Source organism: Janthinobacterium sp. BHSEK (genome assembly GCF_056174685.1).
Genome location: NZ_JBWBYV010000080.1, coordinates 1 through 57671, shown reverse-complemented (window position 1 = coordinate 57671; position 57671 = coordinate 1). Strand labels below are relative to the sequence as shown.

At 63.5% G+C, this 57671-nt stretch carries 48 protein-coding genes and 3 tRNA genes (1 of these 51 running past the window's edge); 24 read left to right on the top strand and 27 right to left on the bottom strand.

The annotated features are described in order from the left end of the window. Window positions 1–2218: the 5' portion of a hydantoinase B/oxoprolinase family protein gene (locus AC0V2Y_RS23930; protein ID WP_475414526.1), read on the bottom strand. Its footprint begins 1355 nt before the window's first position; the window shows 2218 of its 3573 coding nt (coding positions 1–2218); its start codon is at window positions 2216–2218; the stop codon falls past the left edge of the window. Between the two features lie 130 nt (window positions 2219–2348). Here AC0V2Y_RS23930 and AC0V2Y_RS23925 point away from each other — a divergent pair, with 130 nt between their 5' ends. Then, window positions 2349–3902, top strand: coding sequence for an NAD(P)H-hydrate dehydratase (locus AC0V2Y_RS23925; protein WP_475414525.1), 1554 nt, complete (start codon window positions 2349–2351; stop codon window positions 3900–3902). Window positions 3903–4012: 110 nt separating this feature from the next. On the opposite strand, the gene AC0V2Y_RS23920 is transcribed toward AC0V2Y_RS23925, so the two are convergent. After that, window positions 4013–4774 carry an ABC transporter ATP-binding protein gene (locus AC0V2Y_RS23920; protein WP_475414524.1) on the bottom strand — a complete coding sequence of 254 codons (762 nt, stop codon included), beginning with the start codon at window positions 4772–4774 and terminating at the stop codon, window positions 4013–4015. Here AC0V2Y_RS23920 and AC0V2Y_RS23915 point away from each other — a divergent pair. Beyond that, window positions 4773–5462 (top strand): arylesterase, encoded by a 690-nt coding sequence (locus AC0V2Y_RS23915; RefSeq protein ID WP_475414523.1) that lies wholly within the window; start codon window positions 4773–4775, stop codon window positions 5460–5462. The two genes, AC0V2Y_RS23920 and AC0V2Y_RS23915, sit on opposite strands and share 2 nt — an antisense overlap. 69 nt (window positions 5463–5531) lie before the next feature. Here AC0V2Y_RS23915 and AC0V2Y_RS23910 read toward each other — a convergent pair whose 3' ends face one another. From AC0V2Y_RS23910 to tig, 8 genes are all read right to left on the bottom strand, one after another. Continuing rightward, a complete protein-coding gene (locus tag AC0V2Y_RS23910; protein WP_475414522.1) occupies window positions 5532–7457 on the bottom strand; it encodes a SurA N-terminal domain-containing protein in 1926 nt (641 codons plus the stop codon). Window positions 7458–7869: 412 nt separating this feature from the next. Then, window positions 7870–7946 (bottom strand) — tRNA-Asp (locus tag AC0V2Y_RS23905). Window positions 7947–7963: 17 nt separating this feature from the next. Beyond that, window positions 7964–8040, bottom strand: a tRNA-Asp gene (locus AC0V2Y_RS23900). 125 nt (window positions 8041–8165) lie between these two features. Continuing rightward, window positions 8166–8438 carry an HU family DNA-binding protein gene (locus AC0V2Y_RS23895; protein ID WP_010398442.1) on the bottom strand — a complete coding sequence of 91 codons (273 nt, stop codon included), beginning with the start codon at window positions 8436–8438 and terminating at the stop codon, window positions 8166–8168. A 204-nt stretch (window positions 8439–8642) separates the two neighbouring features. Further along, window positions 8643–11054 (bottom strand): endopeptidase La, encoded by a 2412-nt coding sequence (gene lon, locus AC0V2Y_RS23890; RefSeq protein WP_034751007.1) that lies wholly within the window; start codon window positions 11052–11054, stop codon window positions 8643–8645. Between the two features lie 276 nt (window positions 11055–11330). Continuing rightward, window positions 11331–12599 carry an ATP-dependent Clp protease ATP-binding subunit ClpX gene (clpX, locus tag AC0V2Y_RS23885; RefSeq protein ID WP_076568804.1) on the bottom strand — a complete coding sequence of 423 codons (1269 nt, stop codon included), beginning with the start codon at window positions 12597–12599 and terminating at the stop codon, window positions 11331–11333. 199 nt (window positions 12600–12798) lie between these two features. Next, window positions 12799–13416 carry an ATP-dependent Clp endopeptidase proteolytic subunit ClpP gene (gene clpP / locus AC0V2Y_RS23880; RefSeq protein WP_374106865.1) on the bottom strand — a complete coding sequence of 206 codons (618 nt, stop codon included), beginning with the start codon at window positions 13414–13416 and terminating at the stop codon, window positions 12799–12801. Window positions 13417–13501: 85 nt separating this feature from the next. Next, window positions 13502–14842 (bottom strand): trigger factor, encoded by a 1341-nt coding sequence (tig, locus tag AC0V2Y_RS23875; RefSeq protein WP_070311992.1) that lies wholly within the window; start codon window positions 14840–14842, stop codon window positions 13502–13504. 599 nt (window positions 14843–15441) lie between these two features. Here tig and AC0V2Y_RS23870 point away from each other — a divergent pair. Beyond that, a complete protein-coding gene (locus tag AC0V2Y_RS23870) occupies window positions 15442–15624 on the top strand; it encodes a hypothetical protein (RefSeq protein WP_230538138.1) in 183 nt (60 codons plus the stop codon). A gap of 14 nt (window positions 15625–15638) precedes the next feature. Continuing rightward, on the top strand, window positions 15639–17195 hold the full coding sequence (locus AC0V2Y_RS23865) for a hypothetical protein (protein WP_475414521.1): 1557 nt from the start codon (window positions 15639–15641) through the stop codon (window positions 17193–17195). A gap of 61 nt (window positions 17196–17256) precedes the next feature. Here AC0V2Y_RS23865 and AC0V2Y_RS23860 read toward each other — a convergent pair. The 3 genes from AC0V2Y_RS23860 to AC0V2Y_RS23850 form a co-directional block, all read right to left on the bottom strand. Beyond that, a tRNA-Leu gene (locus tag AC0V2Y_RS23860) sits at window positions 17257–17339 on the bottom strand. Window positions 17340–17504: 165 nt separating this feature from the next. Continuing rightward, window positions 17505–20603 (bottom strand): efflux RND transporter permease subunit, encoded by a 3099-nt coding sequence (locus tag AC0V2Y_RS23855; protein WP_475414520.1) that lies wholly within the window; start codon window positions 20601–20603, stop codon window positions 17505–17507. Next, a complete protein-coding gene (locus tag AC0V2Y_RS23850) occupies window positions 20600–21763 on the bottom strand; it encodes an efflux RND transporter periplasmic adaptor subunit (protein WP_475414519.1) in 1164 nt (387 codons plus the stop codon). Before AC0V2Y_RS23850 ends, AC0V2Y_RS23855 begins: the two co-directional genes overlap by 4 nt. Window positions 21764–22016: 253 nt before the next feature. Here AC0V2Y_RS23850 and hpnC point away from each other — a divergent pair, with 253 nt between their 5' ends. The 6 genes from hpnC (at window position 22017) to AC0V2Y_RS23820 (ending at window position 27052) form a co-directional block, all read left to right on the top strand. Next, window positions 22017–22898, top strand: a complete 882-nt coding sequence (gene hpnC / locus AC0V2Y_RS23845; protein WP_475414518.1) for a squalene synthase HpnC — start codon at window positions 22017–22019, stop codon at window positions 22896–22898. Between the two features lie 46 nt (window positions 22899–22944). Further along, window positions 22945–23778: a presqualene diphosphate synthase HpnD gene (gene hpnD, locus AC0V2Y_RS23840; RefSeq protein ID WP_475414533.1), complete on the top strand. Its 834-nt coding sequence runs from the start codon at window positions 22945–22947 to the stop codon at window positions 23776–23778. Between the two features lie 7 nt (window positions 23779–23785). Further along, on the top strand, window positions 23786–25144 hold the full coding sequence (gene hpnE / locus AC0V2Y_RS23835; protein ID WP_475414517.1) for a hydroxysqualene dehydroxylase HpnE: 1359 nt from the start codon (window positions 23786–23788) through the stop codon (window positions 25142–25144). A 124-nt stretch (window positions 25145–25268) separates the two neighbouring features. Next, window positions 25269–25424, top strand: coding sequence for a hypothetical protein (locus AC0V2Y_RS23830; RefSeq protein ID WP_475414516.1), 156 nt, complete (start codon window positions 25269–25271; stop codon window positions 25422–25424). 28 nt (window positions 25425–25452) lie between these two features. Next, window positions 25453–26235 (top strand): DUF1700 domain-containing protein, encoded by a 783-nt coding sequence (locus AC0V2Y_RS23825; protein WP_475414515.1) that lies wholly within the window; start codon window positions 25453–25455, stop codon window positions 26233–26235. Window positions 26236–26245: 10 nt separating this feature from the next. Then, window positions 26246–27052 carry a head GIN domain-containing protein gene (locus tag AC0V2Y_RS23820; RefSeq protein WP_475414514.1) on the top strand — a complete coding sequence of 269 codons (807 nt, stop codon included), beginning with the start codon at window positions 26246–26248 and terminating at the stop codon, window positions 27050–27052. Between the two features lie 13 nt (window positions 27053–27065). On the opposite strand, the gene AC0V2Y_RS23815 is transcribed toward AC0V2Y_RS23820, so the two are convergent. Beyond that, on the bottom strand, window positions 27066–28307 hold the full coding sequence (locus AC0V2Y_RS23815) for a TIGR03862 family flavoprotein (RefSeq protein WP_475414513.1): 1242 nt from the start codon (window positions 28305–28307) through the stop codon (window positions 27066–27068). Window positions 28308–28461: 154 nt separating this feature from the next. On the opposite strand from AC0V2Y_RS23815, the gene AC0V2Y_RS23810 reads away from it, so the two are divergent. Further along, on the top strand, window positions 28462–28695 hold the full coding sequence (locus AC0V2Y_RS23810; RefSeq protein WP_475414512.1) for a hypothetical protein: 234 nt from the start codon (window positions 28462–28464) through the stop codon (window positions 28693–28695). A 42-nt stretch (window positions 28696–28737) separates the two neighbouring features. Here the strand turns inward: AC0V2Y_RS23810 and moaD are convergent, their stop codons facing one another. From moaD to thrC, 3 genes are read right to left on the bottom strand one after another with little or no spacing between them, the layout of a single operon-like run. After that, complete coding sequence (moaD, locus tag AC0V2Y_RS23805; protein ID WP_475414511.1) at window positions 28738–28992, bottom strand: molybdopterin converting factor subunit 1; 255 nt, start codon at window positions 28990–28992, stop codon at window positions 28738–28740. A 10-nt stretch (window positions 28993–29002) separates the two neighbouring features. Next, a complete protein-coding gene (locus AC0V2Y_RS23800; protein ID WP_475414510.1) occupies window positions 29003–30229 on the bottom strand; it encodes a molybdopterin molybdotransferase MoeA in 1227 nt (408 codons plus the stop codon). After that, on the bottom strand, window positions 30229–31710 hold the full coding sequence (thrC, locus tag AC0V2Y_RS23795; RefSeq protein ID WP_475414509.1) for a threonine synthase: 1482 nt from the start codon (window positions 31708–31710) through the stop codon (window positions 30229–30231). The genes AC0V2Y_RS23800 and thrC overlap by 1 nt, the downstream gene beginning before the upstream one ends. A 288-nt stretch (window positions 31711–31998) precedes the next feature. On the opposite strand from thrC, the gene AC0V2Y_RS23790 reads away from it, so the two are divergent. Then, window positions 31999–32739: an AAA family ATPase gene (locus tag AC0V2Y_RS23790; RefSeq protein ID WP_475414508.1), complete on the top strand. Its 741-nt coding sequence runs from the start codon at window positions 31999–32001 to the stop codon at window positions 32737–32739. 157 nt (window positions 32740–32896) lie between these two features. Here the strand turns inward: AC0V2Y_RS23790 and AC0V2Y_RS23785 are convergent, their stop codons facing one another. The 3 genes from AC0V2Y_RS23785 to kbl are packed head-to-tail and all read right to left on the bottom strand — an operon-like array spanning window position 32897 to window position 36561. Then, on the bottom strand, window positions 32897–34297 hold the full coding sequence (locus AC0V2Y_RS23785; protein ID WP_475414507.1) for an L-serine ammonia-lyase: 1401 nt from the start codon (window positions 34295–34297) through the stop codon (window positions 32897–32899). A 51-nt stretch (window positions 34298–34348) separates the two neighbouring features. Further along, a complete protein-coding gene (locus AC0V2Y_RS23780; protein ID WP_475414506.1) occupies window positions 34349–35314 on the bottom strand; it encodes an NAD-dependent epimerase/dehydratase family protein in 966 nt (321 codons plus the stop codon). Between the two features lie 20 nt (window positions 35315–35334). Beyond that, on the bottom strand, window positions 35335–36561 hold the full coding sequence (gene kbl, locus AC0V2Y_RS23775) for a glycine C-acetyltransferase (RefSeq protein ID WP_475414505.1): 1227 nt from the start codon (window positions 36559–36561) through the stop codon (window positions 35335–35337). A 213-nt stretch (window positions 36562–36774) separates the two neighbouring features. On the opposite strand from kbl, the gene AC0V2Y_RS23770 reads away from it, so the two are divergent. The 6 genes from AC0V2Y_RS23770 to AC0V2Y_RS23745 all read left to right on the top strand — a co-directional run bounded on the left by AC0V2Y_RS23770 (window position 36775) and on the right by AC0V2Y_RS23745 (window position 42648). Then, the gene (locus AC0V2Y_RS23770; RefSeq protein WP_071323776.1) at window positions 36775–37350 is read left to right on the top strand and encodes a helix-turn-helix domain-containing protein; all 576 of its coding nucleotides are present in this window, start codon (window positions 36775–36777) and stop codon (window positions 37348–37350) included. A 169-nt stretch (window positions 37351–37519) separates the two neighbouring features. Beyond that, window positions 37520–38446, top strand: a complete 927-nt coding sequence (locus AC0V2Y_RS23765) for an STM4015 family protein (RefSeq protein ID WP_475414504.1) — start codon at window positions 37520–37522, stop codon at window positions 38444–38446. Window positions 38447–38461: 15 nt separating this feature from the next. Then, window positions 38462–39550, top strand: coding sequence for an STM4014 family protein (locus AC0V2Y_RS23760; RefSeq protein ID WP_475414503.1), 1089 nt, complete (start codon window positions 38462–38464; stop codon window positions 39548–39550). Beyond that, window positions 39543–40391 (top strand): STM4013/SEN3800 family hydrolase, encoded by an 849-nt coding sequence (locus tag AC0V2Y_RS23755; RefSeq protein ID WP_475414502.1) that lies wholly within the window; start codon window positions 39543–39545, stop codon window positions 40389–40391. Before AC0V2Y_RS23760 ends, AC0V2Y_RS23755 begins: the two co-directional genes overlap by 8 nt. Beyond that, window positions 40388–41767, top strand: coding sequence for an STM4012 family radical SAM protein (locus AC0V2Y_RS23750; protein WP_475414501.1), 1380 nt, complete (start codon window positions 40388–40390; stop codon window positions 41765–41767). The genes AC0V2Y_RS23755 and AC0V2Y_RS23750 overlap by 4 nt, the downstream gene beginning before the upstream one ends. After that, on the top strand, window positions 41761–42648 hold the full coding sequence (locus tag AC0V2Y_RS23745) for an STM4011 family radical SAM protein (protein ID WP_475414500.1): 888 nt from the start codon (window positions 41761–41763) through the stop codon (window positions 42646–42648). Before AC0V2Y_RS23750 ends, AC0V2Y_RS23745 begins: the two co-directional genes overlap by 7 nt. A gap of 93 nt (window positions 42649–42741) precedes the next feature. Here AC0V2Y_RS23745 and AC0V2Y_RS23740 read toward each other — a convergent pair whose 3' ends face one another. Then, entirely contained in the window at window positions 42742–44925 is a 2184-nt protein-coding gene (locus tag AC0V2Y_RS23740; RefSeq protein ID WP_475414499.1) for a prolyl oligopeptidase family serine peptidase, read from the bottom strand. Between the two features lie 413 nt (window positions 44926–45338). Between AC0V2Y_RS23740 and AC0V2Y_RS23735 the strand changes: the two genes are divergently transcribed. After that, window positions 45339–47126 carry an EAL domain-containing protein gene (locus AC0V2Y_RS23735; protein ID WP_475414532.1) on the top strand — a complete coding sequence of 596 codons (1788 nt, stop codon included), beginning with the start codon at window positions 45339–45341 and terminating at the stop codon, window positions 47124–47126. A gap of 18 nt (window positions 47127–47144) precedes the next feature. Here AC0V2Y_RS23735 and AC0V2Y_RS23730 read toward each other — a convergent pair whose 3' ends face one another. The 5 genes from AC0V2Y_RS23730 to AC0V2Y_RS23710 form a co-directional block, all read right to left on the bottom strand. Then, window positions 47145–47588 (bottom strand): DUF6386 family protein, encoded by a 444-nt coding sequence (locus tag AC0V2Y_RS23730; RefSeq protein ID WP_475414498.1) that lies wholly within the window; start codon window positions 47586–47588, stop codon window positions 47145–47147. Next, a complete protein-coding gene (locus AC0V2Y_RS23725; RefSeq protein WP_475414497.1) occupies window positions 47585–48061 on the bottom strand; it encodes a DUF4262 domain-containing protein in 477 nt (158 codons plus the stop codon). Before AC0V2Y_RS23725 ends, AC0V2Y_RS23730 begins: the two co-directional genes overlap by 4 nt. Window positions 48062–48162: 101 nt before the next feature. After that, complete coding sequence (locus tag AC0V2Y_RS23720) at window positions 48163–49548, bottom strand: tetratricopeptide repeat protein (protein ID WP_475414496.1); 1386 nt, start codon at window positions 49546–49548, stop codon at window positions 48163–48165. 176 nt (window positions 49549–49724) lie between these two features. After that, window positions 49725–50354, bottom strand: coding sequence for a 3'-5' exonuclease (locus AC0V2Y_RS23715; protein ID WP_475414495.1), 630 nt, complete (start codon window positions 50352–50354; stop codon window positions 49725–49727). Window positions 50355–50392: 38 nt separating this feature from the next. Continuing rightward, window positions 50393–51643, bottom strand: coding sequence for an Hsp70 family protein (locus AC0V2Y_RS23710; protein ID WP_475414494.1), 1251 nt, complete (start codon window positions 51641–51643; stop codon window positions 50393–50395). Between the two features lie 178 nt (window positions 51644–51821). Between AC0V2Y_RS23710 and AC0V2Y_RS23705 the strand changes: the two genes are divergently transcribed. Further along, window positions 51822–53918, top strand: coding sequence for an Ig-like domain-containing protein (locus AC0V2Y_RS23705; RefSeq protein WP_475414493.1), 2097 nt, complete (start codon window positions 51822–51824; stop codon window positions 53916–53918). 238 nt (window positions 53919–54156) lie between these two features. After that, on the top strand, window positions 54157–55182 hold the full coding sequence (locus AC0V2Y_RS23700; RefSeq protein WP_475414492.1) for a LacI family DNA-binding transcriptional regulator: 1026 nt from the start codon (window positions 54157–54159) through the stop codon (window positions 55180–55182). Window positions 55183–55235: 53 nt separating this feature from the next. Here the strand turns inward: AC0V2Y_RS23700 and AC0V2Y_RS23695 are convergent, their stop codons facing one another. After that, the gene (locus tag AC0V2Y_RS23695; protein ID WP_475414491.1) at window positions 55236–55655 is read right to left on the bottom strand and encodes a YidB family protein; all 420 of its coding nucleotides are present in this window, start codon (window positions 55653–55655) and stop codon (window positions 55236–55238) included. Window positions 55656–55917: 262 nt separating this feature from the next. Here AC0V2Y_RS23695 and AC0V2Y_RS23690 point away from each other — a divergent pair, with 262 nt between their 5' ends. The 3 genes from AC0V2Y_RS23690 (at window position 55918) to AC0V2Y_RS23680 (ending at window position 57506) form a co-directional block, all read left to right on the top strand. After that, window positions 55918–56130 (top strand): hypothetical protein, encoded by a 213-nt coding sequence (locus tag AC0V2Y_RS23690; protein WP_034751103.1) that lies wholly within the window; start codon window positions 55918–55920, stop codon window positions 56128–56130. Between the two features lie 109 nt (window positions 56131–56239). Next, window positions 56240–56947: a hypothetical protein gene (locus AC0V2Y_RS23685; protein WP_475414490.1), complete on the top strand. Its 708-nt coding sequence runs from the start codon at window positions 56240–56242 to the stop codon at window positions 56945–56947. A gap of 85 nt (window positions 56948–57032) precedes the next feature. Continuing rightward, on the top strand, window positions 57033–57506 hold the full coding sequence (locus tag AC0V2Y_RS23680) for a DUF6328 family protein (RefSeq protein WP_475414489.1): 474 nt from the start codon (window positions 57033–57035) through the stop codon (window positions 57504–57506). Window positions 57507–57671: the final 165 nt, after the last annotated feature.

The following is a 57671-nucleotide window of genomic DNA, read 5'->3' as shown; positions in this document are numbered from 1 at the left end:
CGAGGTGCACGGGCATGTGCGGCGCGTTGGCGATCAGCTGGCCTTGGGCGTCGAAGATGGCGCAGCTGAAATCGAGCCGCTCCTTGATGTTGACGGAATGGGCCGTATTCTGCAGGCGCAGGCCCATCTGCTCGGCGATCGACATGAACAGATTATTGAAAATTTCCAGCATCACGGGGTCGGCATTGGTCCCGATGGCGACACGCTTCGGCACGGCGACGACTCTGCGCAAGATCAAATGGCCGTGCGCCGTCACCTCCGCGCGCCAGCCAGGTTCGATGACGGTGGTCGCATTGGCGTCGCTGACGATGGCCGGGCCGTCGATAGTATCGCCGGGACGCAGGCTGTCCGCCCCATACAGGCCGCTGTCGCGCCAGGTGCCGGCGCAGTACATGGCCACCGTCTGCACGGGCGCCAGAGCGCCTTCACGGGGCGCATACGCGGGCGCGGCCGGTTCCGGCGCATCGGACGCGCCGATGGCTTCCACGGAAATGGCTTCGACGATCAGGGCGCGCGCCGGCATCAGAAAGGAAAAGCGTTTTTTATACGCCGCTTCGAATTGCGCCTGCATGCCGGCCAGCGTATCGAACAGCACGACGAGGGCCGTATCCGTGCCTTCGTAGCGCAGGTGCACACGATGCACGAGCGCGATGCGCTGCCCTGCCACGCCCTGGCGCAGCAAGTCGCCCCGCGCCAGGTCGCCCAGGGCAGCGAAATCGCTTGCCAAGTCCTTGCCCAATGCCGCCTCGATGGCCCGTTCCCGCATGGCGCTCTGGTCGGCCAGGCCCATGCCGTAGGCCGACATCACGCCCGCCAGGCTGTGGATGAAGACCGTGCGCATGCCCAGCGCATCGGCCACCAGGCAGGCATGCTGGCCGCCCGCGCCGCCAAAGCTGGTGAGCGTATATTCGGTGACGTCATGGCCGCGCTGCACGGAAATCTGCTTGATGGCGTTGGCCATATTGCCCACGGCGATGGCGACATAGCCTTCGGCCACCTGTTCCGGCGTCGAATTCACCGTGCGCGCCAGCGCTTCGAACTGGGCGCGCACCGTGGCCGCATCCAGCGCTTCATCGGCGTCGGGGCCGAAGACGCGGGGGAAGAAGGCGGGCTGCAGTTTACCCAGCATGACGTTGCAGTCGGTGACGGCCAGCGGGCCGCCGCGCCGGTAGCTGGCGGGGCCGGGGTTGGCGCCCGCGCTGTCCGGCCCCACCTTGTAGCGGGCGCCGTCGAAATGCAGGATGGAGCCGCCGCCCGCCGCCACCGTGTGGATGCTCATCATGGGCGCGCGCATGCGCACGCCGGCGATCTGCGTCTCGAACACGCGCTCGAACTCGCCCGCGTAATGGGACACGTCGGTGGACGTGCCGCCCATGTCGAAGCCGATGACCTTGTCGAAACCGGCCAGCGCGCTGGCGCGCACCATGCCGACGATGCCGCCGGCGGGGCCGGACAAAATGCTGTCCTTGCCCTGGAAGGCGCGCGCATCCGTCAAGCCGCCGTTCGACTGCATGAATTGCAGGTGCACGCCGGGCAGCTCCATCGCCAGTTGGTCGACGTAGCGGCGCAGGATCGGCGACAGATAGGCGTCGACCACCGTGGTGTCGCCGCGCGCCACCAGTTTCATCATGGGGCTGACCTCGTGCGACACGGACACCTGCGTAAAGCCGGCCTCGCGCGCCAGCTGCGCCAGCCGCGCCTCGTGCGCGTGATGGCGGTAGCCGTGCATCAGCACGATGGCGATGGCGCGCACGCCGCGCGCATGCGCGTGTGCCAGCGCGGCGCGCGCGGACGCCTCGTCGAGCGGCGCGACCACCTCGCCATGCGCGCCCAGGCGTTCATCGATCTCGATCACGTCGCCATACAGCAGTTCCGGCAGGATGATCTGGCGCGCGAACAGCTGCGGGCGGTTCTGGTAGGCGATGCGCAAGGCGTCGCGAAAACCGCGCGTGATGGCCAGCACGGTCGGCTCGCCCTTGCGTTCGAGCAGCGCATTGGTCGCCACCGTCGTGCCCATCTTGATGGCGCCCACCTGCTCCACGGGCAGGGGCGCGCCGGGCGCAAGGCCCATCAGCTGGCGCATGCCGGCCAGCGCCGCATCGCGGTACTGGCCCGGATTCTCCGACAGCAGCTTGTGCGTGGCCAGGCTGCCGTCAGGACGGCGCGCCACGATGTCCGTAAAGGTGCCGCCCCGGTCGATCCAGAATTGCCAGTCCATCGTCCTGCCCCCGTGCTTATGTGAGATGGCTATTGTAGCCGCCAAACAGGGACGCGTTTCAGGCGTGCGCGCCTTGCCTTTCGCCCGCTTCGGCCTTATGTTGAAGACATGCTGACTAACGGAACACCCCATGACCCCGATCGACTCTGCCGGTAGCACCCTTGCGCTGTACTCCATCGCCGAACTGCGCGCCATCGAACAAGCCGCCCTGCGCGACCTGCCGCAAGGGCTGCTGATGCAGCGCGCGGGCCAGGCCGCCGCCAGCGCCGCCCTGAAGCTGCTGCACGCGCAGGAGGATGGCGACGAGGCGGGCCACCGGCGCGTGCTCGTGCTGGCCGGCCCGGGCGACAACGGCGGCGATGCGCTGGAAGCGGCCGCGCACCTGGCCGCCAGTGGCACCGAGGTGCTGATATGGCTGGCGCCCGAAGCAGCGGCCACGTCGCCCGAACGCGAGCAGGCCCTGAGCCGCGCCCGCAACAGCGCCGCGCGCTGCATGGAAGCGGCGACCAGCACGGCATCGGCCGCCGTGGGCGCCGCGCCATGGGACCTCGTCATCGATGGCCTGTTCGGCATCGGCGCGTCGCGTCCCCTGGACGGCGAATGCCGCGACATGGCACAGCTGGTCAACAAGCTCGAATGGCCCGTGCTGGCGCTCGACGTGCCCAGCGGCCTGCACGCGGACACGGGCGCCATCGACGGCGTCGCCATCCGCGCCACGCACACGCTCACCTTCATCGGCGACAAGCCGGGCCTGCACACGGCGAACGGCCGCGATTACGCGGGCGAAGTGGAAGTGGCGGCGCTGGCCATCGACCCTGCCTTGCTGCCGCCCGCCAGGGCCCAGCTGGGCGGCCTGCACCTGTTCGCGCGCCAGTTGCAGCCGCGCCGGCAGAATACGCACAAGGGCAGCTATGGCAGCGTGGCCGTCATCGGGGGCGCGCAAGGCATGGCGGGCGCGCCCATCCTGGCGGCCCGCACGGCCCTGCATGCGGGCGCGGGACGCGTGTATGTCGCCTTTCCCGACGCACCGCCCGCGTTCGACAGCGGCCAGCCGGAGCTGATGTGCCGCCGTGCCCAGGACGTGGATTTCTCGGGCCTGCACTTTGCCGCGCTGGTGGCGGGGCCGGGCCTGGGTGACGACACCGATACGGTGGAACTGCTGCAGCGCGCCATTGACAGCGACAGCCCGCTGCTGCTGGACGCCGACGCGCTGAACCTGATGGCGGCCGAGCCGGAGCTGCAATCGGCGCTGGCCGTGCGCACGGGCGCGGGGGCGACGATATTGACGCCGCATCCGCTGGAAGCGGCCCGGCTGCTCGACCTGACGGTGGCCGAAGTGCAGGCCGACCGCCTGGGCGCGGCGCGCCAGCTGGCCACGCAGCTGGGCGTCATCGTCGTATTGAAAGGTTCCGGCACGGTGATCGCCGCGCCCGATGGCCAGGTGGTCGTCAACAACACGGGCGGTCCCGCGCTGGCGACGGCCGGCACGGGCGATGTATTGTCCGGCCTGTGCGGCAGCCTGCTGGCGCAGGGCTGGCCGGAATGGGAAGCGGCGCTCGGCGCCGTCTGGCTGCACGGCGCGGCGGCCGATGCGCTGGTGGCGGCAGGCAGCGGCCCGATCGGCTTGACGGCGGGGGAATTGATACCGGCAATACGCAGCTTGATCAATGCCTTGTCGGCATAGGTAGGCGGTGCGGTGGTGTTGGATTACGCTGCGCTAATCCAACCTACGGCCCGGAGGTCGGGTAGGTCGGATTAGCGCGCAGCGCGTAATCCGACAATCACCACCAGCAATCACACCAGCCTGCCCGCCGCAATCGTGATGGTGCGCCCGCAACGGGCCGCGATCGAGCTGTCGTGCGTGACCAGCACCAGGGTCGAACCCCGTTCGCGGTTCAGCTCGAACATCAGCTGGATCACGGCCTCGCCCGTGGCGGCGTCCAGGCTGCCCGTCGGCTCGTCGGCGAACAGCAGCGGCGGCTCCGTCACAAACGCGCGCGCCAGCGCCACGCGCTGCTGCTCGCCGCCGGACAGGTATTTCGGATAGTGTTTCAGGCGGCTGCCCAGGTTGACGCGGCCCAGCATGGCTTGCGCCTTTTCCTTCGCATCGGGGTCGCCCCGCAATTCCAGCTGCAGCATAACGTTTTCCAGCGCCGTCAGGTGTGCCAGCAGCTGGAACGACTGGAACACGAAACCGAGCTTTTCCTTGCGGAAACCGGCGCGGCCGTCTTCGTCGAGGGCGAAGATATCGGTGCCGTCAAGCACCACCTTGCCGTCGCTGGGCGTGTCCAGTCCCGCCAGCAAGCCGAGCAACGTGGACTTACCGGAACCGGAGGCGCCGACGATGGCCAGCGTCTCCGCCGTTTGCACGGTAAAATCGACCTGATGCAGGATGGTCAGCTCACCATCGGCATCGGGTACGCGCTTGGCCAGCTGGACCACTTCGATGGCCGGCCGGGCATTTTGGCTGTTTTGACTGTTGAGTGCGGCGGGCCGCCGGGCCGCCGCGTCTGATGGAAGAAAACTGGTGGAAGTCGCTTTAGGGAATTCGGGCATGCTGATCTATCTTAAAAAATTTCGTGAACAAATAAGTGTCAAGGGCGGCAGCCGCATGCGGCGGCGCACGCTGTCCCTGCTTCCTGCGGCAGCCCTGCTGCTGGTATCGAGCATGACGAACGCCTATTCTGCACCAAAAACGCTGCTGGTGCTCGGCGATAGTCTCTCGGCCGAGTATGGGCTGGCACGCGGTACTGGCTGGGTGGCGCTGCTGGAACAGCGGCTGCAAACGCAAAAGAACGATACGCGCATCGTCAACGCCAGCATCAGCGGCGAGACCACCAGCGGCGGCCGCGCGCGCCTGCCCGCCCTGCTGGCCAAGCACCAGCCCGACGTCGTGCTGATCGAACTGGGCGCCAACGACGGCTTGCGCGGCTTGCCCGTGGCGGCCGCCGAAGCGAATCTGCGCGCCATGGGCGAGGCGGCAAAAAAATCGGGCGCGCAGGTCGTGCTGGTGGGCATGCGCATGCCGCCCAACTATGGCCGCGCCTATGGCGAGCAGTTTTATGGCGTGTACGGCAAGCTGGCCAAGGAATGGCAAGCGCCGCTCGTGCCCTTCATGTTCGAAGGCATCGCCGACCAGCCGCAGCTGTTCCAGGCCGACCGCATGCACCCGAATGCCAAGGCGCATCCGACCATCCTGAAAAACATCTGGCCGCAACTGGCGCCGTTGCTGAAAGCCAAGTAAGTCCACAAATTCTGCAGACAAAAAAATAGCCGCTCGAAAGCGGCTATTTTTATGCGTGGAAACTAAATCTTACGGCGCTTCCGGCGCGGCGGCGACTGGGGCGGTGACCGGCTTGACGATCTTCACCTTGGCCTTGGCTTTCAGGTATTCGACGTAATCGAACATTTCCTGTTGTGCCAGGATGCCGCCGATCTGGTCTTTCTCTTGCTGGCGGCGCGCCGCGTCCACTTGGGCTGGCTGCTGCACCTTGGCGATGCGGTAGATGCCGTAGCCCAGGGCTGGCAAGTCCACGCCCACATAGGCTGGCAGCTTGCTCGTGTCCGCCTTCATAACTTGTGCGATGGCGGCGCGGTTGATGCCGTCCAGCTTGCTGCGCGATACCCATTGGGCTGCGCCGAAACCGCTCGCATCACCCGAGGCTTTCAAGGCGGCCAGCTTGGTCTCGCCCGCTTTCTTGGCCAGCTTTTCCGCTTCTTCCATGGTCACGCGCTGACGGATCATCGCTTCGACTTCGGCCAGCGGACGCTTCGAGGCGGGCTTGAATTCCACCACGCGGCCGGCGATCAGCACGTTCGGTGCGACGGTGACGGCTTCCGTGTTGCGCTTGTCTTTCAGCGAGTCGTTCGAGAAGATGGCGGTCAGGAACTTGGCGTTGTTGAACGGCGCCTTGCCCAGTGCCGGTGACGGTGTGCGCGACAGGTTGGCGACGGTTTCCACTTTCAGCTTCAGCTTGTCGGCCACCGGCTTCAGGCTGTCCGATTGCTCGTAGACCGTGTTGGTGAACGTTTCCGCCATTTCCGAGTATTTCTTGGCAGCGAATTGCTTGCGCAGGTCGGCCGTGATTTCGCCCCGTACTTCATCGAGCGCACGTACGTGCTGCGGCTTGAGCGAGGTGACGGTCAGGATGTGGTAGCCGAAATCGGATGCGACGACGTCGCTGATTTCGCCTTGCTTGAGTTTGCTGACAGCGCTCAGCAGCGGTGCCGGCAAGCCATCCTTGCCGATTACGCCCAGGTCGCCGCCCTGCTCGGCGGATGCCGGGTCTTCCGACTTGGCCTTGGCTACGGCGGCAAAGTTGGCAGGCGTTTTGCGCACCTCAGCCAGGATGGCTTCGACCTTGGCCTTGGCGGCTGCCTTGTCGGCGGCCGAGGCGTCTTTCTTGACGGCGACCAGGATGTGGCTGGCCTGGCGCGCTTCTTCCGTCGTGTAGGCTTTCTGGTTCTTCGCGTAGTAGGCGGTTACGTCGGTGTCGCTGACGTCGACTTGCTCGCCGGCGGCGCTGTCGTCGAGCACGACGTATTCGACCTTGGCTTGTTCCGGGATTTCGAAGAACTTGCTGTTCTTGTCATAGAAAGCCTTGATCATGGCGTCCGTCACTTTGACTTCCGGCACGTACTGGGCGATCGGCAACAGCAGTTCCTGCACTTCGCGCTCTTCCGAGGTGATGTCGGACAGGCGCTTGGAGACGGTGTTCGGCGCGAAGGCGGTGCCTTGCACGGCGCCGGCCAGTTGCTGCAGGGCCAGGTCGCTGCGGCGGCGCGCATCGTACATCTGCGGCGTCATGCCTTGGGCGGCCAGCATGGCCTTGTAGCGTTCCAGATCGAATTTACCGTCCGGCAAGGTCAAGCCTGGAATTTCCAGCACTTCCTTTTGCAGCACGGCATCGCTGATGACCAGGTGGCTACGGCCCACTTCGGCGGCCACGGCGCGCTCGGCGATCAGGTTGTCGAGGATGCTCTGGCGCGCTTCCGGCGTATCGAACATTTTCTGGTCGAACTGCTCGCCCATCATCTGGCGGTAGCGGTCGATCTGCTGGCGTTGCGCTTCTTCATATTGCTGCTGCGTAACGACCTGGTCGCCGACCTTGGCGATGGTGTTCGCGCCGTCGCCGAAGCTTTGGTAGCCGCTGATACCGACCAGTGCAAAAGACGGGACGATGACCAGCATCAAGAGAAACTGCATCAAGCGTCGATGGGTACGAATAAATTCAAACATGGTCAGCCAATTCGGGATGAGTGGATCACTATAAAAAAAGGCGAACATGCGTTCGCCTTGATTTCTTCGGCGGAATGGACGGGACAGATGTCCACTTCCCCTTTAGATTCAACAACTTGGCGCTGGAACTAAAGCAGGATTCTGACGCCCAAGCCATTATCTCCTGATTCTACAATGCCCATAGCGCTATAGCAAGAGTAAATCAGGGCGCGCGCCCTGCCCCGGCGCCGCATGGACGGCAAGGCGCCGGCCCCGTGCATTTAACCGGGCGCAGCTTAAAGCGGATTTAAACGCAGGCTTTTTTTTATTCAAAACGGCGGGACGGGATTTTAAAAGCAGACGCGCCGGGATAATCTGGCGCTGAAAAAGAAAAACCCGCGCTACTTATTCAGCAGCGCGGGCTTCTATATTCTGGCGGAGCGGACGGGACTCGAACCCGCGACCCCCGACGTGACAGGCCGGTATTCTAACCAACTGAACTACCACTCCTTGAGAGCGTATTTTTTTGGCGGAGCGGACGGGACTCGAACCCGCGACCTCCGACGTGACAGGCCGGCATTCTAACCAACTGAACTACCACTCCGAAAAATACACAGTACTGCTTGCATTTGTATTCAAGGTTGCGATTCGCAGAACTTCAACCTTGAAATCGCGGCACCCGAAGGCGCCGCCAAATGTTTCCGGTGATTGTCACCTCACCGAAGTCCGTTAGTTTACAGCATCCTTCAAAGCTTTACCAGCTTTAAATTTTGGAACTTTTGCTGCTTCGATCGTGATCGCTTCTTTGGTACGCGGATTGCGGCCGGTACGCTCAGCGCGTTCGCTGACCGAGAAAGTGCCAAAACCAACCAGCGTCACGCTGTCGTTGTTTTTCAAAGTTTCCGTCACGCCGCCGATAACAGCGTCGAGTGCGCGCGCAGCGGCGGCTTTGGAAATGTCAGCTTTTTCAGCAATGTGGTCGATCAATTCAGTCTTGTTCACTAGCATCCCCAATTACAAAGGTATAAAACGTTTACCGTATCGTTGCGGCACTTTTGGCACCACAGCTGTCCGGCGAAAAAAATGTGCAGGCGTATTAAACAAGCCACACTGTATATGTGTCAAGCGCTTTGGGGGCGCAATTCACGTTTCAATATAAAACAAGCGCTCTAAAAGCGCTTGTTTGGGGAAAACAGGGGTAAAACGTTAGTGTTTTACTACCTCGCCGGCCGCGTCAGGCTTGGCCGCGGCGGCCGTGACAGCCTCCACCGCAGCGACGTCCGCCAACGCTTCAGGCATGCGTTCGAGGGCGATTTCCAGCACTTTGTCGATCCAGCGCACGGGCACGATCTCCAGTTTGTTCTTGACGTTGTCCGGAATGTCGGCCAGGTCTTTCACATTCTGCTCGGGAATCAGGACCGTCTTGATGCCGCCGCGATGGGCCGCCAGCAGCTTTTCCTTCAGGCCGCCGATCGGCAGCACTTCGCCGCGCAAGGTGATCTCGCCCGTCATCGCCACGTCGGCGCGCACGGGGATGCCCGTGAAGACCGACACCATCGCCACCGTCATGGCCGCGCCAGCCGAAGGACCGTCCTTCGGTGTCGCGCCTTCCGGCACGTGGATATGGATGTCGCTCTTCTCGAACACGTCCGCCTTGATGCCCAGGCGCTGTGCCCGGCTGCGCACCACCGTGCGGGCCGCCTCGATCGACTCTTTCATGACGTCGCCCAGGGTACCCGTGCGGATGATGCCGCCCTTGCCCGGCATCGACACGGCTTCGATGGTCAGCAGATCGCCGCCCACTTCCGTCCATGCCAGACCGACCACCTGGCCCACCTGGTTTTCTTTCTCTGCGACACCGAAATCGTAGCGGCGCACGCCGAGGAACTTGTCCAGGTTCTTCGAGTTGACGATGACTTTCTTGTCGGATTTCTTCAGCAGCAGCATCTTGACCACCTTGCGGCAGATCTTCGACACTTCACGCTCGAGCGAACGCACACCGGCTTCCCGCGTGTAGTAGCGGATGATGTCGCGCAAGGCCGACTCGGCCACCGAGATTTCTTCTTCCTTCAAGCCATTGTTCTTGATCTGCTTCGGCAGCAGGTAACGCTGCGCGATGCTGGTCTTTTCATCTTCCGTGTAACCGGACAGACGGATCACTTCCATGCGGTCGAGCAAGGCTGGCGGAATGTTGTACGAGTTCGACGTGGCCACGAACATCACGTCGGAGAGGTCGAAATCGACTTCGATGTAATGGTCGGAGAACGTGTGGTTCTGTTCCGGGTCTAACACTTCCAGCAGGGCCGACGATGGATCGCCACGGAAATCGGCGCCCATCTTGTCGACTTCGTCGAGCAGGAACAAAGGATTGCGCACGCCGACTTTCGACAGCGATTGCAAGATCTTGCCCGGCATCGAGCCGATGTAGGTGCGGCGGTGGCCGCGGATCTCGGCTTCGTCGCGCACGCCGCCCAGGGCCATGCGCACGAACTTGCGGTTCGTCGCGCGGGCGATGGACTGGCCCAGCGAGGTCTTGCCCACGCCCGGAGGGCCGACGAAGCACAGGATAGGCGCTTTGAGCTTGTCGACGCGCTGTTGCACCGCGAGGTATTCCAGGATGCGTTCCTTGACCTTGTCGAGGCCGTAGTGGTCGCCTTCGAGCACTTTTTCCGCATTCGACAAGTCGTTATTGACCTTGGATTTCTTTTTCCAAGGCAAGTTGACGAGGGTGTCGATGTAGTTGCGCACGACGGTGGCTTCGGCCGACATCGGCGACATCAGTTTCAGCTTCTTCAGCTCGTTGGTGGCCTTGTCGAGCGCTTCCTTCGGCATCTTGGCCGAAGCGACTTTTTTCTCCAGCTCGTCGAGGTCGGCGCCATCCTCGCCCTCGCCCAGTTCTTTCTGGATCGCCTTGACTTGCTCGTTCAGGTAGTACTCGCGCTGCGACTTTTCCATCTGGCGCTTGACGCGGCCGCGAATGCGCTTTTCCACCTGCAGGATGTCGAGCTCGCCTTCGAGCTGGCCCAGCAGGTGCTCGAGGCGCTTGGCCACGCTGAAAATTTCCAGAATGACTTGTTTTTGCTCCAGCTTCAGAGGCAGATGCGCGGCCACCGTGTCGGCCAGGCGGCCGGCATCGTCGATGCCCGACAAGGATGCCAGGATTTCCGGCGGGATCTTTTTGTTCAGTTTGACGTACTGGTCGAACTGCTGCACGATCGCGCGGCGCATGGCTTCGACTTCCGACTCGTCGCCCGGCTCGGACTCGAGCGGCGTCAGGTCGGCGATGAAGTGCGTCGGCGCATCGCTGATGTGGTTGATACGGGCACGCTGCGCGCCTTCGACCAGCACCTTGACGGTGCCATCGGGCAGCTTCAGCATTTGCAGAATATTGGCAACGCAGCCAATTTCATAGATATCCGAAGGAGACGGCTCGTCCTTCGCGGCTGCTTTTTGAGCGGCAAGCATGATGCTCTTGCCCTGCTCCATCGCAGCTTCCAGCGCCTTGATCGACTTTGGACGGCCAACGAACAGCGGTATCACCATATGCGGGAAAACGACGACATCCCGCAACGGCAATAACGGCAGTTGAGTTTGCTCAGTTAATTTGGAAGTTGTCATGGCGTACCTTATAGAAAGCGTGTTTACGATGTTGGCGCTCGCTGCCAAAACACAAGACCGGCGAGAATAAATAATTCTGTGAAACAAACATTTTTCTGTCTATTTCGCAAAACACACCCGCATGACGGTAACAAATGCAGTTTTCACAGTAAAAAAGCCACGCGCAGCTAAGCGCCGCGAGTGGCTTTCCGATTGAAGCCTGCACTCATTGATTTAAATTGTACTGCCATGCATTAAGGAATCAAAACCCTTTTTATGCATTTGTCTCGGCAGTAATCAATTTTCTCCGGAGGCCTTGGCAGTCTCTTGATAAATCAACAAAGGTTTGGCGCCGCTGGTGATGGTATTTTCGTCGATGACGACCTTCACCACATTTTGTTCGCTCGGCAGTTCGTACATGACGTCCAGCAAAGCATGTTCCAGGATGGAACGCAGGCCACGGGCACCGGTCTTGCGCGCCAGCGCTTTCCTGGCGATCGCATGCAGGGCGGCCGGACGGATCTCCAGTTCCGCACCTTCCATCTCGAGCAGCTTCGAATACTGCTTGATCAGCGCATTCTTCGGCTCGACGAGGATCTGGATCAGCGCCTCTTCCGTCAATTCCGCCAGGGTGGCGATGACGGGCAGACGGCCGACCAGTTCCGGGATCAGGCCGAACTTGACCAGATCTTCCGGTTCCGCTTGCAACATCAGTTCGCTGGCCGAGCTTTGCGACTTGCTGCGCACGGTGGCCGAGAAGCCGATGCCGCTCTTTTCGGAACGGTTGGCGATCACTTTCGACAGACCGTCGAAGGCGCCGCCGCAGATGAACATGATGTTGGTCGTGTCGATCTGCACGAAATCCTGGTTCGGATGCTTGCGGCCGCCTTGTGGCGGCACGGAAGCCATCGTGCCTTCGATGAGCTTGAGCAAGGCTTGCTGCACGCCCTCGCCCGACACGTCGCGCGTGATGGACGGATTGTCGGACTTGCGCGAAATCTTGTCGATTTCATCGATGTAGACGATGCCGCGCTGGGCTTTCTCGACGTCATAGTTGCAGCTTTGCAGCAGCTTCTGGATGATGTTTTCCACGTCCTCGCCCACGTAACCGGCTTCGGTCAGGGTGGTGGCGTCGGCGATCACGAACGGCACGTTGAGCATGCGCGCCAGGGTCTGTGCCAGCAGGGTCTTGCCCGAGCCGGTAGGACCGACCAGCAAGATGTTGCTCTTGGCCAGTTCGATGTCGTCTTTCTTGCCCAGGTGCTTGAGGCGCTTGTAATGGTTGTACACCGCCACCGACAGGATGCGCTTGGCAGTCTGCTGGCCGATCACGTACTGATCGAGCAAGGCGGCAATTTCTTGCGGCGTGGGCAGGTCGGATTTGGTGCCGGTCACCGTCTCGATGCTCGACGTTTCATCACGGATGATGTCGTTGCACAGGTCGATGCACTCGTCGCAAATGAACACGGACGGGCCGGCGATGAGTTTCTTCACCTCGTGCTGGCTTTTGCCGCAGAACGAGCAATACAGTAATTTTTCGCCGCTAGAGGATTTTTTGTCTGACATAAGGCATTTTGGTTGGAACTGCATTAACAATATTGCAAAATCGCAAGCCGGAGTGCGGTAGTTGCCGGAAAGGCAGCTACCCATGGCGCAAGTCAACAACGTGCACAAGCTCCATGCTACCCGAAATAAAAGCGAAACGCCCGAACGTTTGATCGCCCGGGCGTTTACTTACTTGCTTAGCAATACCGGTAGGGGCTCATCAAGCGCGGCTGGTCAACACTTTGTCGATCAAACCATACTCAACGGCCTCGTCGGCGGACATGAAACGGTCGCGGTCGGTGTCCTTGGCGATCTGCTCGATCGACTGGCCCGTGCGCTCGGCCATGATGCCGTTCAAGCGGGTACGCAGGTAAAGGATTTCCTTCGCCTGGATCTCGATGTCCGACGCCATGCCTTGCGAACCACCGGACGGCTGGTGAATCATGATGCGCGAGTTCGGCAGCGAGAAACGCTTGCCCTTGGCGCCGGCGGCCAGCAGGAAGGCCCCCATCGAGGCGGCCATCCCGGTACACAGGGTCGAGACGTCCGGCTTGATGAACTGCATGGTGTCGTAGATGGCCATGCCGGCCGAGACCGAACCACCTGGCGAGTTGATGTAGAGCGAGATTTCCTTTTCCGGATTTTCGCTTTCCAGGAACAGCAGCTGGGCGACAACCAGGTTGGCCATCTGGTCATTGACCGGGCCGACCATGAAAATCAAGCGTTCCTTCAGCAGGCGCGAGTAAATATCATACGAGCGCTCGCCGCGACCGCTTTGTTCCACCACCATCGGCACCAGGCCGAGCATCTCTGTGTCCAGCGCCGGATTACGGTTCATACCTGTCATTTCATTTCCTTGTGAAGCAGTTAGAGGGCGCCGCCACAGCCTTAGGGCCGGGAGCGGCGTCCGGATACCAACTGGTTTACGCTTGTGCGTTGCTTCCCATCAGTTCGTCGAAAGCAACTGCTTTCGTCGTGACTTTCGACAGGCCCAACACGTAAGTGACGACGTTTTCTTCCAATACAAGGGCTTCGATCTCACCCAGACGACGACGGTCGCTGTAGTAGTACTTCAGCACTTCGCGTGGATCTTCGTAGCTTTGTGCGAAATCTTCGATCTGCGCCTTGACTTGCTCAGGCGTTGCCTGCAGGTTGTTGTCGCCCACCAGTTGCGACAGTATCAGGCCCAGGCGTACGCGACGCTCGGCTTTTTCCGCGAACAGTTCTGCTGGGAAAGGCACGTCCTTGACGTTCATGCCGCGCTGCGCCATGTCCTGGCGGGTCATTTCAGCCAGGCGCTCGGAATCCTGAGCGATCAGGGTTTTTGGCACTTCCAGCTCAGCAACTTTGATCAGCGCGTCCATGACGGCTTCCTTGTTGCGTGCTTTTACGCGGCCAGCGACTTCACGCTGCAGGTTGACTTTGATGTCTTCGCGCATTTTGGCCAGGTCGCCATCGGCAACGCCCAGCGATTTGGCGAATTCGGCATCGACTTCCGGCAGGTGCGCCCATTCCAGCTTTTGCAGGGTGATGGTGAACGAAGCGGTTTTGCCGGCCACGTCTTTACCGTGGTAGTCCTCAGGGAACGACAATGGGAAAGTCTTCGACTCGCCCACTTTCAGGCCCAGGGTCGCTGCTTCGAATTCCGGCAGCATGCGGCCTTCGCCCAGCACGAAAGCGTAGCCTTCAGCTTTGCCGCCTGGGAACTCAACGCCGTCGATCGAGCCGACGAAGTCGACGGTCACGCGGTCGCCGTTGGCGGCGATCGGCTCACCGCCGTCGCCGTGTTCGCCAGCTTCGCCCTTGGTGTGGAAGTGCACGCGCTGCTTGCGCAGGATGTCGATGGTCTTGTCGATTTCGGCTTCCGACACGTCGGCTTGCACGGTTTCGATTTCAACGGCCGTCAGGTCGCCGATGGCGACTTCCGGATAAACTTCGAACGTGGCGTCGAAAGCCAGCTGGCCTTCGGCTGCTTCTTCTTTCGGCACGATGTTCGGGAAACCGGCCACGCGCAGATTGTTTTCGTTGGCGGCGTCGTTGAACGCGCGGCCGACTTTGTCATTCAGCACTTCGGATTCAATTTGGTAGCCGTATTGTGCTGCGACCATTTTCAACGGCACTTTGCCCGGACGGAAGCCCGGTGCCTTAGCCGTACGGGCTTGCACTTTCAGGCGCTTCTCAACTTCCGTGCGGACGTCCGTCAGCGGGAAGGAGATCGTGATACGACGTTCGAGTTTGCCCAAGGTTTCGACTGCAGTTGCCATGTAAAAAATCGTCCAAAAAATAAACACTGTTGGTGCGAGAAAAGAAGACCCGACCCCTTGCGCCATCACTGACGGCAAGACATGGGTCCAGCTTCACTCGCTCGCATATTCATCTGTAAAAGCACTGCAAGCAGGACGATGGACCTGGTCTACCCGGCTGAGGAAAAACCCGCACCAGGCACCAAACAATCCGCCGCTTCCAGTACTGCGACAGGGCTCCGAGCGTCCAGCCTTGCTTCTAAGTAAATGCAGGGCCGGCCATCATTCGGTAAAGCGTGGCATTATAACAAAGGACTTCGGGAAAGTGGCTGGCTTTGCAGCCCGGCCACAGAGGATACCGGCGGCGGCGAACGAATCGCTACAGCCTGGATGGCCCTGTCTTTACTCTTGCCCCGGCATTCTTTATTTCGCCAGAGACAGGCTTTCCAGCCTGCTTCGCTCATTAGTATATGCGAACTGTCGCCCCGTCCGAAACAAAGAAATGCGCTCCTGGCGAAGATTTCGGCCAAAAAACCTTTGATTTACCTCAATTTGGCCATTTTTCAGGCAAACCTAAGCCGCTTCGCCCCTCTCCAAGTGAATTTTAGGGAGAAAACATCATGAGCGATAGCGCACCCGGCGGTTCCAGCAACGCCAAAGCCAAGCTGCAAATGGTCCTCAGCCGCCTGCTTGACGGCGTAACGGATGACGACCTGCAAAAAATCCAGACGGAAGTCGATGAAATGGAGTTGCGCATGAAGGGAGACGGCCACCACGACCACGACCACCCCACCGTCGCCTGACCCGGCGCCCGCCCATGCAGCCCGCGCAGACCTTGCGCGCCGCGCCGCCCGGCGCCGACGTGCTGGGCGCCGTGGAAACGGCGCTGACGACCCACCGTGCCTTTGGCGACAGCGGCTACATCCGCGACCAGCTGGCCGTCGCCTACCGGCGGCGGCTGCACAAGCTGGGCAGCACCCTGCCCGAGGCAGAACGGCTGGCCAGCGGACTCGATGCGGCGGCGCCCGCGCGCCGGCGCCAGCTGCTGGGCGACACGGTGATGCGCTGCGCCGTCCAGCACGCCATGCGCCAGCTGCACCTCGGAGACGAGTACGGCTTGCCCCTGCCGCAATGCGCAGCCCTGTTCCAGGCGGCCAGCGAGCACTTGCGCGCGGGCCTGCCCGGCGGACCGCTGGTGGCCCATCTGCCGCCCATGGCGCGCCTGCACGAAGAGCAGGAGCGGCAGGAGCGGCAGGAGCGGCCATCCGTCGGCGATGAAACCGCAGAAACGGACACCTACATCTGGCATGCCTGGCAGGAAGATACGCCGTATGCGCGCGCCTTTCTTGCCGTGATGGACGATAACTACGGCGCACCGCTGGCCACGCCCACGCCGCAGGAACGAGCCCTGCTGCGCCGCGGGCTGCGCCTGCTGGAAACCCTGCTGCCCCGGCTGACGGCCAGCGCGCTGTCTCACGTGCAATTGATCGCCCTGTTTCCCAAGCTGGGCACCTGGCGCGGCAAGGCGTCCAGCTCGCAATTTCGCGTCAATGGCAGCGTGTTCCTGAACCAGGAACTGATCGGCAACCCGTGGTGGCTGGCCGAGCACTTGCTGCACGAGTCGCTGCACCAGAAACTGTACGACTTCCGCCACGGCCACAGCCTGCTGGCGCCAGACTATGCGCGCGATGACGGCGCCAAGGTCTGCTCGCTGTGGAATGCGCCCGATGATGACGGCAATCACTACTGGGATGCCCACCGCACCCTGGCCGCCTTCCACGTGTACGTCCATCTGGCACTGCTCTGTTTGCTGGCGGAACGGCAGGAAGCGGCGCTGGCGCCCCAATATGGCCTCATCGGCCAGCACATGAGCGGCAGCCAGCGCGCCATCGACCGCGCCCGCTACCTGGGCGAACAATTGCACAGCACCACTTGGCCGGAGCTGGGACTGGCCGGGCGGCAGATGACGCACTGGCTGCTGGACGTGCTCGACGCGCTCGACACGCAACGGCGGCCCAGCGGCGCCACCTTGCACCTGCTGCTCGACCTGTACGAGCGCCAGAGCCGCAAGCTCGACACCTACCTCGCGCAACAGCCTCCGCCCCGCAGCGATACGCTGGGATTGCAGGCGGAGCAAGAGGTGGCGATGACGCGGCACGCGCTGCACATGCTGGACAGGGAGCTGCCCCCATCAACCCATAAACAGGAGCAACACTGGCCGCAGGCGCGGCAACGCGTCCTGCAGGCACTTTGGCCACTGACTGAAGATGATAAATTAATGGAAAGAAGCGGCTACCCGCAGGCGCAGGCACTGATTGCGCAGATGGTGCAGCAGTCGAGCCGGCAACTGGCCGCACTGGGCGCATTGGGCTGAGGAATACGAATTCAGGGAAAATCTTGATGGTGCTGCACTTCCGGGCTGGAACAACCCGGATTGGTGCGGATGGGGAGACTCGAACTCCCAAGCCGAAGCACTGGCTTCTAAGACCAGCGTGTCTACCAATTCCACCACATCCGCATTTTGTACTACTCTGTACTACTTGCCCCTCTGATTTTAACAACTCGGGAGCGATCTGGCTACCGCGGACTTATAGAGCAAGCCCTCGGTAAAGCAAAGGCGGCATTCTACTGGATTTCCCAGAGGAATGCCGCCTTTTTTATGCGGGCACCTTGATGCCGATTTCTAGCCCTCTTTTGCGGTCGCCGCCTCCGGCTTCCTGACCCGGAACCAGGCCGCATACAGGGCCGGCAGGAACAGCAGGGTCAAGGCCGTTGCCAGGATCAGGCCGCCCATGATGGCGACCGCCATCGGGCCCCAGAAGACCGAACGCGACAGCGGGATCATGGCCAGCGCGGCGGCGGCCGCCGTCAGCACGATGGGGCGGCAGCGGCGTACGGCCGAGTCGATGATGGCATCCCATGGGGCGGAGCCATCGCTGATGTCTTGCTCGATCTGGTCGACGAGGATCACCGAGTTGCGGATGATCATGCCGAACAGTGCGATGACACCCAGGTTGGCCACGAAGCCCAGCGGGCGGTGCAGCAGCAGCAAGGCGAAAGCGGCGCCCGCCACGCCCAGCGGCCCCGTCAGGAACACCAGCAGGGAACGCGAGAAACTGTGCAGCTGCAGCATCAGCAAGGTGAAGATGATGAAGATGGCCAGCGGCAAGTTCGCCGCGATCGACGCTTCCGCTTCGCCGCTGTCGGCCGCCACGCCTTTCACCGTGATGCGGTAGCCGTCCGGCAACTTGGCGCGCAAGGCGTCCAGTTGCGGCGCCAGCTGCGTCGACACGGTGGCGCCCTGGATGCCATCGACCACGTCCGACTGCACGGTGATGGCCCATTCGCGCTTGTCGCGCCAGACGACGCCCGGTTCCCACACGAAATGCGCACGGGCCAGCTGCGAAATGGGCACGGACTTGCCCGTTGCCGTCGGGATATTCGTGTCATTCAGCACGGAAATCGTCGCCCGCTCTTCCAGCGGCTGGCGCACCTGGATATCGATCAATTTGTTGTCTTCGCGGAACTGGCCGATGACGGTGCCCGACAGTATCGTATTGGCAGCCTGCATCACCGTTTTCGAGGTGACGCCCAGCGCGCGCATCTTGTCCTGGTCCAGGTCCAGGCGCAGCACTTTCACCGATTCGTTCCAGTTGTCATTGACGCCCAGGGTATTCGGATTGGCGCGCATGATGTCCTTGACCTGGTCGGCGATGGTCCGCACGCCCGCCACTTCCGGCCCCGTGACGCGAAATTGCACGGGATACGGCACGGGCGGCCCGTTCGGCAGCAGTTTGACACGGCCCCGCACTTCCGGAAAATCCTTCTTGAAGACGTCGACGATTTGCTGGCGCAAGCGTTCGCGGTCGGCCAGGCTTTTCGGCAAGACCACCACTTGCGACACATTGGTCTGCGGGAATATCTGATCGAGCGGCAGGTAGAAACGGGGACTACCGGTTCCCACATAGCTGGTCACGCTTTCCACGCCGTCGAGTTTGCCAACAAAAGCCTCGAATTTCTTCACCTGTTTCTCGTTTGCAGCAAACGTCGTGCCTTCGGGCGACCACAGTTCCACCATCAGTTCGGGGCGGCTGGAATCGGGGAAGAATTGCTTTTCGATAAAGTTAAAGCCGTAGATACCGAGCGCAAAGATGGCCAGGGTGGCGGCGATCGTCGTCTTGCGCCATTCCACGCACCAGGTGACGGCGCGGCGGAAGCGGCGGAAGTTCGGCGTATCGAACAATTCATGGTCGTTATGCGCGTGCGGCTTGACCTTCAACAGGACGTAGCCGATGTAGGGCGTGAAGACGACGGCCACCACCCACGAGATGATCAGGGCCAGCGCATTCACGGAGAACAGGGAGAACGTGTATTCGCCGGCGGCCGACTTGGCCAGGCCGATGGGCAAAAAGCCCGCCACCGTGATCAGGGTGCCCGTCAGCATGGGCATGGCCGTCGACGTGTAGGCAAACGTGGCCGCGTCGAAGCGGGACATGCCCTCTTCCATCTTGCGCACCATCATCTCGACGGCGATGATGGCGTCGTCGACCAGCAAGCCCAGCGCGATGATCAGGGCGCCCAGCGAAATCTTGTGCAAGTCGATGTCGAGCAGGCGCATGAACAGGAAGGTGACGGCCAGCACCAGCGGGATGGTCAGCGCCACCACCAGGCCCGGACGCACGTCGATGCGCAGCGGCTTCGTGTGCAAACCCAGCGCGACAAAGCTGACGGCCAGCACGATCAAAATGGCTTCGATCAGGGTATGCACGAATTCGCCCACGGAGGCGGACACGGCTTCCGGCTGGTTCGACACGCGCTGCAATTCTATGCCGACCGGCAATTCGCTCTTCATGCGCGTGACGGTTGCCTGCAGGGCCTTGCCCATGTCGATGATGTTGCCGCCCTTTTCCATCGACACGCCCAGGCCGATCACTTCCTTGCCATTGAAGCGCATCTTGTCCTTCGGCGGATCCACGAATTCGCGTTTCACGGTGGCAAAGTCGCCGAGACGGAAGGTGGTGCCGTTGGCGCGCAGCTCCAGGTTTTCCAGATCCTTGACGGTGACCATGGCGCCCGTCACGCGCACTTGCAGGTTATCCGTCGGCGTCACCAGCACGCCCGTGGCGTTGATGCTGTTTTGCTCGGACAATTGCTGCACGATGGCATCGAAAGGAATGCCCAGTTGGGCAAATTTCTTGTGCGAAAAGATGATATTGATCTTTTCATCTTGCACGCCGAACAATTCCACTTTCGATACCTGTCCCACGGAAAGTAATTCCTGGCGCACCTTGTCCGCGTAATCCTTCATTTCCGCGTAGGTAAAACCGTCGCCGGACAGGGCGAAGATGGAGCCATACGTGTCGCCGAACTCGTCGTTGAAGAACGGACCCACGACGCCGGACGGCAAGGTGCCCTTGATGTCGCCGATCTTCTTGCGCACCTGGTACCAGGCGGCCGCCGTTTCCTTGGGCGGCGCCGATTCGCGCAGCTCCAGCAGGATCAAGGTTTCGCCCGGCTTCGAGTAGCTGGTGATTTCATTGATGTAGGGTGTTTCCTGCAGCTTCTTTTCCAGCTTGTCCGTCACCTGCTCGGCCATCTGCAAGGCCGTGGCGCCGGGCCAGTAGGCTTGCAGCACCATGGCGCGGAAGGTGAACGGGGGATCTTCATCCTGGCCCAGGCTGGCGTAGCTGAGCATGCCGCCGATCAGCAGCACGGCCATCAGGTAGCGCGTCAGCGGGATGTGTTCGAGGGCCCAGCGCGACAGATTGAAGCCGCCCTTCATTTGGCGGCCCCCACGCTGACGGCGGCAGCGGCGGCATCAGGCTTGCCGGCCAGTTCGGCGCCGAGGATGGTCACTTTCTGGCCAGGCTTGAGCAGGTTGACGCCGGCCGTGACCACCGTCTGCCCCGCTTTCACGCCCGAGGTCAGCAGCAATTCATTGCCCGCCACGCCGCCCACCGTCACCGGCACGAGCTTGACGGCGCCGTTTTCCACCACCCACACGGAGCTTTGCGACTTTTCATTGAACAGAGCCGTCAGCGGCACCTTGATCTGCGGCGTGGCCGTTTGCGAGGCGAACTGCACCACGGCCGTCATGCCCAGGCGCACTTGCGGCGCGTCCGGGATGCTGACCTTGGCGAGATAGGTGCGCGTGGCGGCATCGGCCACGGGCGACACTTCGCGTATCTTGCCCGGCAGCGCCTGCTTCGGGTCGGCCCACAGGCGCACCACCACATCCTTGACGCCGCGCAAGGTTTCCACCTTGTCTTCGGGAATGCCGATCACGACTTCCTTCTCGCCGCTCCTGGCCACCTGCACCACGGGTGCGCCAGGCGCCACCACCTGCCCCACTTCAGCCTCGATGCGCGTGACGACGCCGTCGACGTCGGCCAGCAAGCTGGCATAGCCGGACTGGTTCGCCTGGCCCCGGTACAGGGCTTGCGCCGCTTCCACGTTCGCCTGCGCCGCCTTGTAGGCGGCATCCTTGCCATCGAGCACGGCCTGGCTGACGAAATTTTTCTCGCGCAAGTCCTGGTAGCGCTTCAATTCCGCGCGCGCCAGGTCGCGGCTCGTTTCCGCGCTGACCAGCGACGCCTTGGCCTGCGCCTGCGACAGCTGCAAATCGACCGGATCGAGCTGCATCAGCACTTGCCCCTTCTTGACGGTGGCACCCACGTCGACCTTGCGCGCGACGATCTTGCCGCCCACGCGGAAACCCAGCTGCGAGACGACGCGGGGCACGACCTCGCCCGCCAGCTCGGCACTGACGTCGACATTACTGCTAGACAACACCATCGCGCGCACGGGGCGCACGTCTTCCACTTTGGCGACAGGCTTGGAACAAGCCGCCAGGGTCAGCGCCAGGGCGGCGGCGGCGATCAGCCGCAGGGCGGGAAGAGCGGATGCGCCGGTCTCGCGGCGCAGGGTTTTCAGGGCAAACAAGGTATTTTCCTTTACTATGCGGGCTGTAATATTTTTATGCGGAGAAACTTTTTGCTTGCCCTTTGGGCCAAGCCAAACTTTTTCGCACGCGATATCCTTAAATTTGTGACAATATCAGCTTGGCCATGGCGGGGAACGACTTCTCGCTAATGACTTTCTGGTTATTAATTATAATCGTGCGTAAAAGTTTTTAGTGACTTTTGCGTCATTAATCTCGAGATTAAAAAACTGCAAGACTAAAGAAGCGTGTTCAATGCCTGTAGACCATTACGAAAATTTTCCTGTTGCATCATTTTTACTGCCGCGCCGCCTGGTGCCCGCCGTCGAAGCCATCTATGCCTTCGCCCGCAGCGCCGACGACCTGGCCGATGAAGGCGACGCCACGCCGGCCGAACGCCTGGCCTTTCTACACGCCTACGAAGAGGCGCTGGGACGCATCGCCCGCGAAGAAGGCCATGCCGGCGAGAACGCCGCCATGTTCGAACGCCTGGCCGCCGTCATCGCCAAATTCCAGCTGCCACTGAAGCCATTCCACGATTTATTGTCCGCTTTCAAGCAGGACGTGGAAACGACGCGCTACGCCAGCTATGACGATGTGCTCGATTACTGCGCCCGCTCCGCCAACCCTGTGGGGCTGCTGATGCTGCACCTGTACGGTGCGGCCGATGAACAGAATGTACGCGATTCCGATGCGATATGTTCAGCTTTGCAACTAATTAATTTCCTGCAAGACGTCGCCATCGACCAGCAAAAAGAGCGCATCTACCTGCCGATGGAAGACCTGAGCCGCTTTGCCGTCTCCGCCGCCGCCTTCGAGCGGCCCGAGGCGCACGGCAAGTGGAGCGCCCTGATGCGCTTCGAAGTGGCCCGCACGCGCGCCCTGATGCTGTCCGGGGCGCCGCTGGCCCTGCGCTTGCGCGGGCGCATCGGCTGGGAACTGCGGCTGGTGGTGCAAGGGGGCTTGCGCATCCTCGAAGCCATCGAAGCCGTCAATTACGACGTGTTCCGGCGCCGCCCCAAGCTGGAGAAACGCGACTGGCTGATCATTTTCTGGCGCGCCCTGCGCATGTCGCGCAAAAGCCTGCATCAAGAGACACAAGTAAAAACGGCTTTTCCCCCGTCGCCTACTCTGTAAGACGATAGAATAGCGGCTTCGATCTGCAACCCTTGCTCTTTTGACTATGTCTCCCGACGAATACTGCCAACAAAAGGCCGCCCAGAGCGGCTCCAGCTTCTACTACAGCTTCCTGTTCCTGCCGGCCGAGCGCCGCAAGGCCATCACGGCCCTGTACGCCTTCTGCCGCGAAGTCGACGACACGGTCGATGAATGCACGGACGAAGCCGTGGCACGCACCAAGCTGGTTTGGTGGCGCAAGGAAGTCAAAGCCATGTACGAGGGCAACCCCACGCATCCCGTGATGCGCGCGCTGCAGCCGCACCTGGCCGTATATAAGCTGGAAGAAAAGCATATGCAGGCCATCATCGACGGCATGGAAATGGACTTGAACCAGACCCGCTACCTCGATTACCAGGCCATGAGCCGCTATTGCTGGCACGTGGCCAGCGTGGTCGGTATCTTGTCGGCCAGCATCTTTGGCGCGACCCGCCCGGAAACGCTGCTGTATGCGGAAAAGCTGGGCCATGCCTTCCAGCTGACCAACATCATCCGCGACGTGGGCGAGGATGCGCGCAAGGGGCGCATCTACCTGCCGATCAGCGAGTTGCAGCAATTTAACGTGACGGCAGCCGATTTGCTGAACGCGCGCCATAGCGAGAACTTCGAAAACCTCATGCGCTTCCAGGCGGCGCGCGCACAGCAAGCCTATGACGAGGCCTTCGTCCTGCTGCCGGCGGAGGATCGCCGCGCCCAGCGCCCAGGCCTGATCATGGCCGCCATCTACCGCACCCTGCTCAATGAAGTCGAGCGCGACGGCTATCACGTGCTGAAACAGCGCATCTCGCTCACGCCGATCCGCAAACTGTGGCTGGCTTGGAAGACCTGGGTTCGTGGCTGAGCGTAGCGTGAAGCAACGCTACGCCGTCATCGGCGCCGGTTGGGCCGGCTGCGCGGCGGCCATGGAACTGGCGCGCGCCGGCCACGCCGTCACCATCTTCGAGGCGGCGCGTACCCTGGGCGGGCGGGCGCGCCGGGTCGAACGCGAAGGCGGCGTACTCGACAACGGCCAGCACATCCTGCTGGGCGCCTATACGGAAACCTTACGTCTGATCAAGCTCGCGGGGCAAGACCACGCCGAGCTGATCCTGTCGTTGCCCCTGCAGATGCGCTATCCGCCCGGCGCTAAAGGCATGGATTTTCTCGCGCCGCGCCTGCCCGCGCCGCTGCACCTGGCATGGGCCCTGCTGCGCGCCAAAGGTTTGCAGCGCGCCGACAAGCTGTCGCTGATGCGCTTTTCCACGGCCATGCGCTGGATGGGCTGGCAGCTGTACCACGATTGCACGGTAACCGAATTGCTGCAGCGCTTCGACCAGACGGACACCTTGAACCGCCTGATGTGGCACCCGCTGTGCCTGGCGGCCTTGAATACGCCGCCCGAGCGGGCCTCGGCCCGCGTCTTCATCAACGTGCTGCGCGACAGCCTGGGGGCATCGCGCCGCCGCGCCTCCGACATGCTGATCCCGAAGGCGGACCTCTCCGCCCTGCTGCCCGACGCGGCCGCCCGCTATGTGGAACAGCATGGCGGCGCGGTGCGCACGGGCGCCAAGGTGGCCGCCTTGCACGCCTTGCCCGATGGCCGCTGGCAGCTCGATGAGACCGACACCTACGACGGCGTCATCGTCGCCACCTCGTCCGTGCAGGCCGCCAGCCTGCTGCAAGGCTTGCAGGACGCGCGCCTGGCCGATGCCATTGACCGCATGCAAGCCTTCACGCCGGAAGCCATCAGCACCTGCTACCTGCAGTACGACGCCAGCGTGCGCCTGGACTTGCCGTTCTACGCCCTCGTCGAAGCACCAGAGCAACAGCACTGGGGCCAGTTCGTCTTCGACCGGGGCCAGCTCGACAGCAAGCAGGCGGGCTTGCTGGCCGTCGTCATCAGCGCATCGGGCGTTGCCGCCGAGCAAGGCCATGGGCCGCTGGCGCAGGCGATCGCCGCGCAGCTGGCGCAAGTGCTGCAGCGCCCGGAGCTGGCGCAGCCCGCCTGGACACAGCTGATCACGGAAAAGCGCGCCACCTTTGCCTGCGCGCCGGATCTGCGGCGCCCCGGCAATGCCAGCGGCATGCCGGGCCTGCTGCTGGCCGGCGACTACACGGCCAATGACGACCGGACGCAAGACTATCCGGCCACCATCGAGGCGGCCGTGCGCAGCGGCGTGGCGGCGGCCAGGATGGCGAACACGGACAAGGCGGCAAAACAGACTTGACGGTGCATCCTTCCCTGGTGTCGCTCGCCCCCGCGAAATTGCATTCTGTCGCACCGCGCTGGTGCGTCCGCCTGCGCTTGGGTACAGTCCGATCATCGACAACGGCCTTGCCACGGGGAATACCATGCACACCACCTTGCACTTGAAAAACAGCTTGAAAGCCGTGGCGCTGCTCGCTTGTGTTCTGCTCGCCACCCTGATCGTCGTTCACGGACCGCAGGGGCCGCAAGCACCACTCATGCTGAGCCAGGCAAGCATGCTGTTGCCGGCAGTGGGATGAAGCGGCGCAGCGGACGGACAGGAAGAATATGATGAACAAGCAAGATTATCTCGAGGCGCTGCGGCGCGCGCTGGCAGGCTTGCCGCCGGACCTGGTGGCCAAGACGATGGACTATTACGAACAGACCTTCATCGAAGGGGCGGCGGCGGGACGCAGCGAGCAGGAGATCGCCGACGAACTGGGCGATCCGAAAAAAATCGCCCTCACCTTGCGCAGCAGCACCCACCGCCAGGCATTCGAACAGAAGAAAACCCCCGTCAACCTGCTGCGCCTGCTCGTCTCGCTGGTGGGCCTGGCCATCTTCAACCTGTTCATGGTCGTGCCCGCCGCCGTGTACGCGGCCCTGCTGGCCACCCTGTATGCCGTCGGCCTGAGCTTTTACCTGGCCGGCATCGCCATCACGGCCAGCGGTTTGTCCGGCGCCAACGAACTGGTGCTCGAGGGCCCCCTGCGCCACGTCTTCATCCATGATGATGACGGCGGCGAAGGGGACGAGCGGCGCGAAACGCGCATCACCATCGGCGACACGGGCATCGAAGTCGACCACCTGCCCGGCCCCGTCAAAACCGAACCCGAGACGCCGGGCGCGTCGTCGCGCGTGATGGAGCGGGCCGAAGCGCTCGCCGGCGGCGGCATCCGCATCTCCACCGACATGGACCGCGATGCGCGCACCACGCAAACCGTCTTCGGCATGGGCATGCTGCTTGGCGGCATCGCCATCTTCCTGCTCAGTCTGGTGGTCACGCGTTATACCCTGATCGGCATCAAGCGCTACATCGCCATGAATGTTTCCCTCCTCAAAGGTCACTAGAAAGGCTGCCATGAAACGCTTATTCAAAGTCGGCCTGTCCATGTTCCTGCTGGCCCTGGTCCTGATCGCCATGTCGTATGCGGCCCTGCGCGCCAAGGGAATCAGCAATCCCAGCAGCGCTGCCGGCCGCGCCGTGCGCAGCGAAATGCGCCCGATTGCCGCCAATATCACCAGCATCGACCTGGCCGGCCCCATCGACCTCGTGCTGCGCCGCGGCGCCACGCCATCGCTGAAGGTGAGCGGCGAGCAGCGGCTGCTGTCGAACGTCGACACGACGTCCGATGGCACGACCCTGCATATCGGCCCGAAAGGCATGCTGTTCCACCACCGCCAGCCGCTGCAGGTGGAGCTGGTGCTGCCAGCCCTCGTGCGCGTGGAAGTGCATGGCAATGGCGACAGCAAGATCACGGGATTTTCCGGCGACAGTTTTATCCTGGAGTTGACGGGCTCAGGCGACGTCAGCTTCACGGGACGCTACAAGCAGGTGCAGGCGACCGTCAACGGCAGCGGCGACCTCGACATCAATGCCGGCAACAGCGACAGCGTGGTGCTGGAAATGGTGGGGTCCGGGCGCATCGCCGCCAGCGGCAACACGAAATTCCTGCGCGCCGACCTGAGCGGCTCAGGCGACATCGATGCCGAGCACCTGGCCGCCGACAAGGCCAGCGTCAGCCTGCAAGGCTCGGGCCAGAGCACCGTCTTCGTGCGCGACGCCGCCAACCTGACCCTGCGCGGCAGCGGCGATATCCACGTGCACGGCAACCCGCGCCAGCGCGAGACCCAGAAAAGCGGGTCAGGCGATATCATCTGGCATTGAGGATGACGGTTCTCTAACGACTCTTTTCCAGCCACGCCACCGCCTGCTCGCCGGCTGCCTTGCCTTGCGCCAGGCAGGCCGTCAGCAGGTAGCCGCCCGTCGGCGCTTCCCAGTCCAGCATTTCCCCCGCCACGAACACGCCCGGCATGGCGCGCAGCATGCTGCCGTCGATGCCGTCGAAATCCACGCCGCCGGCGCTGCTGATGGCTTCATCGATGGGGCGCGCACGCTTGAGCGTGACGGGCAGCAGCTTGATGGCGGCCGCCAGCCTGGATTCGTCGGCAAAGTCGACCGCGCTCAGGCATTCGCGCAGCAAGCCCGATTTCACGCCCTTGATGCCCAGACGGCTGTTCAGGTGGCTGGACATGGAGCGGGAACCGCGCGGGCGCGTCACTTCCTCGAACACGCGTTCATGCGTGTGGTCGGGCGCCAGGTCGAGCCAGATGGTGGTGTGGCCGTCGCGCGCGATCTGCTCGCGCAGCGCGGCCGACAAGGCATAGATCAGGCTGCCCTCGACGCCGCCCGCCGTGATGACGAACTGCCCCTGGCGCTTGATCATGCAGTCATCCAGGTCGCGCGCCGAGATGGCCACCGTCGCCAGCGGTTCGCCCGCATGGCGGCTGCTGAAATGCTCGCTCCAGTCCACGTCGAAGCCGCAATTGGCCGGCGCCAAAGGCGCCACGGCCACGCCGCGCTCCTGCAGCAGGGGCACCCAGGCGCCGTCCGACCCGAGCCGCGCCCAGCTGCCGCCGCCCAGCGCCAGGATCACGGCATCAAAGGTGAAGCGGCGCTCGCCGTCCGGCGTGGCAAAGGCCAGCTGGCCATCCTGCCAGCCCGTCCAGCGGTGGCGCATGTGAAACTGCACGCCCGCTTCGCGCAGGCGGTGCAGCCAGGCGCGCAGCAAGGGCGCCGCCTTCATGTCCGTGGAGAAGACGCGGTTCGACGAGCCGACAAAGGTGTCCACGCCCAAGCCGTGCACCCAGTCGCGCACTTTTTGCGGGCCGAACTGGTCCAGCGCCGGTTTCACGCGGTGCGCCGGCCGGCCGTAGCGCGAGACGAAGGACTGGTAGTCTTCCGCGTGCGTGATATTCATGCCGCCGCGCCCTGCCAGCAGGAATTTGCGCCCCACGGAAGGCATGGCATCGAACAGCTCCACCCTGGCGCCCTGCTCGACGGCCGCCTGGGCGGCCATCAGGCCGGCGGGGCCGCCGCCGATGACGGCGATGTGGAAGGGAGAAAGGCTGGAATGGGTCATGGCATGCTGGAAGACGGTGAAAACCCCGGCATTTTAGTCGAGATCAGCCCAGCGGATGGCAAGAATGCCGAAAAATGATGCATACTGCGCGGACATGCCGCAGCGATCGGCACTTCGACTTCACGAGACAACGCGACGACAAGAGGAGAAACACATGGGCGCAGGATTCTGGATTTCCCGCTATTTGCTGGCCAGCTCGATCTTATTCATCATCCTCGCGGTGGTCGAATACAGCAAGGGCAGCCCCAGCCAGACCGACATCCTCAGCGCGCTGGCCTGGTCGCTGGTGGCGTCGGCCATCTTCATCGGCTCGAAATACTGGCGTTATCGGAAGGCCGTCGCCTGCGCCGCGTGCAGCGGGGACAAGCCAAAAGCCAAGTCGCGATAAGAAAATGGCCGCTTCAGCGGCCATTTTCTTGCGCGGACATGCTCAGCCGCCTGTCACGGGCGGGAAGAACGCCACCTCGTCGCCTTCAGCGATCACGGTATCGGCATCGCACATCACCTGGTTATGCGCCATGCGCAGCGCGCGGCCCTGCGCCAGCGCATATTCCCAGTTGCCGCCGCGGGCGATCAGGAGAGCTCGTACCTCGCCCACCGTCAGCGGCCCGGCTACTTCCAGTGCTTCCTGGCCCGTGCCCACCAGCTCGCGCACGCTGGCGAAAAAACGCAGATTGATCTTCATCGATACTTCCTTAGTACAGCAATTCGTTAAACGGGATAAACCGCAGCATGTCGCCGCGCGCGATCGACAGCCCCGGCGGGCAATCGATCAAGCCGTCGCCCCACACGGTGGACGTCAGCACGCCCGAACTCTGGTTGGCGAACAGTTCCAGCTCGCCGTCCTCATTGACCCTGGCGCGCAGGAACTCGTTGCGCTTGTCCGCCTTCAGCCGCTCGAACGCGGCCGGCAGCTTGTAGCTGCGCGGCGCCAGACTGCCCGCCACGCCTTGCAGGCGCAGGATGAAGGGGCGCACGAACAGTAAAAACGTGACGAAACTGGAGACGGGATTGCCGGGCAAGCCGACAAAGAAGGCGTCCCGCACCTCGCCAAACGCCAGCGGCTTGCCCGGCTTGACGGCGATCTGCCACATGTTCAGCCGCCCTTCCGCTTCCACGGCCGGCTTGATGTGGTCTTCCTCGCCCACGGACACGCCGCCCGAGGTGATGATCAGGTCATTGCCCTGCGCCGCCTGCCGCAGCACGGCTTTTGTCGCTTCCAGGCTGTCGGGCACGATGCCCAGGTCCGTGATCTCGCAGCCCAGGTTTTCCAGCAGGCCCCGCAAGGTAAAACGGTTCGAGTTGTAGACGGCGCCCGGCACCAAAGGTTCGCCCGGCATGGCCAGCTCGTCGCCCGTGAAGAAGACGGCCACGCGCAGCTTGCGCAGCACCGGCACTTGCGCCAGGCCCACCGAGGCGGCCAGGCCCATTTCCTGGCTGCGCAGGCGCCGGCCCGGGCCGAGGATTTCGCCGCCGGCGCGGATATCCTCGCCCTGGCGGCGCACCCATTCGCCCGCGTGCGGCACGTGGTTGACCGTCACCACGCCGTCAAGCACCGTGCACTGCTCCTGCATCACGACGCAATCGGCGCCGTCCGGGAGCAAGGCGCCCGTAAAGATGCGCGCGGCCGTTCCCGGCTGCAAGGGCTGGCCCACGTGGCCGGCCGCGATGCGCTGCGACACGGGCAGGCTGGCCGCGCCGCTGGCGCAGTCACTGGCGCGCACGGCATAGCCATCCATCTGCGTGTTGTCGCGCTCGGGCACGTTCAGGGCCGACGTCTGCGCGGCCGCCAGCACGCGGCCGTTGGCGCGCATGGTGTCGACCAGCTCCACTTCGGCCACGGGGCGCGCCGCGCCCAGCATGAAGGCTTGCGCCTCGGCCACCGACAGCATGGGTTTGCGTACTGTGCTGGCTTCTGTCATCACAGTCCCGTGTTCGAGGCGATATACGCCTTCATTTTTTCCACGTCGGCATCCATCACGACAAACTTCTGCGGCAAGTCTTCGATGTTTTCGAAGCCGGCCGGGCGTTCCGCGTCCACGCCCAGCGCTTCGAGGATGGTTTCGTTGAACTTGGCCGCCAGCGCCGTTTCCAGCACGATCATCGGCACGTTCGGCTCCAGGTGCTCGCGCGCCACCTTGATGCCGTCGGCCGTGTGCGTGTCGATGGTGATGCCGTAGTCGTCGGCCACGTCGCGGATGGTGTCGAGGCGGTCCTGGTGCGTGGACTTGCCCGACTTGAAGCCGTATTTGGCCACCAGCTTGAACTCGTCGCCATCGCTGCCAGGCTTGCCGGACAAGTCGAAGCCGCCATGCGTTTCCACTTTCGTGAACAGGGCGCGCACGCGCTCGCTGTCGCGGCCCACGAGGTCGTAGACGAAGCGCTCGAAGTTCGACGCCTTCGAGATATCCATCGACGGGCTGCTCGTGTGGTAGGTCTCGGCCGACTTGCGCACGCGGTAGACGCCCGTGCGGAAGAATTCGTCGAGCACGTCGTTTTCATTCGTCGCCGCCACCAGTTTCGAGATCGGCAAGCCCATCATGCGGGCGATATGGCCGGCGCAGATATTGCCGAAGTTGCCAGACGGCACCGTGAACGACACTTTTTGCTCGTTGCTGGTGGTGGCCGCCAGATAGCCGCGGAAGTAGTACACGACCTGCGCCACGACGCGCGCCCAGTTGATGGAATTGACGGTGCCGATCTTCTGTTTCGCCTTGAACGGCAGGTCGTTCGACACGGCCTTGACCATATCCTGGCAGTCGTCGAACACGCCTTCGACGGCGATGTTGTAGATGTTCGGGTCTTGCAGGCTGAACATCTGCGCCGTCTGGAACGCGCTCATTTTCTTGTGCGGCGACAACATGAAGACACGGATGCCCTTCTTGCCGCGCATCGCATATTCGGCCGCGCTGCCCGTGTCGCCCGAGGTGGCGCCGAAGATATTGAGTTCGGCGTCGTGCTTGGTGAGCGTGTATTCGAACAGGTTGCCCAGCAGCTGCATGGCCATGTCCTTGAAGGCCAGGGTCGGGCCGTTCGACAGGGCCTGCAGCATCAGGGTGGTCGATCCGCCCTTGACGACGTTTTCTTCGAGCACGCGCAGCGGCGTGATGTCGGCCGCGTTTTCGCCGGCGCGGGCGTTCTTGTAGACTGCCTTGGTATAGGTTTTCGCCGTCAGTGCCTTCAGGTCCGCGGCCGGGATATCGGTGGCGAACTTCTTCAGGATTTCGTAGGCCAGGTCGGCATACGACAATGTGCGCCAGGCATTGAGCTCGGCACCAGTGACTTGCGGGTAGTGTTCAGGGAGATACAGTCCGCCATCGGGGGCCAGGCCGCCCAGGAGGATGTCGGAAAATTGCTGCAGATTCGATGGCGCTTTGTCAGCGCGGGTAGACACGTAATGCATAGATTTGAAGAGTCCAGTTAAGCTGAGTGCGGTTGATCATGAATGGCAGCGGATATTATAGTGCCAGCCGCCGCCCAAGGCGAATCGCATGCGCACGCAGCCGTCCCGCGTCGCGCCCCTGTTGTCAAACAACAGCGCCGGGCAGAGGTGAAATCATTGTATTTTGGAAATTTTTGGTGATGCGGTCAACGTCCCGCATAAAGATGGGGCCGCGTACTGGCGCGTGCGCCTGATTTGCGCCACACTCGTACTTGTCGGCCCGCCTGCGGGTCATTCATGGAAGCGGTCATGTCGCTGAGTAAAAAACCGTATCTGCAAAGCGCCACGCTGCGCCCCGACGCCGTCGTCGACCTCGATCACTATCCCTTCACCATCCCCGCCATCCGCGACTTCGTGCACATGGACTTTCACCGCGACGTGACGTTCTTCGTGGGCGAAAATGGCAGCGGCAAGTCGACCATGCTCGAAGCGCTGGCCGTGGGACTGGGTTTCGGCAAGGATGGCGGCACGCGCAACGTGCGCATCGCCCTGCCCTCGGACGAGGAATCGGGCTTGCATGCGCACTTGCGCCTGAGCAAGAGCTATAAAAAACCCGAGGACAGCTATTTCCTGCGCGCCGAAAGCTTTTTCAACGTCGCCACCTACATGGACGAGATGCCCGAATACCTGGGCAGCTACGGCGGCAAGTCGCTGCACGCGCAATCGCACGGCGAAGCGTTCATGGCAACCCTGATCAACAAGCTGCGGGGCAAGGGACTGTATCTGCTGGACGAACCCGAGGCGGCCCTGTCGCCCAGCCGCCAGATGGCGGCTTTATCGGTGATCCACCAGCTGGTGCAGGACGACTCGCAGCTGATCATCGCCACCCACTCGCCGATTCTGCTCGCCTATCCGAACGCGAAAATCCTGATGTTTACGGGCGGCGGCATCCATGAAGTGGCGTATGAAGACACGGAACACTATGCCGTCACGCGCGATTTTCTGAATCACTACCCGCGCAGGCTGGAGCAGTTGTTTGAGGAGGAGTGAGGTGGTGGTTTGCTGCTTTGGTGATGTCGGCTTACTTATTTGGTGATGTCGGCTTACGCCCTGCGGGCTAAGCCGACCTACGCCGACCTGCGTTGCTTGCGTCATGGCGTAGGTCGGATTAGCGCTGCGCGCGTAATCCGACGCCGCCACCGGCGCATCAGCAAGCGGCGTGGTTGACGGTAATCACGTGGACGGCCAGGCCCCCCAAGGACGTTTCCTTGTACTTGTCCTGCATGTCCGCGCCCGTCTGGCGCATGGTTTCGATGACTTCGTCGAGGCTGACGAAGTGCGTGCCGTCGCCCTTCAACGCCAGCGAGGCGGCCGTGATCGCCTTCACGGCGCCCATGCCGTTGCGCTCGATGCAGGGGATCTGCACCAGGCCGCCGATAGGGTCGCAGGTCATGCCCAGGTGGTGCTCGATGCCGATTTCGGCCGCGTTTTCGATCTGCTCGTTCGTGCCGCCCAGGGCCGCCACCAGGCCGGCCGCCGCCATGGCGCAGGCCACGCCCACTTCGCCCTGGCAACCCACTTCGGCGCCCGAGATCGAGGCATTGCGTTTGCACAGCATGCCGATGGCCGCGGCCGTCAGCATGAAGCGGCGCACGCCGCCGACCGGATCGCTGGGGCGGCAATCCTGCGCGTAGTAGCGCAGCACGGCCGGGATGATGCCGGCGGCGCCGTTGGTCGGGGCAGTGACCACACGGCCGCCGGCCGCGTTTTCCTCGTTGACGGCCATCGCGTACAGGCTGACCAGGTGGACGGCGTCGTGCGGCAAGTCGTTGGCGCGGTTGTCCGACGCCTTCGCTTCCTGCGCCAATCGCCATAGTTTGGCGGCGCGGCGCTTGACGTTCAAGCCGCCCGGCAGGTTGCCCGTCGTTTCCAGGCCGTGCGCGATGCAGTCGCGCATGACGTGCCAGATGCGGTCCAGGCCTGCATCGAGCTCCGTCTCGCTGCGCTTGACGCACTCGTTCGCGCGCAGCATTTCAGGGATCGACAGGCCGCTTTCCACGCCATGCGCCAGCAATTGCTCCATGGTGTCGAAGGGGAAGACGACGCGGGCGGCAGCGGCCGATTCCACGGCCGCTTCGGCCTGGGCCTCGCCCGCCTCGCGGATAAAGCCGCCGCCGATCGAGTAATACACCTTGTCGACCCGGCTGCCGTCGGCCAGTTTCAGGGTAAAGCGCATGCCGTTCGGGTGCTCGGGCAGCGATTCGCTCTTGTGCCAGATCAATCCCGTGGCGGCCGTGAACGGCACCACGTGCGTGCCCAGCAGCGCGATTTCTCCGGCCGCCTCGATGGCGGCCAGCTTGCTGTCGACGGCATCGGGCGCCACGTCCTGCGGCGTCTCGCCCATCAGGCCAAGAATGACGGCCTTGTCCGTGGCATGGCCCACGCCCGTCAGCGCCAGCGAGCCATACAGGGCCGCCTCGACGCCCACTACCTGATCCAGCGGACCGTATTCGACCAGAAAACGCCGCGCCGCCACCATCGGCCCCACCGTGTGGGAACTCGACGGCCCGATGCCAATCTTGAACAGGTCAAATACGCTCATATCCATGTAGTGTCTCTTTGCTTGTGTTTTAGTTATCTATATAGTGGTCGTGGGAATTCAAGCCGCCTTGGCCGCCTGCCCCGCATCGACATTGGCCAGCATGTCCGTGACCATCTGCTCGACGCCGATCCGCGCCTTCCAGCCCCAGTCCGCGCTGGCCGTGCTGTCGTCCAGGCTTTGCGGCCAGCTGTCGGCGATGGCCTGGCGGCTGTCCGGCTTGTAGCTGATCTTGAAATCGGGGACCATGCGCACGATGGCTTTCGCCAGCTGCTCGGGGTTGAACGACACGCCGGCCACATTGTAGGAAGAACGGATCTTGATCGATGCCGCCGGCGCGTCCATCAGTTCGATGGTGGCGCGAATGGCGTCGGGCATGTAGATCATCGGCAGCGTGGTGTTCGCATCGAGGAAGCAGTCATAGCGCTCGCCGCGCAAGGCCGCATGGAAGATGGCGATCGCGTAATCGGTGGTGCCGCCGCCCGGAGGCGACTTGTAGCTGATGATGCCCGGGTAGCGGATGCTGCGCACGTCCACGCCATACTTGTTGAAGTAGTATTCGCACAGGCGCTCGCCGGCCAGCTTGCTGATGCCGTACATCGAGGTCGGGTCCATCACCGTCATTTGCGGGGTGTTCACTTGCGGCGTGTTCGGGCCGAAGGCGGCGATCGACGATGGCCAGAAGATGCGCAGCGGTTTGCCCGCCTCGCCGCGCTCGCGCGCCAGTTCCAGGATATTCAGCAAGCCATCCATGTTCAGGCTCCACGCCTTCAGCGGGGCCGCTTCGCCCGTGGCCGACAGCATGGCCGCCAGCTGGTACACCTGGGTGATGTTCTCGTCGGCGATGATCTTCGCCAGGCCGTCCTTGTCCAGCACGTTTAGTTGCGCGTAGCGCTTGGCCTGGTACAGATTATTCGTGCCGATGTCGCTGGCGATGACGTTGTCCGCGCCGTGCTGCTGCGCCAGCGCGCCCACCAGTTCACTACCGATTTGGCCGTTTGCGCCAATGACTAAGATGCGTTCCATGCTATTTTCCTGAATTCTTGTTAGTTGGTCGTGGTAGTGGTGGTCAGCAGACCCAGTTCCTTGCCGGCCTGCTCGAAGGCGGCCAGCACCTGCACCAGCTGTGCGCGGGTGTGGGCGGCGGACAGCTGCACGCGCACCCTGGCCTGGCCCATCGGCACGACCGGGTAGAAGAAGCCCGTCACCAGCACGCCCAGTTCATACAGGCGGGCGGCGAATTTCTGTGCCACGGGCGCGTCGAACAGCATCACGGGAACCACGGGATGGGTGCCCGGCTTGATGGTAAAGCCGATGCGTTCGATCTCGCTGCGGAAGAACGCCGTGTTGTCATGCAGGCGGTCACGCAGTTCCGTCGATTTGGCCAGGCGCTCCAATACCGACAGCGAAGCGCCGGCGATCGATGGCGCCAGGGTGTTCGAGAACAGGTAGGGGCGCGATTTCTGGCGCAGGGTGTCGATGACTTCCTTGCGCGCCGAGGTAAAACCGCCCATGGCGCCGCCCAGGGCCTTGCCCAGGGTGCCCGTGATGATGTCGATGCGGCCCATCACATTGTGGTGCTCGTGCGTGCCGCGGCCCGTCGCGCCCATGAAGCCGGAAGCGTGACATTCGTCGATCATCACCAGCGCGCCGTACTTGTCGGCCAAGTCGCAGATCTTGTCCAGTTGCGCGATCGTGCCGTCCATCGAGAACACGCCGTCCGTGACGATGACCTTGTGGCGCTTGCCGGCGGCAATCGCCGCTTGCAGCTGCACTTCCAGGTCGGCCATGTCGTTGTGCGCATAGCGGTAGCGGCCGGCCTTGCACAGGCGGATGCCGTCGATGATGGAGGCGTGGTTCAGCGCGTCCGAGATGATGGCGTCGTTTTCATCGAACAGGGGCTCGAATACGCCGCCGTTGGCATCGAAGGCCGCCGCGTACAAAATCGTGTCTTCGGTGCCCAGGAAGGCGGAAATCGCCTGTTCCAATTCTTTATGCACGGTTTGCGTGCCGCAGATAAAACGCACGGACGACAGGCCGTAGCCGTATTTTTGCGTGGCGGCAATAGATGCTTCCTGCGTCTGCAAGTCGCCGGACAGGCCCAGGTAGTTGTTTGCACACATATTGATCAGGGTACGGCCGTCGTCGCACACCACTTCAGCGCCCTGGCGCGAGGCGATCACGCGCTCCGGCTTGTACAAGCCTTGCTGGCGCAGTTGATCGAGGTTCTGTTGCAGACCGCTGAAAAAGGTGTTCTTCGCTTGCTCGCTCATGATGATCCTTGTGTGTCCCTGTTGTATGCGTGTTGTATTGGCCGTCATAGGGGAAAAGCCGTCGCTTGACCGGTGCGCGCGGTATGCTGTACCGTGAAGCGCTGTTTGAAGTCTACACGTTTCCGTGATTTCCTTCAAAATCCACTATTTCGAACTGAAATTCAATATAGTGGATATTACCCAAGCCTTTTGAACTTTGCAAGCCACCTGCCGATGAAAACCAGCGTTTCGACCAATTCTCCCCCTGAAGTGGGTGCCACCCTGCAACGGCTGCGCCTGGCGCGCGGCCTGACACTCGAGGATTTGTCGCGCATCGCGGGCGTCTCGAAGTCCATGCTGTCGCAGATCGAGCGCGAAAAAGCCAATCCCACCATCGCCATTACGTGGCGCCTGGCCAACGCCCTGGGCGTGCAGATCGGCGAATTGTTGTCGAGCGCCGAAAAAGCCGTGGAAACCATCCGCATCACGGATGCCCACGAAACCCCCACCCTGCCCGGCGACCACGCGGGCTACGTGCTGCGCATCCTGGGGCCGATGGAACTGGCCGGCAAATACGAATGGTATGAAGTGACCCTGGCGCCCGGTGGCGAACTGGCCTCGCAGCCGCACGACCCGGGCACCACCGAGCATTTGACGGTGATCCACGGCAACCTGGAACTGGAAGTGGGCGCGGCGAAGAAAAAGGTCAAAAATGGCGGCACGGCACGCTATCCGGCGGACCAGCCGCATATCATCCGTAATCTTGGGAAAACCGAGGGCAAGGCCCTGCTGGTGGTGATCCATCGATAAGGCACGCCTGCAGTGCGCAATATGTCCATATGGCTATGCTAAGATTTTAGTATAGACAAGATTTCCAGGCCTGGATGTCTTCGCAGAGCGTCGCGGCACATCCCGGCTCGTCCCTCCGCCACGCCGCGCGCGGCATCCAGGCCTCCACCGCCTACACGGAGCCACAGCGATGACCATTTCCGACAGCACCACCACCTTCCACAACAAGACAGTCGTCCAGTACGACCCGGACCTGCCATTCGACGCCTCGCCCGGCATCGTCTACCGCCTGTCGCTCGAATACGACGACAAGCGCAAGATGGACGAGCTGATCGCCGGCTTTCTCGGCAAGGCCGACAAGGGCGCGCTCGAAGCGCTGATCATCGGCATGTGGGGCGACCCGTACGAATCGGGCGCCGACGAGGTGATGGCCGCGCTGATCGCCCAGGCGCCGCAGTTGCCGAAGCTGCGCGCCCTGTTCATCGGCGACATGACGTACGAGGAATGCGAAATCTCGTGGATCGTGCAAGGCAGCTACAAGCCCCTGCTGGATGCCTTCCCGCTGCTGGAAGAACTGCGCATCCGCGGCGGCAATGAGCTCGTCATCGAACCGTTCGCGCACCAGCACCTGCGCCGCTTCACCATCGAAGCGGGCGGCCTCGATCAAAAGATCGCCGAGGCGCTGGCGCAATCGAGCATGCCGCAGCTGGAACACCTGGAACTGTGGCTGGGCACGGACGACTATGGTTTTTCGGGCGACGTGGACCTGTACCGCAAGGTGCTGGCGCAGCTGACCGTGCCCACCCTGAAATATCTGGGCTTGCGCGACGCGGAAATCGCCGACGACCTGGCCGTCTGGCTGGCCGAGGAACCGCTGGCGGCGCAACTCGATACGCTGGACCTGTCGCTGGGCACCATCGGCGACCTGGGCGCCGTGGCCGTGCTCAATCACACGCAGCTGGGCAAGTTGAAGCGCCTGGACCTGTCGCACCACTACATCTCGGAAGAAAACCAGGCCAAGCTGAAGGCGCTGCCCTTCGAGGTGGTACTGGACGACCCGCAGGAAGCGGACGAGGACGACGGCGAAAGCTACCGCTACGTGGCTGTCGGCGAATAAGCGGAGCTTCGCCCTTTGCACACGCAACTCACCCTGCTGGCGACACAGGGCAGCAAGCGCGTGCGCCTGATGCAGGCGGCGCGCGCCCAACTGCGCCTGCCGCCCGCGCAGGTGCTGGAATGGCGCGACTGGCTGGCGCAGCCTGCGCTGCTGCATGATGCATTGCGCCAGCCAGGCATATTAAAAATCGAGCCGCCCGGCGACGATGCCGCCGCCCATATGCTGTTGCTGCAGGCGGGCTGCAGGCTGCTGGAGCGTCCGCCGGTCGCTGCGCCCGAACACGGCGAGCTGCTGGCCATGGATGCATGGTTTGCCGGCTTTACGGCGGCCATGGCGTCCGTGGCGGCGCAACTGGCTGATTTGCCGCAAACGCGCGTGCTCAATGCACCGGCCGAAATCAGCCGCATGACGGACAAGCTGGCCTGCCAGCGCCACCTGGCCGCACACGGCATCGCCATTCCCAGCCTGCTCGGCCCCGTGCACGGCTACGAGCATCTGCAGGCGCTGCTGCACCAGCATGACCTGGACCGCGTCTACCTGAAACCGCGCTACGGCTCGTCCGCATCCGGCGTCGTCGCCTATCGCCGGAACAAGGCCGGGCGCCAGCAAGCCGCCACCTCGGCCGCCTTGTCGCGGGCGGATGGCCGGACGCGTTTGTTCAACGTCAAACGCATGGCGCGCTACGAGACGACCGCCGACATCGCGGCCCTCGTCAACGCGCTGGCCGCGCAGGAGCTGTATGCGGAAAGGTGGCTGAACAAGCCGCGCTGCGGCGACAGCCATTACGACCTGCGCGTGGTGACCGTGGCGGGCCAGCCCGCGCACCGCGTGGCGCGCATCGGACCGCAGATGATGACGAATCTGCACCTCGACAACCGGCGCGGCGACGCGTCCGGCCTGCTGGACGCAGCCGACCTGGCCGCGCTGGAGCAAACCGCCGCCCTGGCCGCGCGCGCCTTCCCCGCCAGCCACGTGACGGGCTACGACCTCGTCGTGCGCCACGGCCAGGCCCATGTGCTGGAGGCGAACGCCTTCGGCGACCTGCTGCCAGGCTTGCTGTGGCAAGGCATCGATACTTACACGGCGCAACTGGCCCATGCTTAAAGAAACACCGACCATTCCCGACATGCACGCCGTCGTCGGCAGTCACGACATCGTCTTCATCACGCTCGACACCTTGCGCTACGACGTGGCGCAAGCGCTGTACGAGGCGGGCGAATTGCCCGTGCTGGGGCGCTTCTTGCCGCCCGGCGGCTGGGAACGGCGCCACTCGCCCGCCACGTTCACGTATGCGGCGCACCAGGCCTTCTTCGCGGGCTTCTTGCCCACGCCGGCCGCGCCGGGCCGCCATCCGCGCCTGTTCGCTTCCGCCTTCGCCGGCAGCGAAACGACGTCGCCGCACACGTTTGCCTTCGAAGAAGCCGACCTGCCCGCCGCGCTGGCCGCGCGCGGCTACCGCACCATCTGCATCGGCGGCGTGGGATTCTTTAACAAACAGACGGCGCTGGGCTCCGTGCTGCCTTCGCTGTTCCAGGAAAGCCACTGGAGTGCGGGCATGGGCGTGGCCGGCCGCCATTCGACCGAAAAACAGGTGGCGCTGGCCATCGACCGCCTGGCGGACGGTGCACAGCACACCTTTTTATTCATCAACGTGGCCGCCCTGCATACGCCGAACCGCGCCTACCTGCCCGGCTGCCGCGCCGACAACCTCGACAGCCACGCGGCCGCCCTGCGCTATGTGGACGGCGCGCTGGCGCCCTTGTTTGCCGCCTGCGCCGCGCGCGCGCCCACGTTCGCCATCGTCTGCTCGGACCACGGCAGCGCCTACGGCGAAGACGGCTACCGCGGCCACAGGGTCGCCCACGACAGCGTGTGGAACGTGCCGTATGCGCACTTTTTCATCGCCCCCGATACCGATATACCTCCCAAGGAGTCCCCACCGTGAATCCATCCGAACAACCGGGCACCCTGGCGCAGCGCATGCGCCACACGCCCTACCAGGCGTATTCGTATTCCTACCCGCACAAGGCCGCCTACCGCGCCTTGCCGCAGGCGGCGCCCCTGGCGCCCCTGTGGGCGCGGCAGGACCGCTCCGCCCTCTTCGCCTACATCCACATCCCGTTTTGCGAGATGCGCTGCGGCTTCTGCAACCTGTTCGCCATGGCCCGCCCCGGCGCCGACATGGTCGAGCGCTACGTGCGGCAAGTGCTGGTGCAGATGCGCGCACTCAACGGCGCACTGGGCGAACGGCGCTTCGCCCGCTTCGCGCTGGGCGGCGGCACGCCCACCTACCTGTCGCCCGCGCAGCTGGACACCCTGCTGTGCGGCGCGCGCGACATCCTCGGCATCGACCTGCAGCACACGCCGGCCGGCATCGAAGCCTCGCCCGAAACCATCACGGCGGAACGCCTGGCGGTCTGCCGCGCGCATGGCATCGACCGCGTCAGCCTGGGCATCCAGAGCTTTGCCGCCGGCGAAATGCGCGCGCTGGCCCGCCCGCAGCAGAACGCCACCGTGCAGCACGCCATCGGCCTGATACGCGACGCCGGCTTTCCCACCTTGAACCTGGACCTGATCTACGGCATCGCGGGGCAAACCGTCGCCAGCCTGCTCGCGTCCATCGACAGCGCGCTGGCCTTCCGGCCCGAGGAAATCTACCTGTATCCGCTGTACGTGCGCGAGCAGACGGGTCTTGGAAAAGTGGCGCGGCGCCAGGGCGCGCAGTCGCTCAACCCCATCATGCTGGCGCGCGACGGCGACAGCCGCCTGGCCCTGTATGCGGCCGCGCGCGACCATTTGCGCGCCCAGGGATACGAGCAGGTGTCGATGCGCATGTTCCGCGCGCCCCACGCACCGGAACAAGACGGCCCTTCGTACTGCTGCCAGAACGACGGCATGGTGGGCCTGGGCGCAGGCGCCCGCTCCTACACATCGCGCCTGCATTATTCGAGCCAATACGCGGTGGCGCGGCTTGATACCATCAACATCATCGACAACTACCTGGCGCTCGACGAGGCGCGCTTCGCGCAGGCCGAACACGGTTACCAGCTCGATGACGAAGAACAGCGCCGGCGCTACGTGATCCAGTCGCTGCTGACGGAACCGGGCCTGGACCGCGACGCCTACGCGGCGCGCTTCGGCTCCCGCTGCGAAGCAGACCTGCCGCAGCTGGCCGAGCTGCACGCGCTGGAATTGGTGGAGGAAGACGGTCCGCTGCTGCGCCTGAATGACCGGGGCTACAGCTACGCCGACACCATCGGCCCCTGGCTGGCATCCGATACGGTGCGCGCGCTGATGGCCGAAGGCGGCCAGGCGTGCTGACAGCGCAAGCACCAACGCTGTCCCTGCTGTACCGGGGCACGCTATCGAGCTGCAACTACGCCTGCGGCTACTGCCCGTTCGCCAAGAAGCGCGACAGCCGCGCCACACTGGCCCGCGATGCGCGCGAAGTGGCGCGCTTTAGCAGCTGGGTGGCGGCGCAAGACCGGAACATCAGCGTGCTGTTTACGCCCTGGGGCGAAGCGCTGGTGCGGCGCCACTACCGGAACGCGATGCAAACCCTGGCCAGCCTGCCGCACGTGCGCCAGGTGGCGCTGCAGACGAATCTGTCCGGCCCCCTGGACTGGCTGGAGAACATGGACGGGCTGGAAAAGGTCGGCCTGTGGTGCACCTATCACCCGGACCAGACGACCTTGGCCCGCTTTCTCGCCCGCTGCGCGCGGCTCGATGCCATGGGCGTGCGCTACTCCGTCGGCGTCGTCGCCATGAACGAGCACCTGGAGGCCATCCGCGGCCTGCGCGCGGCCCTGCCCGCCCACGTCTATCTGTGGCTGAACGCCTACGACCGGCGTGGCCCCGGCTATTACAGCGAACAAGACCTGGCCGAACTGGACGCCATCGACCCGTGGTTCGCGCACAACCGCCGCCCGCCGCCCTCGCGCGGCAAACCGTGCCTGGCGGGCGAGACGTCGCTATCCGTCGACGGCGACGGCGAGCTGGCGCGCTGCCACTTCGTGCCCGAGCGGCTGGGGAATCTGTACGTGGATGAACTGGAAGACATGCTGCAGGAACGCTCCTGCCCCCGCTTCAAGTGCGATTGCTATATCGGCTATGCGCAGCGCAAGGATTTGCCGTTTCAGACGGTGTTTGGGGAGGGGGTGCTGGCGAGGATTGCGGAAGCAGGCCAGCGTAGGTCGGATTAGCGGCGGCACGCCACGTAATCCGACACATTGTTGGCGCTGGCGGTGTCGGATTACGCGCTGCGCGCTAATCCGACCTACCGCCTTACTACCTGATTACTGCGCCGCCACCTTGGCCGGCTCAGGCGCCGTCACCGGCGTCATCTTCAGCGAACGGCTGAGGAAGCCCCAGCGGTCCGCCACTTCTTCGATCTGCTTGGTCGTCGGCTTGCCGGCGCCATGGCCAGCCTTGCTTTCGATGCGGATCAGCACGGGCGCCGGACCGCCTTGCGCTGCCTGCGCGGCGGCGGCGAACTTGAAGCTGTGGGCCGGCACGACGCGGTCGTCGTGGTCGGCCGTCGTGATCATCGTGGCCGGATAGCAGCCGCCCGCCTTCAGGTTGTGCAGCGGCGAGTATTTCACCAGCGCCTTGAATTGCTCTGCGTCGTCCGACGAACCATAGTCAGGCACCCAGCCCCAGCCCACGGTGAACTTGTGGAAACGCAACATGTCGAGCACGCCCACCTGCGGAATCGCCGCGGCGAACAGGTCCGGACGCTGCGTCATGGCCGCGCCGACCAGCAAGCCGCCATTGCTGCCGCCGCCGATCGCCAGCTTCGATGGCGAGGTGACCTTGTTGTCCACCAGCCATTGCGCCGCGCCAATGAAATCGTCGAAGACGTTTTGCTTGTTCAGCTTGGTACCAGCCTGGTGCCAGGCTTCGCCGTATTCGCCGCCGCCGCGCAGGTTGGCCATCACGAAGACGCCGCCCATTTCCACCCAGGCGAGATTTGCCACGGAGAAGTTTGGCGTGAGCGAAATATTGAAGCCGCCATAGCCGTACAGATAGGTCGGGTTCGAACCATCCAGCTTCATGCCTTTTTTCGAGACGATGAACATCGGCACCTTGGTGCCGTCGCGGCTGGTGAAGAATTGCTGGCGCGTTTCAAAGGCGTTCGGGTCGAAATCGACCTTCGGCTGGCGGTACACCGTGCTTTTGCCCGATTTCATGTCGTAGCGGTAGATGGTCGCCGGCGTCGTGAAACTGGCGAACGAGTAGAACGTTTCCGTGTCGCCACGCTTGCCCGCGAAACCACCGGCCGAACCGATGCCCGGCAAGGCCACTTCACGCACCAGCTTGCCTTTCAGATTGACGATCTTGATTTGCGTTTGCGCATCTTTCAGGTAGTTAAGCACCAGCTGGTTGTTGATCAGGTTGACGGCGACCAGGGTTTCCGCCGCTTGCGGCACGATCTCTTTCCAGTCGGCAGGCGCAGGTTTGCGCGTGTCGATGGCGATCACGCGCGATTTTGGCGCCTTGTTGTCCGTCTTGAAGAAGAACACGGGACCGTCGTTGTCGATGAACGAGTAGGAAGCGTCGAACTCCTCCAGCAAGCCCACCACCTTGGCGTTCTTCTGGCGCAAGTCCTTGTAGAAGACGCGGTTCTTGCGTTCCGTGCCCTGCGTGGCCGTGATGATCAAATAATTGCCATCGTCGCTGACGGTGCTGCCGCCGAACGCCCATTCCTTCTGGTCGGGACGGTCGAAGACGAGCACGTCGTCGCTTTGCGGCGTGCCGATCTTGTGGAAGTACAATTTCTGGAAGTAATTGATATCGGCCAGCTTGGTGGCTTCGTTCGGCGCGTCATAGCGGCTGTAGAAGAAACCGGTGTTGTCCTTGGTCCACGAGGCGCCCGAGAACTTGGCCCACTTGATGTGGTCCGTCAAATCCTTGCCCGATTCGATGTCGCGCACTTTCCACTCGTTCCAGTCGGAACCGGAGGCGGACGTGGCGTAGGCCAGGTATCTGCCGTTCGGGCTGATCGAGGTGCCGGCCAACGCTACCGTGCCGTCCGTCGACAGGGTGTTCGGGTCCAGCAGCAGACGCGGCTCGTCGGACAGCTTTTTCACCGTGTACAGCACGGCCTGGTTTTGCAAGCCGTCGTTGCGGCTGTAGAAGTAGCGGCCACCCTGTTTCGTTGGCGTAGAGAAACGCTCATAATTCCACAGCTTGGTCAGGCGCTGCTTGATCGCGGCGCGCTCGGGGATCGTGCCCAGGTACGATTGCGTCAGCTTGTTTTGCGCCGCCACCCATTCGCCCGTTTCCGCGCTGTTGGCGTCTTCCAGCCAGCGGTACGGATCGGCGATGGTGGTGCCGAAATAGCTGTCTTGCTGATCGACTTTTTTGCTGACCGGATACGTCACGGGGGCGCCATCGCCGGCAGGACAGGATTGTGCCAGGGCATTGCCACCGAAAGCGGCCAGCAAGCTGCATATGAGGGTTGCACTACGTAATTGCATGGGTTGTTTGTCTCATTGTTGGATGTCGAGGAAAGCAGGCCGCGCACACATGCCACGGCTGCCCATGTTGACTTTCGCCAAGAGAAATCATAGCGCGGATTGCCACTTTTAAAGCACAGTTATCCGATGGATTTACCATCTTTTGTTTGGCAAATTTAGATGGATTGCCATGATAAATCTCGCTTTCGGCGGAATCGGCAAACTGACGTTCATACAAGAAACTTTATCAAAAGAAAAGTCGTTTCATCAAGCTGTCATAAATCTTCTTTACTATCGGCAACATGTTCATGGCCCGTCCAGAGGCCGTGCCGCCACATCCGCCTATGTACACTCTCGCCCTCCCTTCCGCCACCGCCGCGCCTGCCCCCGCGACGCCATCGAACGTGGCTTACCTGAAGCCGCCATCGGCCAGCATGACCATCGAAGGGACGGATGCCTTGCACGAGATCCTGGCGGGCCGCAAGCTCAGCGCGCTGTTCCAGCCCATCATCCACATGCACAGCGGCGACATCATCGGCTACGAGGGCTTGATACGGGGGCCGTCCGACAGCCCCCTGCACGCGCCGATGAATCTGTTCAAGGTGGCGCGCGCGCATGACCTGACCCTGGAAGTGGAACACCTATGCCGGCAAGTGGTGCTCGAACGCTTTGCCGAACTGCAACTGCCAGGAAAACTGTTTCTCAACGTCAGCCCCGAGTGTTTGTTGCTGCGCAATGCGCGCCATGGCGAAACCCTGGAATACATCGAGCACATCGGCATCAATCCGGACCGGGTCATCATCGAGCTGACGGAAAACCAGCCCACCTATGACTACGAGCTGATGCGCGAAGCGGTACTGCATTACCGCAACATGGGTTTCCAGATCGCCATCGACGACCTGGGCGAAGGCTTTTCCAGCCTGCGCCTGTGGTCGGAACTGCGGCCCGAATACGTGAAGATCGACATGCATTTCATCCAGGGCATCAATAACGACCCCGTGAAGCTGCAGTTCGTGCGCTCGATCCAGGAAATCGCGGAGAAATCGGGCACCCTGGTGATCGCCGAAGGCATCGAGGCGCAGACGGAATTGCTGGTCTTGCGCGACCTGGGCGTGGCGTTCGGCCAGGGTTATCACCTGGGCCGGCCCAACATGGTGCCGGCGCGCGCCCTGCCGGCCGAAGTGGTGCAGGCGCTGGGACGCAACGGCGTGGCCGTGTATCCGCAGCGCAGCAGCCTGGAAAAGAACGGCGCCACCATCCGCAAGCTGCTGCACCGCGTGGCGGCCGTGTCGCCGCAACTCAACAACAACGAGGTGTACGACATCTTCCTGAAGGAACCGAAGCTGATGATCATCCCCGTCGTCGACGACGGCGTGCCGCTGGGCCTGATCAGCCGCTTCGAAATGATCGACCACTTCGCCCGCCCCTACCAGCGCGAACTGTACGGCAAGAAATCGTGCAGCCTGTTCATGGATGCCACGCCCCTGATCGCCGACCACGAGACGAGCTTGCAGGAACTCAGCTACACCATGGTGCAGTCCGATGCCCACCACCTGTTCAACGGCTTCATCATTACCGAACACGGCCGCTACCTGGGCATGGGCACGGGCCACGACCTGATGCGCGAAATCACGCAGATGCAGATCAATGCGGCCCGTTACGCCAACCCCCTCACGCAACTGCCCGGCAACGTGCCCATCAACGAGCATATCGACCGATTGCTGCACAGCGCTGCCCGCTTCTGGGTCTGCTATTGCGACCTCGACCACTTCAAGCCCTTCAACGATGTGTACGGCTACCGCAAGGGCGACGACGTGATCCAGCTGACGGGAGAAATCCTCAGCGGCCATTGCGACCCGAACCGCGACTTCATCGGCCACATCGGCGGCGACGATTTCATGATTTTGTTCCAGAGCGAAGACTGGGAAACGCGCTGCCAGGCCATGCTGGACGACTTCGCGGCCGCCATCCTCGCCTACTACAGCAGCAGCGACTGCGAACGGGGCGGCTACATCAGCGAAGACCGGCAAGGCAAGAAAGTGTTTTATTCCTTGATCAGCCTATCCTTGGGCGTGATCAAGGTCGAGGCGCACCAGTACTACACGCACCACCAGATCGCCACGCAGGCGGCGGAAGCGAAGAAACAGGCGAAGAAAATCCACGGCAACAGCCTGTTCCTGGAGCGGCGGCAAGGCGCGGCCGTGGCCCGTATGGATGGGTAGCCAGGGTTCAACGGCGCATCAAATACGCACGAGGTCGGAAAACGCATTGTTGCTGCGCGCATCGGGCACGAATGCCAGGCTGACGTGCGCGCCATCGCGGCGCGCCTGCACGCGGTAGCTGCCCGCCCGCACGTCCACGAACAGGCCGCCGTATGCCGTGTCCGGTTCCAGGCCGCCGCCCGTGACGTCTTCCCCGGCGCCGATGAAGACGCGGCCCGAGGCCACGGCCAGGTGCACGCTCGCATGCGGCTCGGCAAGTTCGGCGTGCAAGGCGATGTCATACGCGCCGTCGCCGCCCACGTTGAAAAACGCCGCCTGGCCCGCATTCACGGCCGCCAGTTCCGCGCTGGGGAGGCTCCACCAGTCGCAGTCATCGTCGAGCTTGTGGCGCAGGAGGGCCGGGTCGAACACGCACAAGGTCGCCGTGCCGGTCACAATGCGGACGGAGATGCCTGCCGTCATGCGGCCGGAGGCGCCGGTCCCAGCAGGGGCTGGCTCTCCACGTACTGCGCGCTCGCTTGCGCCTGCCACGGGAAGTGGCCATCGCGCGACGGCCAGACGATCTGGTACACGGTAAAATCATCGCCCTGGTAATACCAGCGCGCATAGCCGACATAGTTGCGGTATTGCTCGACGGGCACGCGCACGAAGGCGCACGGATGGCCTTCCAGCAAGACGTCCGTGGTGGCCGTGAAATCCGTGATGGCGCCGCTGCGCACGGCATCGAGCGCCACGTCGAGTATCTGGTGAGCCATGGAGCGCGGCAAGCCCATGATGAGAAATTCCGGCTGGCCAAAGCTGTGGCCGGCGCCTATCGTGAAGGCATAGCCGGGACCTTCTTCGTCAGCGCTGATATGCACGCCATGCCAGCCGTGCGTGGCGATGTCGTCGATGACTTTTTGCTCGGATGCATCCTCGCCTGCCTGCCTTACCATGTTCCACCTTTCACTGTGCCGAAAACCGCGCCGCCTTCGCGGCATGCTCTTCGGCAATTATCGCATGCAGTGCGCATCCCTGCGCGCACGGGGCTGGCGCTTCAGTCGGGCGGCAGCGGCGGCGAGCGCACCTGGTGCCATTGCCGCATGCGCCGCTGCGCCTCTTCCAGCTGTGCCGGCTCCAGCCTGGCGGCCGCCGCTTCCCGTGCCCTGGCCGCTCCGCTGTCGCCGCCCTCGGCCGCCAGCGCCAGCCACATGTAGCCGCAGACGGGATCCTTTTCCACGCCGCGCCCGCTGTTGTACATGCCGCCCAGATTGTACTGCGCCAGCGCATGGCCCTGGCCGGCCGCGCGCGCATACCATTGCACGGCCTGGCCATCGTCTTGCGGCACGCCATGGCCGTTCGCATACATGACGCCCAGGTTGTTTTGCGCGCTGGCATCGCCCTGCTCGGCCGCCGTGCGGTACCAGCGCACGGCGCACACCTCGTCGCGCTCCACGCCCTGGCCATTCGCATACATCACGCCCAGGTTGAACTGCGCATTCGACGCGCCCTGGGCCGCCGCCTTCGCATACCAGTCCAGCGCCTGGCGCAAGTCGCGGGCGACGCCGCGCCCGCCCGCAAACATGCCGCCCAGATTGTATTGCGCCATGCAATGGCCTTGGGTCGCGGCGCGCCGGTACCAGGCGACGGCGCGCGTCTCGTCCCGGTCCACGCCCTGGCCGCGCGCCAGCATCAGGCCCAGGTTGAACTGGGCGTCGGCGTCATCCTGCTCGGCCGCCCGCTGCAGCCAGGCGTAGGCGCGCAGCTGGTCGGGCGCCACGCCCAGGCCTTCCGCATACGCCACGCCAAGCTGACGCTGCGCCACTGCCAGGCCCTGGGCGGCAGCCTGGCGGAACCAGGCCAGCGCCTGCGTATCGCTTTGCGCCACGCCCTGGCCCCGCTTGTAGACGAGGCCCAGGTTCAGCTGCGCCTGCGCATCGCCCTGCAAGGCGGCCTTGCGGAACCAGGCCAGGGCCAGCGCATCGTTCTTCTTCGCGCCCATCCCTTGCGCATAGGCTTCTCCCAGCAAGGATTGTGCGCTCGCCACCCCCTGTTCGGAGGCGCGGTAAAACCACGCCAGGGCCAGTTCATCGCTCTGCAGCACGCCGCGCCCCTTGCGGTACATCTGCCCCAGGTTTTGCTGGGCCGAGGCATCGCCCTGGGCGGCCGCGCGGCGGAACCACAGCACGGCGTCTTCGTCGCTCTGCGCCACGCCACGGCCGTGGTAATACAGGGCGCCCAGGTGGTTCTGCGCGAAAGCCAGCCCCTGCAGTGCGGCCAGGCGTAGCCAGACAAAGGCGCGCGCATCGTCCTGCGCCACGCCCTCGCCCTTCTTGTACATCAATCCCAGGTTGAACTGGGCATAGGCATTGCCCTGCTCGGCAGCCGTGCGGAACCAGATATACGCTTCGTGGCTATCTCTGGCAGTATGGTGCTTGTCCATGTGCGCCCCCATCCACATTGCGCTTGCCGGCAGCACGCGCAAAACGGCGGCCCAGGGCGGCGAAATCGTGTGTTGCTTAAATTTTAAATTCGATGCGGGGAAATGACTTGAGCAGGCTCAAATGAAATAACAAAATTATATCGTTTTGATGAGCCCGCTTGGATGCGATACGCCGGTCAGCGGCGCGATGGGTGCTTTTGCAGGAATTGCGGCACCTTGGCGGCGGCCAGCTTGTTCAGCGACACCAACAGGTCGGCGTCGACATCGGCGATGCCATAGCTGCTGCGCAGGTGGCGGCCGATATGGATCAGCACTTGCGCCGCCACTTCCGCATCGGACTCGGCCCTGTGGGCGGCGCTCTTGAAGGCGATGCCCAGCTGGCTCGACAGCAAGCCCAGCTTGTAGCTGGCCATGCCGGGGAACACGCGGCGCGACAGTTTCAAGGAACACACGAGCGACTGGTGCGCCGGCGTCAGGTTCAGCCTGGCGCTTTCCGCGCGCAGGAATTTCTCATCGAAGCTGGCATTGTGCGCCGACAAGGCGTCGCTGCCGATGAAATCCAGCAATTGCGGCACCACCTCGGCCACGGGCGGCGCCTTGTCCACCATGGCCTGCGTGATGCCCGTCAAGCCCGTGATGAACGCGGGAATGCGGGCATTGCAGTTGATCAGGGTCACATAGCGGTCCGTGATCTGCCCGCCCTCGATGCGCAAGGCCGCCACTTCCGTGATGCGGTCGCCCATGTCGGGAGACAAGCCGGTCGTCTCGAAGTCGATCATGACGATCGGTTTGTCAAACACATTCATGGGGTAAGGCTCTTTCTGCAATGCTGCGGTGGGCCAGCTTAGCCGAACTTGCGCACGGCGTCCAGCGCGAGTCCCGCACCAATACTGCCGAACAAATCGCCTTCGACCTTGCGCGCGGCCGGCACCAGGGCGGCGATCTTTTCGCGTAGCAAGCGCACGCCGGAAGAGCCGCCCGTGAAGAATACGGTGTCGACGGCTTCCGGCGCCACGCCCGCGTCGCGCAGCAGCCGCAGCACGGTTTCTTCCACGGAACCGCACAGGTGGCCGATGGCGTCGTCGAATTGCGTGCGTTTGAGCAGCAGGCTTTGCGCGGGCGACAAACGGTCCAGCTCCAGCTGTACCTCGGCCGCGTCGGACAGGGCGATCTTGCCCTCTTCCACCTTCATGGCCAGCCAGTGGCCGGCCCGCTCGTCGATCAGCTTTTGCAAGCGCCCCATCTTGTCTTGCTCGCGCGCATCGCGGCACACGTCGGCCAGCTGCACCCATATCTTCTTCGTGTAGGCCAGGTTGATCGTGTGCCAGGTCGCCAGGTTGAAATAATAGCTGGACGGCACTTCACTATTGTTGTGCAGGCGGCTGCCATAGCCAAGCAAGGGCATGACGGAAGACAGGCTCAGGTATTTATCGAAGTCCGTGCCGCCGATGTGCACGCCGCCCGTGGCGAGGATATCGTCGCGGCGCTCGGCCTTTTTCGCCCGCTCCGGCGACAGGCGCACCAGCGAAAAGTCGGAGGTACCGCCGCCGATGTCGGCGATCAGTACCAGTTCTTCCTTGGCTATCTGCGACTCGTAGTCGAAGGCGGCGGCGATCGGTTCGAACTGGAAGGCGACGTCCTTGAAGCCGACGGAGCGGGCCACTTCGGCCAGGGTATCCTGCGCCAGCTGGTCGGCCTGCGCATTGTCGTCGATAAAGAAGACGGGACGGCCGAACACGGCGGACGAGAATTCGCGGCCGGCGGACTGCTCGGCGCGGCGCTTCACTTCGCCAATGAATTGCGCCAGCAACATGCGGAACGGCAAGGCACGGCCGCCCACTTCCGTCTGGCCATCGATGAGGCTGGTACCCAGCAAGCTTTTCAGCGAGCGCATCAGACGGCCCTCGTAACCGGCCAGATAGCCGGCCAGCGCCGCGCGGCCAAAACTGACTTCCTCGTCTTCCGCATTGAAGAAGACGACGGACGGTAAGGTCGTCTTGCCATCTTCCAGACCGAGCATGGTGCTCTGCCCGGGACGTGCCCAGCCTACCGTGGAATTTGACGTGCCGAAATCGACGCCGCAAGCATTGGCCATGTCGACCCTTCCCTGAATAAAGGGGCGTTATGTTATCAGAACGCACGCCATTGCACCAGAAAAATACTTCCGGCTGGGCCAAGACAACAAGCTTGCTTTGCATCAAGTACCCGCCGCGCGCAAAAGCTACTCTTTGGAAATTGATGCCGAGCAACTCGGCAAGTTCCCGGAGATCATCATGTCCCTCGCCCCCCTGCGCCACCTGCCCGCCGCCAGCCTGGCCGCCTTCCTCGTTTGCCTGGCCGGCTGCGGCGGCGGGGGCGGCACCGATACGCAGGCATCCGGCGGCTGCTCGCTGCACAGCACGGCAGGCTGCGGCGGCAGCCTGCCGCCGCCGATCACGCCGCCCGTCACCCCGCCTGTCACCCCGCCCGTGACGCCCCCTGTGATTCCGCCCGTCACGCCGCCTGAGCCGGCCAGCCTGGCCAGCGCCGTCAACCTGGTGTTTTCCAGCACGGAACTGGCCTCCGCGGGCCTGGCCGGCAGCGAAGTGGCCGTCACGGCCCTCGTCAAGGATGGCGCCAACCTGGCCTTGCCAAACGCCAAGATTTCCTTTGCGGCCGATTCCGGCATCCTCGGCAGCGTCGACACCGTCACGGACAAGAACGGCCAGGCGCGCGCCCTGCTGGGCACGGGCGGCGCCAACAGCAACCGCAGCATCACCGTGACGGCGCATGTGGGCACGCGCAGCGGCAAGGGCACGGTGGCCGTCACGGGCAGCAGCGTGGAATTGCTGGGACCGTCCGCCTTGATGCTGGGCCAGGGTGCCGACCTTACCGTCACCGTGCGCGACTCGGCGCGCAAACCCGTGGCCGGCGCCGCCATCGCCTACAGCACGGGCGCCGGCAACGGCGTGCGTGTCAAGGACGGCGGCGCGGCGCTCAGCAATGCGCAAGGCCAGCTGGTGCTGCGCCTGACGGCAGGCAGCCTGGGCAAGGATGCCGTGTCCGTCAGCGCGCTGGGCGCCGCCGCCACGCAAGCGTATGCCGTGGCCGGCAGCGACCTGCGCCTGAGTCCGGCCGTGGGCCAGGACGCCAATGGCGCGGACGTGCTGCCGGAAGTGGCCACCCTCACATGCCAGCCCATCGACGCGCGCTACGACAAGGCGGGCGTGGCGCAATCGGGCAGCGCCAGCCTGTCGACCACGCGCGGCGGCCTGTTCGCGGACAGCGCCTGCAGCCAGGCCCTGCCTGCCAGCTTGACTTTTAGCAATGGCAACTTGCCGCGCAGCTATGTGCAATCGGCCAACGCGGGCGTGGCCACCATCACGGTTTCCGTGGCGGGCGGCCCCTCGGCGCAGACGCGGCTGGAATTCGTCGCGCCATTGAGCCCTGCCAGCAAGCTGACCGTGCAGGCGGAGCCGGCCGTGCTGCGCGCGAATACGGCCACTTCGGCGGCCACGGCCGACAACGCCAGCACCAGCATGAGCACAAGTATCAGCACAATCAGCGCCGTGGTGCGCGATGGCCCGGCGAACAACCTGGTCAAGAAGGCGCCCGTCGTGTTTACCATCTTGAGCGACCCCAGCGGCGGCTACCTGCGGCAGGCGGGCCGGGTGCTGACGGGCAGCGACGGCCTGGCGCGCGCCGAATACGTGGCGGGACCGGCCGACAGCGGCCGCGACGGCGTGCTGATCCAGGCCCAAATCGAAGGCGCCCCGCAAGCGGCGGCCACGGCACTCGTGCGCCTGACGGTGGCGCGGCAAGCGCTGTCGATCAAGCTGGGCACGGGTAGCCTGTTACGCGAATATTCGGCCAGCGTGCTGCAGAAGGACTTTGCCGTGTTCGTCTCGGACAGCGCCGGCAATGCCGTGCCCGGCGTCGCCATCACGGCCGCCGCCTGGCCCAGCCGCTATGCCAAGGGATTGTATACGTGGCAAGCGGACAAGCCCGAATTCCCCGACACGGGCGTCTGGCGCCTGGCCCTGCCCCACTACAGCTGCGCCAACGAGGACGTTTTGCGCAATGGCATTTTTGACGCCGCCTACGACCGCAACGGCAATGGCGTGCTCGACCCGGGCATCCCCCTGACCGTCAGCGCCAGCGGCCTGAGCGACGCGCTGGGCATGGCCACCGTCACCATCAGCTATCCGCGCAACTTTGCTTCCTGGGTGGACGTCGCCCTGACCGTGCGCGGCAGCGTCAGCGGCACGGAAGCGAGCACGACGGCGGATCTGCCATTGCCCGCCCTGGCCAGCGATTTCAGCGCCCGCCGCGTGGACCCGCCGGGACGCCTCAGCCCGTATGGCAGCGGCCCCTGCGACAGTCCCGATTGAAGGACAAGCATACCACTTGCCATTCAATCAAAATTTTTGCAACATAGACAATAAAACAGTCTTGCCACATGGAAATATTTTCGCTATGCTCATTCTGCCCGCCCAGGCCGCCACAAGCGGCCGGGCCTGCAGGAATACTTTGAGACAGGTTGCTTGCCAAACCAATATGCGAAAAAAGAATACTGTAGCCCGGACACCCAGCACCGCCGCCCGCGCCATACCCGGCACCGGACGGCGCGTGACTTCGTATGACGTGGCCCTGCTGGCCGGCGTGTCGCAATCGGCCGTGTCGCGCTGCTTCAAGCCGGGCGCCAGCGTCTCGCCCGCCACCCACGCCAAGGTCATGCAGGCGGCCATCACCCTCGACTACATCCCCAACGCGGCCGCGCGCAGCCTGATCACGCGGCGCTCGAACCTGGTGGCCGTCATCATTTCCAACCTGGCCAATCTGTACTATCCGCAAGTATTGTCCGACCTGAGCCAGCAAATCGCCCGCCAGGGCAAGCGTCTACTGTTGTTTACGCTGGAGCGCGAAGCGGACGTCGGCAGGGTCTTGAGCGATGTATGGCAATACCAGGTCGATGGCGCCGTCGTGGCCGCCTTCCTGTCGGACGCGCAGATGGCCGAATTCGCCCGGCGCGACGTGCCGCTGGTGCTGTTCAACCGCAGCCCCCGCGAGCACGCCGTGCATGCCGTGCTGTGCGACCAGGGGGAAGCGGCGCGCCTGCTCGTCTCGCGCCTGGCCGAGGCCGGCCACCGCCAGTTCGCCGTCATCGACGGTCCCGGCGACTCGGCCGTGGCGCAGGAACGCAAGGCCGGCGTGCTGGACCGGCTGTTCACGCTGGGCTTGCCCGCGCCCATCGTCGTCAGCGGCAACTACGATTACGCCAGCGGCGGACGCGGCTTGCGCAAGGTCATCGACCGCCTGGGCCGCGTGCCGGACGCCGTCATTTGCGGCAACGACATCATGGCCATCGGCTGCCTGGACACGGCGCGCCACCAGATGGGCATCCAGGTGCCGCTGCAGATGTCCGTGGCGGGCTTCGACGCGCTGGAAGCGTCGGGCTGGCTCAGCTACGACATCACCACCCTGCGCCAGCCCGTGCAAAAGATGGCCACCGATGCCGTCGCCATGCTGAGCGAGCTGATGGAACGGCGCGGCGGCATCGCCGAGCGCCGCCGCTATTGCTCGTATCTGGTGGAGGGGAGTACGGCCAGGCTGACCAGCGAACCTCAGCGTTTCGGCATGATGGCCGCCGCCTGAAAACAAAAAACCTCGCATCGCTGCGAGGTTTTTGAGTTCTGCGGCAATAAATATCAACCGAATATCTTGCCCTTGAGCATATTCAAGCCCTGGCTGACGAGGTCATTGCCTTCAGGTACTTGACCGTTCGGCGTCAGCTTGTCGATCAGCTGGGGCAGCAAGGCGGCCAGGCCGCCCGAGGCCGCGTCCGGGGCAACGCCCGCTTTTTCCGCGATCTGCGTGATCGTGTCGGCGCCCAGCGCATCCTTGATCTGGTCGCCCGAGACGGGCGCATTGGCGCCGGTGCCGATCCAGCTGGCCACCTGGTCGCCCAGGCCGCTTTCCTGGAATTTCTGCAGCAGGCCGGGCAAGCCGCCATGCTGGTTGACCAGCTCCATCACGCTGGCCATCAATCCCGATGGGGCTTCCCCGTCAGCACCCTTGTTGCCCAAAGCGCTCATCGCCTGTCCTGCAAGTTGGTCTAGCAAACTCATCGTATTCTCCTGAACGCTGTCGATTGGTGCCGCGTAGAGCGGCGTCCGGTAAGGCCGGCGCATAATCGCCGACATACATAACAATTATACTATATATAATTAAAATGCTATATTTGCAATTTAACAGGCGGAACAAAAACAGGCTCGGCCGCAGCCTCACCCACCTCCATCATATTTAGTTCGGCACAACATGCAAGCGTAAATTGACGATTTACAAAAACGTGTAGAATTAATTTTCCTACTTACTGAGGAGTATCAACACATGAACATCAATAAAGCGGTAGACAAGGCCTACGAAAAAAAGACGTTCAAGGAAATCGCCGATGCGCCCGTCGATGCGCTGCAAGGCGTGAGCGAGAAGGATGCGGAACTGCTCAAGCAAGCGTTCAATATCAAGACCGTGCGCGATCTGGCGAACCTGAAATACTCGAAGTGGGCGCGCGCCATCGTCACCCTGGCCGATACGGAAGAATAAACCGGGCCATGCCGCAGGCATTCCCGTCAGCACAGCCCGCCCCAGTCGGCGGGCTTTTTCATGCCGGCCCGCTAGCGGCTCGCAAGCCGCTAGCCGCGCGGAGGCGCCCTTGCCCACGCCGCTGACCCTGCCCGGCATCTGCTGGCCCCTGCAAGCGAGCACGGGCCACCTTGCCGTCACCACGCAGCACATCACGGGCCACTTTCGCGCCGGCGCGGGCGAAGACGCCATCATCGCGTGCGATCTGCTGCCAGCCGGAAAGTTTCGCAATGGCGCGGCGCGCCACTGGTGCCGCACGCACCAGTGCTACTGGGGCACGCAGGCGGACCTGACCGAGCGGCAGGCGACGCGGCAGATGCGTTGCCGCCAGCACGCCAGCCCCATGGGCTATGTGCTGTATCCGGAACTGTTCGACCCCGGCCGCTTTCACGCCACCACCTTGCGCCTGGGCCCCGATGGCTTGCTGCAACTGCGCGCCCGGGCCGATGACGGCGGCGCCCTGCTGGCGCGCGACGCGGCCGCGCTGGCCATCGATTGCCGCGCCCTGCCCGGCTTGTTCCCTGCCGACGTCGCGCAGCTGAATATCACGCCGCCCGCCGCGCAGGCGTTCGCCGCCGCCTTGCAGGCGGGCACCCCGCTCGGCTGCAGCGACTGCGCCCGCTGCGGCCATCCGCACCTGGATCTGGGCAGCTTCGCGCTGGCGCCGCACCGCCGCCACAGCTGCGGCCATTGCGGCCACGACGCCTCGCACAGCGCCACGGCCATCGTCTCGACGCCCCTGTGGCGCCTGCGCCAAGGCATCGCGCAATGCTTCTGAAGGTGCGCGCGCCCACAGTCGGCGCGGGTGCCTGCGCGTAGATTGGCACCACCACCACCACCACCACCACCACGAGGACCACGCCATGCCACACGCGCGACAGCAGCACGAGGATGACCAGCCGGGCGACGAAGGCGACCTGTCCGACCTGCTCAGCGAATTGCGCATCCTCTTGCCGGGCGCGCAGATGCTGACGGCCTTCCTCATCATCCTGCCCTTCAACGGCGGCTTCGCGAAGATCGTGCAGGCGGAAAAGATCGTCTTCCTGCTGACGTTTTTCCTGTCCATGACCAGCCTGGTGCTGCTCAGCGCGCCGGCCATCCAGCACCGCGTGATGCGTCCCCTGCAAGACCGCGAACGCTTCAAGCGCGTGGCCGACCGCATCATGATGTGCGGCGCCTTTTCCCTGGCGCTGGCGTTTATTCTGGGCACCAATCTGGTGATGTCGGAAGTCTTCGGCCACGTGGCCGGCATCGTCGCCAGCGTGCTGATGGGCACGCTGATCGTCTGCATGTGGTGGCTGCTGCCCCTGCACCTAAAGCGCAGCAGGAAAATATAGGCGGCGCCGGCTGACTAGCGAAAGCATAGCCATTTTAATTTACTGCATGACAATATTGCCCGTCAACACGGCAATGCCCTCCCATTCCTTCGTCCAGTGGCGCCAGGGTGCCGGCCGCCGCATGCCGCTGCGCTGGCTTGCCGCCATCAAATGTTGCCTCTGCGC

Excerpts from the sequence above, each read along its gene's own strand:
- AC0V2Y_RS23730 (WP_475414498.1), bottom strand. The coding sequence starts at position 47,588 with ATGACGGCAGGCATCTCCGTCCGCATTGTGACCGGCACGGCGACCTTG.
- hpnC (WP_475414518.1), top strand. The coding sequence starts at position 22,017 with ATGCCTGTAGACCATTACGAAAATTTTCCTGTTGCATCATTTTTACTG.
- AC0V2Y_RS23780 (WP_475414506.1), bottom strand. The coding sequence starts at position 35,314 with ATGGAACGCATCTTAGTCATTGGCGCAAACGGCCAAATCGGTAGTGAA.
- AC0V2Y_RS23720 (WP_475414496.1), bottom strand. The coding sequence starts at position 49,548 with ATGGACAAGCACCATACTGCCAGAGATAGCCACGAAGCGTATATCTGG.
- AC0V2Y_RS23815 (WP_475414513.1), bottom strand. The coding sequence starts at position 28,307 with ATGACCCATTCCAGCCTTTCTCCCTTCCACATCGCCGTCATCGGCGGC.
- AC0V2Y_RS23790 (WP_475414508.1), top strand. The coding sequence starts at position 31,999 with ATGTCGCTGAGTAAAAAACCGTATCTGCAAAGCGCCACGCTGCGCCCC.
- AC0V2Y_RS23800 (WP_475414510.1), bottom strand. The coding sequence starts at position 30,229 with ATGACAGAAGCCAGCACAGTACGCAAACCCATGCTGTCGGTGGCCGAG.
- lon (WP_034751007.1), bottom strand. The coding sequence starts at position 11,054 with ATGACAACTTCCAAATTAACTGAGCAAACTCAACTGCCGTTATTGCCG.
- AC0V2Y_RS23870 (WP_230538138.1), top strand. The coding sequence starts at position 15,442 with ATGAGCGATAGCGCACCCGGCGGTTCCAGCAACGCCAAAGCCAAGCTG.
- kbl (WP_475414505.1), bottom strand. The coding sequence starts at position 36,561 with ATGAGCGAGCAAGCGAAGAACACCTTTTTCAGCGGTCTGCAACAGAAC.
- AC0V2Y_RS23735 (WP_475414532.1), top strand. The coding sequence starts at position 45,339 with ATGACCATCGAAGGGACGGATGCCTTGCACGAGATCCTGGCGGGCCGC.
- AC0V2Y_RS23740 (WP_475414499.1), bottom strand. The coding sequence starts at position 44,925 with ATGCAATTACGTAGTGCAACCCTCATATGCAGCTTGCTGGCCGCTTTC.
- clpP (WP_374106865.1), bottom strand. The coding sequence starts at position 13,416 with ATGAACCGTAATCCGGCGCTGGACACAGAGATGCTCGGCCTGGTGCCG.
- AC0V2Y_RS23830 (WP_475414516.1), top strand. The coding sequence starts at position 25,269 with ATGCACACCACCTTGCACTTGAAAAACAGCTTGAAAGCCGTGGCGCTG.
- AC0V2Y_RS23910 (WP_475414522.1), bottom strand. The coding sequence starts at position 7,457 with ATGTTTGAATTTATTCGTACCCATCGACGCTTGATGCAGTTTCTCTTG.
- AC0V2Y_RS23765 (WP_475414504.1), top strand. The coding sequence starts at position 37,520 with ATGACCATTTCCGACAGCACCACCACCTTCCACAACAAGACAGTCGTC.
- AC0V2Y_RS23725 (WP_475414497.1), bottom strand. The coding sequence starts at position 48,061 with ATGGTAAGGCAGGCAGGCGAGGATGCATCCGAGCAAAAAGTCATCGAC.
- AC0V2Y_RS23810 (WP_475414512.1), top strand. The coding sequence starts at position 28,462 with ATGGGCGCAGGATTCTGGATTTCCCGCTATTTGCTGGCCAGCTCGATC.
- AC0V2Y_RS23695 (WP_475414491.1), bottom strand. The coding sequence starts at position 55,655 with ATGAGTTTGCTAGACCAACTTGCAGGACAGGCGATGAGCGCTTTGGGC.
- AC0V2Y_RS23690 (WP_034751103.1), top strand. The coding sequence starts at position 55,918 with ATGAACATCAATAAAGCGGTAGACAAGGCCTACGAAAAAAAGACGTTC.
- tig (WP_070311992.1), bottom strand. The coding sequence starts at position 14,842 with ATGGCAACTGCAGTCGAAACCTTGGGCAAACTCGAACGTCGTATCACG.
- AC0V2Y_RS23785 (WP_475414507.1), bottom strand. The coding sequence starts at position 34,297 with ATGGATATGAGCGTATTTGACCTGTTCAAGATTGGCATCGGGCCGTCG.
- AC0V2Y_RS23865 (WP_475414521.1), top strand. The coding sequence starts at position 15,639 with ATGCAGCCCGCGCAGACCTTGCGCGCCGCGCCGCCCGGCGCCGACGTG.
- AC0V2Y_RS23820 (WP_475414514.1), top strand. The coding sequence starts at position 26,246 with ATGAAACGCTTATTCAAAGTCGGCCTGTCCATGTTCCTGCTGGCCCTG.
- AC0V2Y_RS23710 (WP_475414494.1), bottom strand. The coding sequence starts at position 51,643 with ATGGCCAATGCTTGCGGCGTCGATTTCGGCACGTCAAATTCCACGGTA.
- clpX (WP_076568804.1), bottom strand. The coding sequence starts at position 12,599 with ATGTCAGACAAAAAATCCTCTAGCGGCGAAAAATTACTGTATTGCTCG.
- moaD (WP_475414511.1), bottom strand. The coding sequence starts at position 28,992 with ATGAAGATCAATCTGCGTTTTTTCGCCAGCGTGCGCGAGCTGGTGGGC.
- AC0V2Y_RS23705 (WP_475414493.1), top strand. The coding sequence starts at position 51,822 with ATGTCCCTCGCCCCCCTGCGCCACCTGCCCGCCGCCAGCCTGGCCGCC.
- AC0V2Y_RS23920 (WP_475414524.1), bottom strand. The coding sequence starts at position 4,774 with ATGCCCGAATTCCCTAAAGCGACTTCCACCAGTTTTCTTCCATCAGAC.
- hpnD (WP_475414533.1), top strand. The coding sequence starts at position 22,945 with ATGTCTCCCGACGAATACTGCCAACAAAAGGCCGCCCAGAGCGGCTCC.
- AC0V2Y_RS23715 (WP_475414495.1), bottom strand. The coding sequence starts at position 50,354 with ATGAATGTGTTTGACAAACCGATCGTCATGATCGACTTCGAGACGACC.
- thrC (WP_475414509.1), bottom strand. The coding sequence starts at position 31,710 with ATGCATTACGTGTCTACCCGCGCTGACAAAGCGCCATCGAATCTGCAG.
- AC0V2Y_RS23825 (WP_475414515.1), top strand. The coding sequence starts at position 25,453 with ATGATGAACAAGCAAGATTATCTCGAGGCGCTGCGGCGCGCGCTGGCA.
- AC0V2Y_RS23680 (WP_475414489.1), top strand. The coding sequence starts at position 57,033 with ATGCCACACGCGCGACAGCAGCACGAGGATGACCAGCCGGGCGACGAA.
- AC0V2Y_RS23915 (WP_475414523.1), top strand. The coding sequence starts at position 4,773 with ATGCTGATCTATCTTAAAAAATTTCGTGAACAAATAAGTGTCAAGGGC.
- AC0V2Y_RS23925 (WP_475414525.1), top strand. The coding sequence starts at position 2,349 with ATGACCCCGATCGACTCTGCCGGTAGCACCCTTGCGCTGTACTCCATC.
- AC0V2Y_RS23770 (WP_071323776.1), top strand. The coding sequence starts at position 36,775 with ATGAAAACCAGCGTTTCGACCAATTCTCCCCCTGAAGTGGGTGCCACC.
- AC0V2Y_RS23755 (WP_475414502.1), top strand. The coding sequence starts at position 39,543 with ATGCTTAAAGAAACACCGACCATTCCCGACATGCACGCCGTCGTCGGC.
- AC0V2Y_RS23855 (WP_475414520.1), bottom strand. The coding sequence starts at position 20,603 with ATGAAGGGCGGCTTCAATCTGTCGCGCTGGGCCCTCGAACACATCCCG.